Source organism: Aureimonas sp. ME7 (genome assembly GCF_903970965.1).
GTDB lineage: Bacteria > Pseudomonadota > Alphaproteobacteria > Rhizobiales > Rhizobiaceae > Aureimonas.
In genome coordinates, this window is the sequence record NZ_CAJCKW010000006.1 from 57,325 (window position 1) to 114,569 (window position 57,245).

At 68.1% G+C, this 57,245-nt stretch carries 46 protein-coding genes (1 of these 46 running past the window's edge); 24 read left to right on the forward strand and 22 right to left on the reverse strand.

What is annotated here, in order from left to right:
- Positions 1–35: 35 nt before the first annotated feature.
- From H7A85_RS11960 to H7A85_RS11970, 3 genes are all read left to right on the forward strand, one after another.
- On the forward strand, positions 36–1,109 hold the full coding sequence (locus tag H7A85_RS11960) for an ABC transporter ATP-binding protein (protein ID WP_182086176.1): 1,074 nt from the start codon (positions 36–38) through the stop codon (positions 1,107–1,109).
- Positions 1,110–1,191: 82 nt separating this feature from the next.
- On the forward strand, positions 1,192–2,187 hold the full coding sequence (locus tag H7A85_RS11965; RefSeq protein WP_182086177.1) for an ABC transporter substrate-binding protein: 996 nt from the start codon (positions 1,192–1,194) through the stop codon (positions 2,185–2,187).
- 70 nt (positions 2,188–2,257) lie between these two features.
- Positions 2,258–3,889 (forward strand): ABC transporter permease subunit, encoded by a 1,632-nt coding sequence (locus H7A85_RS11970; protein ID WP_182086178.1) that lies wholly within the window; start codon positions 2,258–2,260, stop codon positions 3,887–3,889.
- Positions 3,890–4,019: 130 nt separating this feature from the next.
- On the opposite strand, the gene H7A85_RS11975 is transcribed toward H7A85_RS11970, so the two are convergent.
- Both H7A85_RS11975 and H7A85_RS11980 read right to left on the reverse strand, forming a co-directional pair.
- On the reverse strand, positions 4,020–6,353 hold the full coding sequence (locus H7A85_RS11975) for an FdhF/YdeP family oxidoreductase (RefSeq protein ID WP_182086179.1): 2,334 nt from the start codon (positions 6,351–6,353) through the stop codon (positions 4,020–4,022).
- Positions 6,354–6,455: 102 nt separating this feature from the next.
- Positions 6,456–6,914 carry a L,D-transpeptidase family protein gene (locus H7A85_RS11980; RefSeq protein ID WP_244631152.1) on the reverse strand — a complete coding sequence of 153 codons (459 nt, stop codon included), beginning with the start codon at positions 6,912–6,914 and terminating at the stop codon, positions 6,456–6,458.
- 184 nt (positions 6,915–7,098) lie between these two features.
- Between H7A85_RS11980 and H7A85_RS11985 the strand changes: the two genes are divergently transcribed.
- Together H7A85_RS11985 and H7A85_RS11990 are read left to right on the forward strand one after the other, a co-directional pair.
- The gene (locus tag H7A85_RS11985) at positions 7,099–7,782 is read left to right on the forward strand and encodes a response regulator transcription factor (protein ID WP_182086181.1); all 684 of its coding nucleotides are present in this window, start codon (positions 7,099–7,101) and stop codon (positions 7,780–7,782) included.
- Positions 7,783–7,955: 173 nt separating this feature from the next.
- Positions 7,956–8,450: a cyclic nucleotide-binding domain-containing protein gene (locus tag H7A85_RS11990; protein WP_182086182.1), complete on the forward strand. Its 495-nt coding sequence runs from the start codon at positions 7,956–7,958 to the stop codon at positions 8,448–8,450.
- Positions 8,451–8,529: 79 nt separating this feature from the next.
- On the opposite strand, the gene H7A85_RS11995 is transcribed toward H7A85_RS11990, so the two are convergent.
- Positions 8,530–10,716: a TonB-dependent siderophore receptor gene (locus H7A85_RS11995; RefSeq protein WP_182086183.1), complete on the reverse strand. Its 2,187-nt coding sequence runs from the start codon at positions 10,714–10,716 to the stop codon at positions 8,530–8,532.
- 190 nt (positions 10,717–10,906) lie between these two features.
- Positions 10,907–11,710 (reverse strand): exodeoxyribonuclease III, encoded by an 804-nt coding sequence (locus tag H7A85_RS12000; protein ID WP_182086184.1) that lies wholly within the window; start codon positions 11,708–11,710, stop codon positions 10,907–10,909.
- Between the two features lie 116 nt (positions 11,711–11,826).
- Here H7A85_RS12000 and H7A85_RS12005 point away from each other — a divergent pair, with 116 nt between their 5' ends.
- On the forward strand, positions 11,827–12,708 hold the full coding sequence (locus H7A85_RS12005; RefSeq protein WP_182086185.1) for an alpha/beta hydrolase: 882 nt from the start codon (positions 11,827–11,829) through the stop codon (positions 12,706–12,708).
- Between the two features lie 3 nt (positions 12,709–12,711).
- On the opposite strand, the gene H7A85_RS12010 is transcribed toward H7A85_RS12005, so the two are convergent.
- The 3 genes from H7A85_RS12010 to H7A85_RS12020 form a co-directional block, all read right to left on the reverse strand.
- Positions 12,712–12,978, reverse strand: coding sequence for a hypothetical protein (locus H7A85_RS12010; RefSeq protein ID WP_182086384.1), 267 nt, complete (start codon positions 12,976–12,978; stop codon positions 12,712–12,714).
- A 100-nt stretch (positions 12,979–13,078) separates the two neighbouring features.
- Complete coding sequence (locus H7A85_RS12015; RefSeq protein ID WP_182086186.1) at positions 13,079–13,720, reverse strand: outer membrane lipoprotein carrier protein LolA; 642 nt, start codon at positions 13,718–13,720, stop codon at positions 13,079–13,081.
- A 211-nt stretch (positions 13,721–13,931) separates the two neighbouring features.
- Positions 13,932–17,087 (reverse strand): DNA translocase FtsK, encoded by a 3,156-nt coding sequence (locus tag H7A85_RS12020; protein WP_182086187.1) that lies wholly within the window; start codon positions 17,085–17,087, stop codon positions 13,932–13,934.
- Between the two features lie 228 nt (positions 17,088–17,315).
- On the opposite strand from H7A85_RS12020, the gene H7A85_RS12025 reads away from it, so the two are divergent.
- Positions 17,316–17,627, forward strand: a complete 312-nt coding sequence (locus tag H7A85_RS12025) for a GNAT family N-acetyltransferase (protein WP_182086188.1) — start codon at positions 17,316–17,318, stop codon at positions 17,625–17,627.
- A 4-nt stretch (positions 17,628–17,631) separates the two neighbouring features.
- Here H7A85_RS12025 and H7A85_RS12030 read toward each other — a convergent pair whose 3' ends face one another.
- Positions 17,632–18,882 carry a D-amino acid dehydrogenase gene (locus tag H7A85_RS12030; protein WP_182086189.1) on the reverse strand — a complete coding sequence of 417 codons (1,251 nt, stop codon included), beginning with the start codon at positions 18,880–18,882 and terminating at the stop codon, positions 17,632–17,634.
- Positions 18,879–20,027, reverse strand: a complete 1,149-nt coding sequence (gene alr, locus H7A85_RS12035) for an alanine racemase (protein ID WP_182086190.1) — start codon at positions 20,025–20,027, stop codon at positions 18,879–18,881. The genes H7A85_RS12030 and alr overlap by 4 nt, the downstream gene beginning before the upstream one ends.
- A 138-nt stretch (positions 20,028–20,165) precedes the next feature.
- On the opposite strand from alr, the gene H7A85_RS12040 reads away from it, so the two are divergent.
- Positions 20,166–20,639: an Lrp/AsnC family transcriptional regulator gene (locus H7A85_RS12040; RefSeq protein WP_182086191.1), complete on the forward strand. Its 474-nt coding sequence runs from the start codon at positions 20,166–20,168 to the stop codon at positions 20,637–20,639.
- An 89-nt stretch (positions 20,640–20,728) separates the two neighbouring features.
- The gene (gene treS / locus H7A85_RS12045) at positions 20,729–22,795 is read left to right on the forward strand and encodes a maltose alpha-D-glucosyltransferase (RefSeq protein ID WP_182086192.1); all 2,067 of its coding nucleotides are present in this window, start codon (positions 20,729–20,731) and stop codon (positions 22,793–22,795) included.
- A gap of 37 nt (positions 22,796–22,832) precedes the next feature.
- On the opposite strand, the gene H7A85_RS12050 is transcribed toward treS, so the two are convergent.
- The 3 genes from H7A85_RS12050 to mdoH all read right to left on the reverse strand — a co-directional run bounded on the left by H7A85_RS12050 (position 22,833) and on the right by mdoH (position 27,084).
- A complete protein-coding gene (locus tag H7A85_RS12050; RefSeq protein WP_182086193.1) occupies positions 22,833–24,014 on the reverse strand; it encodes a histidine kinase dimerization/phosphoacceptor domain -containing protein in 1,182 nt (393 codons plus the stop codon).
- 139 nt (positions 24,015–24,153) lie between these two features.
- Positions 24,154–25,182: an aldo/keto reductase gene (locus tag H7A85_RS12055; RefSeq protein WP_182086194.1), complete on the reverse strand. Its 1,029-nt coding sequence runs from the start codon at positions 25,180–25,182 to the stop codon at positions 24,154–24,156.
- 111 nt (positions 25,183–25,293) lie between these two features.
- Positions 25,294–27,084, reverse strand: a complete 1,791-nt coding sequence (gene mdoH, locus H7A85_RS12060) for a glucans biosynthesis glucosyltransferase MdoH (protein ID WP_182086195.1) — start codon at positions 27,082–27,084, stop codon at positions 25,294–25,296.
- A gap of 356 nt (positions 27,085–27,440) precedes the next feature.
- On the opposite strand from mdoH, the gene H7A85_RS12065 reads away from it, so the two are divergent.
- The 6 genes from H7A85_RS12065 to H7A85_RS12090 all read left to right on the forward strand — a co-directional run bounded on the left by H7A85_RS12065 (position 27,441) and on the right by H7A85_RS12090 (position 32,276).
- Positions 27,441–28,205, forward strand: coding sequence for an ABC transporter ATP-binding protein (locus H7A85_RS12065; RefSeq protein ID WP_182086196.1), 765 nt, complete (start codon positions 27,441–27,443; stop codon positions 28,203–28,205).
- Positions 28,202–29,074 carry a metal ABC transporter permease gene (locus H7A85_RS12070; protein ID WP_182086197.1) on the forward strand — a complete coding sequence of 291 codons (873 nt, stop codon included), beginning with the start codon at positions 28,202–28,204 and terminating at the stop codon, positions 29,072–29,074. Before H7A85_RS12065 ends, H7A85_RS12070 begins: the two co-directional genes overlap by 4 nt.
- A gap of 30 nt (positions 29,075–29,104) precedes the next feature.
- Positions 29,105–30,082 (forward strand): metal ABC transporter substrate-binding protein, encoded by a 978-nt coding sequence (locus H7A85_RS12075; protein WP_182086198.1) that lies wholly within the window; start codon positions 29,105–29,107, stop codon positions 30,080–30,082.
- A 92-nt stretch (positions 30,083–30,174) separates the two neighbouring features.
- Positions 30,175–30,585: a Fur family transcriptional regulator gene (locus H7A85_RS12080; RefSeq protein WP_182086199.1), complete on the forward strand. Its 411-nt coding sequence runs from the start codon at positions 30,175–30,177 to the stop codon at positions 30,583–30,585.
- Between the two features lie 73 nt (positions 30,586–30,658).
- Positions 30,659–30,823: a hypothetical protein gene (locus tag H7A85_RS12085; RefSeq protein WP_182086200.1), complete on the forward strand. Its 165-nt coding sequence runs from the start codon at positions 30,659–30,661 to the stop codon at positions 30,821–30,823.
- Positions 30,824–30,917: 94 nt separating this feature from the next.
- Entirely contained in the window at positions 30,918–32,276 is a 1,359-nt protein-coding gene (locus tag H7A85_RS12090; RefSeq protein WP_182086201.1) for an esterase-like activity of phytase family protein, read from the forward strand.
- A 108-nt stretch (positions 32,277–32,384) separates the two neighbouring features.
- Here H7A85_RS12090 and H7A85_RS20845 read toward each other — a convergent pair whose 3' ends face one another.
- On the reverse strand, positions 32,385–34,226 hold the full coding sequence (locus H7A85_RS20845; RefSeq protein ID WP_280514921.1) for a flagellin: 1,842 nt from the start codon (positions 34,224–34,226) through the stop codon (positions 32,385–32,387).
- Positions 34,227–34,495: 269 nt separating this feature from the next.
- Here H7A85_RS20845 and H7A85_RS12105 point away from each other — a divergent pair, with 269 nt between their 5' ends.
- The 3 genes from H7A85_RS12105 to H7A85_RS12115 all read left to right on the forward strand — a co-directional run bounded on the left by H7A85_RS12105 (position 34,496) and on the right by H7A85_RS12115 (position 39,992).
- Positions 34,496–35,953, forward strand: a complete 1,458-nt coding sequence (locus H7A85_RS12105) for a phospholipase D-like domain-containing protein (protein ID WP_244631154.1) — start codon at positions 34,496–34,498, stop codon at positions 35,951–35,953.
- Positions 35,954–36,072: 119 nt separating this feature from the next.
- Positions 36,073–37,245, forward strand: coding sequence for a fumarylacetoacetate hydrolase family protein (locus H7A85_RS12110; RefSeq protein ID WP_182086202.1), 1,173 nt, complete (start codon positions 36,073–36,075; stop codon positions 37,243–37,245).
- Positions 37,246–37,382: 137 nt separating this feature from the next.
- Positions 37,383–39,992 (forward strand): response regulator, encoded by a 2,610-nt coding sequence (locus tag H7A85_RS12115; RefSeq protein WP_244631180.1) that lies wholly within the window; start codon positions 37,383–37,385, stop codon positions 39,990–39,992.
- On the opposite strand, the gene H7A85_RS12120 is transcribed toward H7A85_RS12115, so the two are convergent.
- From H7A85_RS12120 to H7A85_RS12140, 5 genes are all read right to left on the reverse strand, one after another.
- On the reverse strand, positions 39,982–41,625 hold the full coding sequence (locus H7A85_RS12120; RefSeq protein ID WP_182086204.1) for an ABC transporter substrate-binding protein: 1,644 nt from the start codon (positions 41,623–41,625) through the stop codon (positions 39,982–39,984). The genes H7A85_RS12115 and H7A85_RS12120 overlap by 11 nt on opposite strands.
- Before the next feature lie 5 nt (positions 41,626–41,630).
- On the reverse strand, positions 41,631–44,006 hold the full coding sequence (locus H7A85_RS12125; RefSeq protein WP_182086205.1) for a HAMP domain-containing sensor histidine kinase: 2,376 nt from the start codon (positions 44,004–44,006) through the stop codon (positions 41,631–41,633).
- Between the two features lie 49 nt (positions 44,007–44,055).
- Positions 44,056–44,793 carry a response regulator gene (locus tag H7A85_RS12130; RefSeq protein ID WP_182086206.1) on the reverse strand — a complete coding sequence of 246 codons (738 nt, stop codon included), beginning with the start codon at positions 44,791–44,793 and terminating at the stop codon, positions 44,056–44,058.
- Positions 44,790–46,505, reverse strand: a complete 1,716-nt coding sequence (locus H7A85_RS12135) for a DUF3369 domain-containing protein (RefSeq protein WP_182086207.1) — start codon at positions 46,503–46,505, stop codon at positions 44,790–44,792. Before H7A85_RS12135 ends, H7A85_RS12130 begins: the two co-directional genes overlap by 4 nt.
- A 110-nt stretch (positions 46,506–46,615) precedes the next feature.
- On the reverse strand, positions 46,616–47,074 hold the full coding sequence (locus H7A85_RS12140; protein WP_182086208.1) for a hypothetical protein: 459 nt from the start codon (positions 47,072–47,074) through the stop codon (positions 46,616–46,618).
- Between the two features lie 82 nt (positions 47,075–47,156).
- On the opposite strand from H7A85_RS12140, the gene H7A85_RS12145 reads away from it, so the two are divergent.
- The gene (locus H7A85_RS12145) at positions 47,157–47,969 is read left to right on the forward strand and encodes a mechanosensitive ion channel domain-containing protein (RefSeq protein ID WP_182086209.1); all 813 of its coding nucleotides are present in this window, start codon (positions 47,157–47,159) and stop codon (positions 47,967–47,969) included.
- A gap of 4 nt (positions 47,970–47,973) precedes the next feature.
- On the opposite strand, the gene H7A85_RS12150 is transcribed toward H7A85_RS12145, so the two are convergent.
- Positions 47,974–48,714, reverse strand: coding sequence for a hypothetical protein (locus H7A85_RS12150; protein WP_182086210.1), 741 nt, complete (start codon positions 48,712–48,714; stop codon positions 47,974–47,976).
- A 274-nt stretch (positions 48,715–48,988) separates the two neighbouring features.
- Here H7A85_RS12150 and argB point away from each other — a divergent pair, with 274 nt between their 5' ends.
- From argB to H7A85_RS12165, 3 genes are all read left to right on the forward strand, one after another.
- Complete coding sequence (argB, locus tag H7A85_RS12155; RefSeq protein WP_182086211.1) at positions 48,989–49,873, forward strand: acetylglutamate kinase; 885 nt, start codon at positions 48,989–48,991, stop codon at positions 49,871–49,873.
- A 146-nt stretch (positions 49,874–50,019) separates the two neighbouring features.
- Positions 50,020–51,321 carry an MFS transporter gene (locus H7A85_RS12160; RefSeq protein WP_182086212.1) on the forward strand — a complete coding sequence of 434 codons (1,302 nt, stop codon included), beginning with the start codon at positions 50,020–50,022 and terminating at the stop codon, positions 51,319–51,321.
- A 96-nt stretch (positions 51,322–51,417) separates the two neighbouring features.
- Positions 51,418–52,143, forward strand: a complete 726-nt coding sequence (locus H7A85_RS12165) for a pyrimidine 5'-nucleotidase (RefSeq protein WP_182086213.1) — start codon at positions 51,418–51,420, stop codon at positions 52,141–52,143.
- Between the two features lie 2 nt (positions 52,144–52,145).
- Here H7A85_RS12165 and H7A85_RS12170 read toward each other — a convergent pair whose 3' ends face one another.
- Together H7A85_RS12170 and H7A85_RS12175 are read right to left on the reverse strand one after the other, a co-directional pair.
- Positions 52,146–52,448, reverse strand: coding sequence for a hypothetical protein (locus H7A85_RS12170; RefSeq protein WP_182086214.1), 303 nt, complete (start codon positions 52,446–52,448; stop codon positions 52,146–52,148).
- Between the two features lie 67 nt (positions 52,449–52,515).
- The gene (locus H7A85_RS12175; protein WP_182086215.1) at positions 52,516–53,394 is read right to left on the reverse strand and encodes an LOG family protein; all 879 of its coding nucleotides are present in this window, start codon (positions 53,392–53,394) and stop codon (positions 52,516–52,518) included.
- 139 nt (positions 53,395–53,533) lie between these two features.
- Between H7A85_RS12175 and dapD the strand changes: the two genes are divergently transcribed.
- A complete protein-coding gene (dapD, locus tag H7A85_RS12180; protein ID WP_182086216.1) occupies positions 53,534–54,385 on the forward strand; it encodes a 2,3,4,5-tetrahydropyridine-2,6-dicarboxylate N-succinyltransferase in 852 nt (283 codons plus the stop codon).
- A gap of 79 nt (positions 54,386–54,464) precedes the next feature.
- Here dapD and H7A85_RS20855 read toward each other — a convergent pair whose 3' ends face one another.
- The gene (locus H7A85_RS20855; RefSeq protein ID WP_244631156.1) at positions 54,465–55,817 is read right to left on the reverse strand and encodes a transglycosylase SLT domain-containing protein; all 1,353 of its coding nucleotides are present in this window, start codon (positions 55,815–55,817) and stop codon (positions 54,465–54,467) included.
- A gap of 308 nt (positions 55,818–56,125) precedes the next feature.
- Here H7A85_RS20855 and dapE point away from each other — a divergent pair, with 308 nt between their 5' ends.
- Positions 56,126–57,245, forward strand: the 5' portion of a protein-coding gene (gene dapE / locus H7A85_RS12190; RefSeq protein WP_182086217.1) for a succinyl-diaminopimelate desuccinylase. 59 nt of this gene lie beyond the right edge of the window; the window shows 1,120 of its 1,179 coding nt (coding positions 1–1,120); the start codon lies at positions 56,126–56,128; its stop codon lies beyond the right edge, outside the window.

Here is a 57,245-nt window from a genome sequence, read left to right on the forward strand (position 1 = left end):
CCTGATTTTTTCATGAGACTTTCGAGCGATCCGGCATGGTGAGTTTCGCCTTTCACGGCGTATCCAAGAGCTTCAACGGCGCGCGTGCGGTGGCGGACCTGACGCTGGACGTGCCGAGCGGCGCGTTTCTGGCGCTTCTGGGGCCGTCGGGCTGCGGCAAGACCACGGCGCTGCGCCTTCTGGCGGGCCTGGAGCGGCCCGACGCCGGTTCGATCTCGATCGGCGGCGAGTGTGTCGCCGGCCCTAGCACCTTCGTGGAACCGGAGGCGCGAGGGCTCGGCATGGTGTTCCAGTCCTACGCGCTCTGGCCGCACATGAGCGTCGAAACCAACGTCGCCTTTCCCCTGCGATCGCGAAAGCTGGAAAGACCCGAGGTCGAGCGGCGCACGGCGGCGGCACTGGCGCTCGTCGGCCTGTCGGACAAGCGGGCGGACAAGCCGCATCGCCTGTCGGGCGGGCAGCGGCAGCGGGTCGCGCTGGCGCGCAGCCTCGCGCTGGAGCCTCGCCTCGTTCTTCTCGACGAGCCGCTCGCCAATCTCGACGCCGCGCTGCGCGCCGAGATGGCGGCCGAGTTCGCGCGCATCCATGCCGAGACCGGCACCACCTTCGTCTTCGTCACCCACGACCAGACCGAGGCCATGGCGCTCGCCACCACGATCGCGGTTCTGGACGGGGGCCGGCTCCAGCAGATCGGCTCGCCGCAGGAGATCTGGCAGCGCCCCGCCTCGCCGGCGGTCGCGCGCTTCGTCGGTGGCGGGCGCCTCGTGCCGGTAAAGGTGCTGGCGCCGACGGCCACCGGATGGGAGATCGGCTGCGGCCCGGCCCGGCTCGCCTTTCCCGGCACGGCGCTGGCACCGGGCCCGGGCTGGCTGTGCGTGCGCCCCGACGGGCTGACGATGGTCGACGACGGCGAGGCGCCGGCCGGCGACCGCCTTCCCGCCCGCGTCCGCTCCTCGCGCTTCGAGGGCGGCGCCTATCTCCACGATCTCGACCTGGACATCCCCGGCGAAGCGCCGCCCGTGCAGGTTCGCGCCCCCCGTTCCCTGCCGCCGGGCTCGGCGATCACCGTGCGCATTCGCGAGGGATGGGTGATGGCACGAACGCTTTGACATCGCGCCCCTTCGCCCTTCATCCCCCTGTCACGAAACGGCGCTAGCCGAGGCCGTTCCCCGTTCCGAAAGGCTCGTTCCCATGCTTCACCGCCTTCGACTGGGCCTTGCCGCCCTCTCGCTCACGCTCGGCCTCGCCGGTTCGGCCATGGCCGAGGACGCGTCCGGCACGATCACGGTCTACACCTCGCAGCCGAACGACCAGATGACGGCGGTGGTGGACGCGTTCCGCAAGGATCACCCGAGCGTCGCCGTGGAGGTGTTTCGCGCCGGAACGACCGAGCTGCTGGCCAAGCTCCAGGCCGAGTTCGCGGCCGGCGGCTCTCCGGCCGACATCGTCCTGATCGCCGACACGATCGCGATGACGCAGCTGAAGAACGACAAGCGCCTCCTCGCCTACGAGGACGCGCCCGTCGATCAGATCCCGGCCGCGCTGGTCGACCCGGACCGCACCTATTTCGGCACCAAGCTGCTCACCACCGGCATCGTCTACAACACCGACAAGGTAAAGCAAGCGCCGACGTCCTGGGCCGATCTAAAGGCCGAGAATGTCGCGTCCGAATTGATCATGCCGAGCCCGCTTTATTCCGGCGCCGCCGTGGTGCATGTCGGCACGATGACGCAACAGCCAAGCTTCGGCTGGGACTACTACGAGGCGCTGGCCGACGCCGGCGCGGTGGCGGGCCAGGGTAACGGCACGGTGCTGGAAGCCGTGGCCCGGGGCGAGAAGTCCTATGGCATCATCGTCGAGTACATGGCGATGAACGCCAAGGCCAAGGGCTCGCCGGTGGACTTCGTCTTCCCCGCGGAGGGCGTCTCGACCATCACCCAGCCGGTCGCGATTTTGGACGGCACCGACAATCCGGCCGCCGCCAAGCTCTTCGTCGACTGGCAGCTCGGCGAGGCCGCGCAGCGGCAGTCCGTGGAACAGGGCTATTTCCCGGTGATCGAGGGCATGGCGCGCCCGATAGGCTATCCCGACCCGGCGACCCTCAAGGTGCTGCCGACGGATTCGGAAGCTCTCCTCCGGGGCGAGACCGAGATCAAGACGCGCTTCTCCGACATCTTCGGTGGTTGACGTCTCGAGGCCCGCATTCCCCGCCCGAGGCTTCGGCCTCGGGCTTTCGCGCGTCGCGATCAAGCCCGAGATGGCCCTTGCCGCCGGCCTTCTCGGTCTCGTCGTCCTCCTCAGCGCCTGGCCGCTCGCCCGCCTCCTGGCGCTCGCCTTCTCTCCCGGCGATGCTGGGGAATTTCTCGGCACGCTTCGCGACGGCTGGCAGTCGCGCGCCGTCCAGCGCGCGGCCGCCAACACGCTGACGGCCTCGCTCGGCGCCACCGCCATCGCCACCGTTTCGGGAACCGGTCTCGCGCTGCTCCTTGGGCTCGGCCGGTTTCGCGGCCATACGGCGGCGAGCTTCCTCGTCCTGTCACCGCTTCTCGTTCCCTCGCAGATCATGGCGCTCGCCTGGATCGAACTCTTCGGCCTCGCCTGGCCGGGGGGCGGGCGGCCCTTGTACGGGGGCGCGGGCATCGCGTTCCTGCTCGGGCTGGAAAGCATGCCGCTGGTGTTCCTGGCCGTTCGCGCCAGTCTCGCGCTCCTGCCGGGCGACCTCGTGGAGGCCGCGCGCATCTGTGGCGTGTCGCGGCGGCGCACCGTCGCCCGCATCGTCCTGCCGCTTCTCGTGCCGGCCGCGGCCGGCGGGGCGGCGCTCGCCTTCGCCGCCTCGATCGGCAATTTCGGCATTCCGGCGCTCCTCGGCATTCCCGGCCGCTTTCCGATGCTGACGACGCTCGTCTATCAGCGACTCAACGGCTTCGGCCCTTCGGTCCTCGCCGGCGTCGCCGTGATCGCGCTGATCCTCGTCGCGCTGACGCTGGCCGCCCTTCTCCTGCGCTTCGCCGTCCTGCGGACCCTCGCCGTGCCGGTAGAGCGCACGTCCGCACCCTTCGCGGGCGTCTTCGGCCCGGCGCCCCGCCCCGTCGCGGAAGCGATCGTCTGGAGCTTCGCCCTCCTCGTCGCCGTGGTGCCGATGGGGGCGCTTCTCGTCGGTTCGCTGGCGCCGGCGCTCGGCGTCGCCCCGACGCTCGGCACGCTGTCCGGCGACAACTACGCCGCGATTTGGGCGAGCCCCGCGATCCGCCGGGCGCTCGTCAACTCCGCCGCGCTCGGCGCCGCGATGGCGCTTCTCTGCGGCGCCCTCGCGCTGCCGCTGGCCTATCTCGCGCGCCTGCGCCGCCTGCCGGCGGCGCGCCTCGCCGGAACGATCGCCGAAATTCCCTTCGCCGTGCCGGGCACGGTTCTGGCGCTGGCGCTGATCCTCGTCTTCCTGCCGCCGCTGCCCGTCCTACGGATCTCGCTCTATGCGACGCCCGCCATCCTGCTTCTCGCCTATGTCGTGCGCTTCCTACCGCTCGTCCTCGCGCCCGTTTCGAGCGCGCTTTCGACGCTCGATCCGGCGCTGGACGATGCGGGCCGCGTGTCGGGCGTGTCCGTCTGGCGGCGTCTCGCCTTCATCGCCGCGCCGCTGGCCGCTCCCGCCACGGCTGCCGGCATGCTCGTTGCCGCGCTCACCGCCTTCAACGAGCTGACGGTCTCCGTCCTCCTCTGGTCGGCGGGAACGGAGACGGTCGGCGTTATGGTGTTCTCGCTGCAATACGAGGGCAATTCGGGGCAGGCCGCCGCCCTGTCGGTGGTCTCGATCGGCGTCGTCCTCGCCCTCGCCCTCATGTTCGACCGGCTGGGGCGGCGTACCCCAGCGGTCGTGCCCTGGCGAGGCTAGAGCATTTCCCGTGAAAGCCGGATCGGCTTTCACGCAGGACCATGCAACAAGACAAGGGGCTGGACACCATCCGGTGAACCCATGTTCACCGGATGGTTTTCAGGGGTCGGCTCGAACGCGCGGCGGGCCGCTACTGCGCCGCGACCGCCGACACGGGCGAAGGCGTCACGCGGATCGGCACGGATTTGGCCGCCGGCACGTGGCTTTCCTTGGCGTGGTGCCAGAGCGGGATCAGCTTGTTGAGTTCGGGATAGTAGCCCCCGACATCGCCCTTCGGCAGCTTGTAGGAGTGAACGCGCAACCCCTCGACCCGGCGCTCCACTCCGTCGTCGGCATGGGTCTCGACATCGACGTAGTCCTGATCGCGAAGCCCCAGGCGCGCCATGTCGTCCCGGTTCATGAGAAGCACCATGCGCGAGCCCGAGATGCCGCGCAGCCGGTCGTCGTAGCCGTAGACCGTGGTGTTGAACTGGTCGTTGGAGCGCAGCGTCATCAGGGTGAAGACGTCGGGCCCCCGCGTGTCGATATCGGGATTGGCATCGAACCCGTCCTCGGGAAGGATGAAGTTGGCTCGTCTGTTTTCCGTCTGCCAGACACGCTTGCAGGCCGGCAGCTCGCGGTGGAAGCCGCCGGGCTGGAGGAAGCGCTTGTTGAAGTCCTTGAAATACTGCGGATAGGCGCGCTCGATCTCGTCGCGGACGAGCGAGTAGTCGCCGACCCATTCGTCCCAGGGGATGTTGGAGCGCCCCGGCACGGTCGCCTTCGCCAGCTCCGCGACGATCTTGGGCTCGGACAGAAGCTCGGGCGAGGCCGGCGGGCGCCAGCCCTTGGAGCCGTGGATGCAGGCGGTGGAATCCTCCATGGACACGGTCTGGTCGCCCGACGCCTGCCGGTCGCGCTCGATGCGCCCGAGACAGGGCAGGATATAGGTGACCTCGCCCGGCAGAAGGTGGTTGCGGTTGAGCTTGGTCGAGATCTGGACGTGGAGGCGCAGGTTCCGCCACGCCGCTTCGACCTTTTCCGTCTCCGGCACCGCGCGCGAAAAATTGCCGCCAAGGCCGATGAAGGCCTTCACCGAACCGTCGATGATGCCCTCGCAGGCCTCCACTGTCGCCAGACCTTTTTCGCGCGGCGGCTCGAAGGCGTAGAACTCGGCGAACTTGTCGAGCGGGGCAAGCTCGGGCTTTTCGGTGATGCCGACCGTGCGTTGCCCCTGCACGTTGGAATGGCCGCGGATCGGCGAAACGCCGGCGCCCGGCTTGCCGATATTGCCGCGCATCAGAAGAAGGTTCACCACCATCTGGACGTTGGCGACGCCGTGCCGGTGCTGCGTCAGGCCCATGCCGTAATGGGCGATGACCCGCTCGGATCGGGAGTAGACGCGCCCGACCTCTTCCAGATCGGCGCGCGAGAGCCCCGAGCAGCGCTCGATCTCGGCCCAGTCGGAGCCGCGCACGAAGCTCTCGAACGCGTCGAACCCGTGGCAATGCTCGGCGATGAAGTCGACGTCGAGGACGCGCTTGGCGCCTTGCGCCTTCGCCGCGTCGTCCAGCGCCAGCACCGCCTTGGCGATGCCGGTCATGGCCGCGAGATCGCCGCCGCAGCGCAGCTGGAAATACTCGCTCGACATCTTGGTGCCCTCGTCCGGCGAAAGCATCTCGGTCGGGGCCTGCGGGTTCTTGAAACGCACCAGACCCCGTTCCTCGACGGGGTTGAACGTATAAACGGGAACGCCGCGCTGGCGCGCTTCCTGCACCGGGTGGAGAAGGCGCGGCGCGTTGGTGCCGGTGTTGTGGCCGAAGAACAGCATCATGTCGCACTGTTCGAGGTCTTCGTAGACGATGGTGCCGACCGGCGATCCGATCGACTTCGGCAGGCCGACCGACGTCGATTCGTGGCACATGTTGGACGAATCCGGCAGGTTCGCAGAACCGTAGATCCGTGCGAAGAGCTGGTACATGTAGCTCGTCTCGAGCGAGGCGCGGCCCGAGGCGTAGAAGATCACGGATTTCGGATCGAGCGCCTGGAGCTCTCGGCCGATCTCGGCGAAGGCGCTGTCCCAGGTGACCGGAATATACTGGTCGAGCGAGGCGTCGTAGCGCATCGGGCTCGTCAGGCGGCCGTTCTTCTCGAGATCGTAGTCCGGCCAGTCGAGGAGCTCGGAAACCGTGTGCCTGGCGAAGAAGTCGCGCCCCGTGCGCCGCTTGGTCTGCTCCCAGATCGTCGCCTTGGCGCCGTTCTCGCAGAACTCGAAGGCGTGGTTGTCCTTGGGTTTGGCCCAGGAACACGACACGCAGGCGAAGCCGTCGGGCTTGTTCTGCTTGTAGAGCGTGTTCCAGATGGTGGAGACCGCCAGCCCTTCCGCCAGGCTTTTGGTGGCAAGCGACTTCACCGAGCCCCAGCCGCCGGTCGGATGGTCGTAGGGCTGGACTTGCGGCTCGGGCTGGACTTCGCTGCGCTTCATGATCATGGCCTCGGCGGAAACGGGGGTTACCCTCTCCCCCGATCAAGCCCGGCCCCGGCGAACTGGTTCCCGGTCGTGCGCGCTTATCTCGCACCCGCGACTTCACTTGACGACGACGATGCGCCGGCCCTCTCGAAGGAGCGGCGACAAGCGGTTCATGTCGGCGCGGGAAACGGCGACGCAGCCCTCCGTCGGCGCGTATCCGGGCTTGGCCACATGGAGAAAGATGGCGCTGCCGCGCCCGCGTGCGCGTGCCCGAAAATTCCAATCGAGAACGACGACGACGTCGTAGAGCGCATCGGTGCGAAGCATCCCTTCAGCGCTGGCTGCGATCGGCAGGCGAACCGGGCGATTGTAGGCCGGATGGTTCGGCGCGTCGCACCACCCGTCGTCGGCCCGCGTGCGGCGAACGGGCAGGCGAGCGAAGGCGGGCGACATGCCCCGACGGCCGGGTCGAAGATAGGCCGAGACGATCCGCATCGGCCCGATCGGCGTTCCCCCGTCCCCTTCCCGCTTGACGCTCGTCGTGCCGCTTCGCCCCAGCGCGCAGGGAATGCGCAAGGGCCCGAGCCCCAACACGCCCCGTCGCCGGTCGAGCGGCGACACCCGAACGACGACGGGAGGCGAAACTCGGGTTTTTCGTTCGTCAAGGGCTGGAAAACGTCGCATGCCGCTCACAAATTGTTTCAAGATCGGATCGCCGATCCCCTGTCCATCCAACGCCGCCGAAAGGGACCTTGGAACCATGAGCGTACGTAGCATTCTCATTGTCGATGACGACGACGACCTTCGCACCACGCTCGTTGACCAGCTCGCCCTGCACGAGGAATTTCAGGTCCTCCAGGAGGCGAACGCCACCAAGGGTATCCAGACGGCGCGCTCCAACCTCATCGATCTCGTCATCATGGACGTGGGCCTGCCCGACATGGACGGGCGCGAGGCAGTAAAGGCGCTGCGCAAGGGGGGCTTCAAGGCGCCCGTCATTATCCTGACGGCGCAGGACGCGGACGCCGACACGATCCTCGGTCTCGAAGCGGGCGCCAACGACTACGTCACCAAGCCCTTCCGCTTCGCGGTCCTGCTCGCGCGCATCCGCGCCCAGCTGCGCCAGCACGAGCAGTCCGAGGACGCGACCTTCCAGGTCGGACCTTACGTTTTCAAGCCGAGCCAGAAGGTGCTGCTCGACGATCGGGGCGGCAAGATCCGGCTGACGGAGAAGGAAACAGCGATCATCCGCTACCTCTACCGGGCCGACCGCCGCGTGGTGACGCGCGACGTGCTTCTGGAAGAGGTCTGGGGCTACAATTCCGGCGTCACCACCCATACGCTGGAAACCCACGTCTATCGCCTTCGCCAGAAGATCGAGCCCGAGCCCTCCAACGCGCGGCTCATCGTCACCGAATCGGGCGGCTACAAGCTGATGCCGTAACCCCCGGCGTTCCCGCCCCGGCTGTTGCCGAGCGGGAACGCCGATGTTCCCAAGCGGTGGGCAAGCGCATGATCTCCTTCCAAGAGGACTTCACGCGATCTCCGTTTCCTGCGATGTCCGGAATGCGTGGCGTCTTCTGCTTCGCAGGCATGAATGGGAATCAGTCGGTCGGCATGAGCCTGGAAAGCGACATGGAGCTTCTCGGCGGCGTTTCGCTCTTCGAAGGGCTGACGCGCGACCAGCTTCGGCTCCTCGCCTTCGGGGCCGAGCACCGGTTCCTGCGCAAGGGCGAGATCCTGTTCCGCGCCGAAGCGCGGGCGGATGCCGGCTTCATCGTGGTGTCGGGCGAGGTGAACCTCGTCGAGGGTGAAGGCGATGCGCGCCACGTGGCTCTCAGCGTCGGTCGCGGGGCGCTTCTCGGCGAGATGGCTCTTATGGCTGACATTCGCCGCCCGGCCACGGCGGTGACGGCCAGCGACTGCGACTTCATCCGCATCTCGCGCCCGCTGTTCCGGCGCATGCTGCAGGAATATCCCGACATCGCCGCAGCGCTTCATGCCCGGATCGCCGGCGAACTCTCAGCGATGCTCGAAGGGATCGACGCCCTTGCCCTCGTCTTCGACTACGACGAAGACGAGGAGGCACCCGCCTCCCCCACCTCGGACTGACTGCTCGACATTCCGGCCCACCGGCCGGAAAAGGGATCGGCCGCCCCGGGGACGACCGGGACGGCCGGGAGGGTGCGGGTCAGAACCTGTAGCGCACCGAACCGATGACGTTGCGCTCGGGCTCCTTGTAGCAGAAGCCGGACGAGCAGATCTGGCTGTCCTCGCCGAAGAGGTTGGTGGCGTTGACCTGGATGCGCAGACCCTCGACCTGAGGCACGTCGTAGTGCGCCGTGGCGTCGATGAAGATGCGCGCGTCGTTGCGGAACGTGTTCTCGTCGTCGCCGAAGCTCGCCGACAGGTAGCGAAGCCCGGCGCCGAAGCCGAGCCCTTGCGCCGCGCCCGACTGGACGGTGTAGTCGCCCCAGAGCGAGACGGTGTGCTTAGGCGTCGAGGACAGCGTGTTGCCGGTGGTCGCCGCCGTGCCTTCCACGATCTCGAGATCGGTATAGGCGTAGGCGAGCGTCGCGTTCAGGCCCTCAGTCAGCGTCGCCGTCGCCTCGAACTCGAAGCCGCGCGAGCGCAATTCGCCGCGCTGAACCTGCTCGTTGGTGCCGGTGAGCGGGTTGACGTCGAAGAACACGCCGTTTTCCTGCGTGATGTCGAAGACGGAGGCCGTCAGCAGCGTGTTCCAGCCGGGGATCTGGTACTTGATGCCGGCCTCGTATTGCTCGGCCGTGGTCGGCACGAAGGCGTTGCCGTCCCGGTCGGTGCCGATGTTGGGCGTGAAGGCGGTGGAATAGCTGACATAGGGCGCGATGCCGCTGTCGAAGAGGTAGCTGAGGCCCACCCGGCCGGAGAACTCCGAATCGCGCTGCTCCGGCTGGTCGACGAGCTCGTTCGGCCCGCCGGAGGCCGTATCCGTCCACACCCAGTCGTGGCGCCCACCGAGCGTCAGGGTCCAGCGGTCGAGGCCGATCTCGTCCTGCAGGTAGAGGCCGACCTGGGACTGGTCCTGCGTCGCGGCCACCGAATAGGCGGGCGTCGCGATCGCCGTGTCGTAGCGCGGGGCGGCGAAGACGAGCGAGGGCGCCGAGCCGTAGCCTTCGAGGTTGGTGTATTCGGCGAGCGAGGCGTCGACGCCGCCGAGCAGCGTGTGCGTCAGGGGCCCGGTCTCGAACTTGGCTTCCAGCTGCGTATCGGACACGACGCCCTTCAGCGTCTGGTCGACCGTGCCCGAGCCGCGAGACACGATCCCGTTCACCGGGCCGCCGATCGCATAGGCGTATTCGCCGTAGACGTCGAGGCTCTGGAGGCGCGCCTTCTGGCGGAAGGTGAAGGTCTCGTCGAGCCGGCGCTCCAGCTCGAAGCCGAGGCGCCCTTGGGTCTGGTCGAGCGCGTTGAAGGAGGGATCGCCGGCCGCGACGTCGGTGACGTTCAGACCGTCGTTGACATAGGCGAAGGTGCCCCCCGATCGCGAGCGCTGGAGCTCGCCGAGGACCGTCAGCGAGGTATCGGCGTCCGGCGTCCAGGTGAAGGCTGGGGCGATCGACAGGCGGTCGTCGGAGGCGAAGGGATAGTCGGTGTCGGCGTCGCGCGCGACACCGGTCAGGCGATAGAACGACGTCTGCGAATTGCCGAGCGGGCCGGAAGCGTCGAAGTTGAACTGGTAGCGGTTGTTGGAGCCGATCTGCCCCTCCACCTCCCGCGCGGCGGCGAGCGTCGGGCGCTTGGAGCGAAGATCGACGATACCGCCGGCATTCGACGAGCCGTAGAGGCCGGCTGCCGGGCCCTTCAGGATCGACAGGCCTTCGAGGCCGTAGGGTTCGATGTCGAAGGTCGAGAAGCCGTTGTTGAACTCGCGCAACCCGTCGCGGAAGATGCCGGTATAGGTCGCGGGCAGGCCGCGGATGAAGAAGGCGTCGAAGCGCGGGTCGAGTCCGTAGGCGCCGATGCGAACGCCCGGCGTATAGCCGACGGCCTCGGCCAGCGTCTGCGGGTTGCGGTCGTCGAGCTGTTCCTCCGTCACCACCGACACCGATTGCGGCACCTTGACGAGCGGCGTGTCGGTCTTGGTGGCCGAGCGCGTCGTCTGCGTGACGTAGCCTTGCGTTTCGAAGCCGGCGGCCGACGCCCCGGCGACACCGCCCCCTTGCGCGCTGAGCGATCCGTCGGTGCGTCCCGCCTCGCCCCCGCCCTCGACGACCACGGTATCGAGCTGGATGTCCTGGGCGCTCGCGGCGCCGGTGAGACCCAGCGTCAGAACGCTGGCGGAGAGCGTGAGCCAGCCGGCTGCGCGGCGGAAGCGAGGATCGATGGCGAGAGTCATGACGGAGATACCGGTTGGAACCGGTGCCCCTCGCACCGGCTACTCGTCGCAGGGGTACGGAAACATGACTTTATGAGTCAATAATTCGACGGTTCGTGAACCCCGGCGTTGTTCGCGGCGCGAAGTCTTTGCGCCGACCTGATGCAAGCCGGCTACAGAATTTCGAACCGTTCCAGGAAAGCTCGCGAGGTCAGATGTCCAGCGTCACCATAACCGGCACGTGGTCCGACGGGCGCTCCCAGCCGCGCGCTTCGCGCAGGACGCGCGCACCCGTCAACGCCGGGGCGAGGTCGGCCGAGCTCCAGACGTGGTCGAGGCGGCGTCCCTTGTCCGCCCCGTCCCAGTCCTTCGCCCGGTAGCTCCACCAGGTGTAGAGCTTCTGCGGCAGTGGGATGTGCTGGCGCACGAGATCGGTCCAGTTTCCTTCCGCGATGACGCGCTTCATGCCGTCCGTCTCGACCGGCGTGTGCGAGACGATCTTGAGAAGCTGCTTGTGCGACCAGACGTCGTCCTCGAAGGGCGCGATGTTGAGATCGCCGACGAGAATGGCGGACACGCCCGGCTCGGCGTCGGCGCGCATCAGGCGCATCTCCTCCAAGAAGTCGAGCTTGTGGCGGAACTTCGGATTGATCTCCGGATCCGGCTCGTCGCCGCCCGCCGGCACATAGAGATTATGGACGCGGATCTGCCGCTCGCCGACGAGAAGGCGCACCGACAGATGACGCGCGTCGCCGATCGAGCAGAAGTCCTGGCGCACGAGATCGGCGAACGGGTGGCGCGAAAGGGTCGCCACGCCGTGGTAGCCCTTTTGGCCGTGCAGCGCGATGTGCTCGTATCCGAGCGCGCGGAACGCCTCTTCGGGGAAGAGCTCGTTCGGACACTTGGTTTCCTGAAGGCACAGGACGTCCGGCGCATGCCCTTTGAGAAAATCCTCCACGATCGGCAGGCGCAGACGCACCGAGTTGATGTTCCAGGTGGCGAGCGTGAAGGGCATGCGCGTGTCGATTCCGTCGAGGTCCGGTTTCCCCTTACAGCACGCGCGCCGAGGCAACGGAAGCGGAGCCGGCGCGTTGCTGCCGGGCATCCGAGGGGTCACGGAGGGAATGGGCCATGTTCGACGGTTTCGAAACGCGCGTCGTCGCTGGCGAAGGGGCCGAGATCTTCTGCCGGATCAAGGGCTCGGGTCCGCCGCTCCTGCTTCTCCACGGCTATCCGCAGACCGGAGCGATGTGGGCCGGGTTGGCCGCGCGTTTGGCCGAGGAGTTCCAGGTCGTGGTTCCCGACCTTCGCGGCTACGGCCAGTCCTCGGCGCCCGAATCCAAAGGTGGCGAAGCCTATGCCAAGCGCGTCATGGCCGCCGACATGGTGGCCGTGATGAAGGCGCTCGGCCATGAGCGGTTCGCGCTTTCCGGCCACGACCGGGGCGGACGCGTCGCCTACCGGCTGGCGTTCGACCACCCGGACGTGGTGGAACGCGTGGCGCTGCTCGACATCGTGCCGACGGTGGAGATGTGGGAGCGGATGGGCGCGGCCGAGGCGCTGTCCTCCTATCACTGGCAGTTCCTGGCCCAGCCGAACCCGATGCCCGAGCGCCTGATCGGGGCCGATCCGGTGTTCTATCTCGACCACACGCTGGCGAGCTGGACGGCGAACCAGTCGATGGCGCCCTTTGCTTCCGAAGCGCTGGCCGAATATCGCCGATCCTTCTCGCGCCTTCCGGCCGTCCACGGCGCCTGCGAGGACTACCGCGCCGGGGCGACGATCGACCGGCGCCACGACGAGGAGGACCGGGACGCCGGCCGGCGCATCGAATGCCCGGTCCTGGTTCTTTGGGGCTCCAAGGGTACGCCCGCCAGCCACGGCGACGTCCTCGACATCTGGCGGCGCTACGCGTCGGACGTTTCCGGCGAGGAGATCGAAGGCGGGCACTTCCTGGTCGAGGAAGCGCCGGAGGAAACGCTGGCCGCTCTCAAGCGCTTCTTCGCGCGCTGACGCCTACCAGGCGTAGCGCCCGTAGCCGACACCGACGCCGATGCCGCCGTTCCAGGCGGGATCGGCGTAGAGGCGAGCGCGGCGCGTCTCGTTGCGGTCGAGGTCGATGCGCTGGAGACAGGCGGCGAAGGCGTCGGTTCCCTTTCGGAAGCCGTAGTTCCGGCACGTCGCCTCGTCGCGGGTTCGAAGCTCCTGCGGGCTGATCGTGGTGCAGCCGGACAGGGCGAGGGTGGCGAGGAGAACGGGCAGGCAGAAGCGTCTGACGAGCATGGCGGCGGTCCGGGATCGATGACGGCGGCAGACTATCGCCGCCGTCATCCGACAATCTTCGATTCCACCCGCCGGTTCCGCGCCCGGTCCTTTTGTCGCCTCAGCGGTTGCCGGTCTGGCCGCCGCGAATGTTGGCATAGGGGATGGAGAACAGGTCGTTGTTGACCGACGCGCCCTCCTGGACGTTGTAGACCATCACGGTCGTGTCCTTGCCCTGCGCGTCGCGGATCGTCCATTGGCGCAGGTCCAGCGTCGAGGGGTCGAACATCATGGTGATGCGCGAATTGCCGAAGACCGACTTGTCGCCCATCACGATCGTGGTGAGGTCGGGCCCTTCCTTGACGCTCTGGATGTTGGCGGCCGACAAGTCGATGCGCTGGTCGAGAAGAAGCTTCAGCGGCGTCTTGGACAGGGGATAGAGATCCCAGGTGTTGAGCTTGCGGTTGTTGACCGCGACCTGTGAGCCATCCGCGATGACGCGCACCGGCGAGCCGGAATAGTCGAAGCGGATCTTGCCCGGCCGCTCGAGATAGAACGTGCCCTCGGTCTGGTTGCCGGCCGCGTCGAACTGGACGAAGGAGCCCTTCATCGACTTCACGCCGGAGAAGTGGTCGGCAACGCGCTGCGCGGCGGCCACCCCTTGCGCGGCCGCCGGAATCGTACCGGCCGCGAGCCCGAGCGCCAGCATCCCGGCGCCGAGAAGGGTGCGCACACGCGAAGGGGTCTGGCGTCTCGTGTTCATCGGGCGATCGTCCTTTGTTTCTCGTGCATCGCCGGCGACGTCGCGCCGACGGGTCGTTTCGTGTCCCCAGCCAACATCCCAGACGGCTTCGGCGGGATTGCGGCGGCCTCGGCATCGCGAAGCTCAAGGGTTCGTCGTTTCCAACAGATGGGGCGGCGCCTGCGTTCCCGCAAACCGCCGCCCTGTTCCTTTGCGTCCGATCGGTGCGAGTTCAGGCGTTGTCGGTCGGCACCAGGATTTCGCGTTTTCCCGCGTGGTTGGCCGCACCCACGATCCCCTCGCGCTCCATGCGCTCGATGATCGAGGCGGCGCGGTTGTAGCCGATCTGGAGACGACGCTGGACATAGGAGGTCGACGCCTTGCCGTCGCGAAGGACGATCGCCACCGCCTGGTCGTAGAGGTCGGCCGCTTCCTCGCCGCCGCCGCCGCCAGCGCCCGAGCCGCCACTGGCCGGACCGCCGTCCTCGTCCTCGTCCTCCAGGATCGCGTCGAGATATTCGGGCGTGCCTTGGGCTTTGAGGTGCTTCACCACCTCCTCGACCTCGGCGTCGTCCACGAACGGCCCGTGGACGCGCTGGATGCGCCCGCCGCCGGCCATGAACAGCATGTCGCCCATGCCCAGAAGTTGCTCGGCGCCCTGTTCCTGCAGGATGGTGCGGCTGTCGATCTTGGAGGTGACCTGGAAGGAGATGCGGGTCGGGAAGTTCGCCTTGATCGTGCCGGTGATGACGTCGACCGAGGGGCGCTGCGTCGCCATGATCACGTGGATGCCGGCGGCGCGCGCCATCTGGGCCAAGCGCTGGACCGTGCCTTCGATGTCCTTGCCGGCCACCATCATCAGGTCGGCCATCTCGTCGATGATGACGACGATGTAGGGCAGGGGCTGGAGGTCGAACTCCTCGGATTCGAAGATCGGCTCGCCGGTCTCGCGGTCGAAGCCGGTCTGCACCGTGCGCGAGATCGTCTCGCCGCGCTCGATGGCCGAGGACACGCGCGCATTGAAGCCGTCGATGTTGCGAACGCCGACCTTCGACATCTTGCGATAGCGATCCTCCATCTCGCGCACCGTCCATTTCAGGGCGACGACCGCCTTCTTCGGATCGGTGACGACGGGGGCGAGAAGGTGCGGGATGCCGTCGTAGATCGAGAGCTCCAGCATCTTCGGGTCGATCATAATCATGCGGCACTCGGCCGGGCTCATCCGGTAGAGGAGCGACAGGATCATCGTGTTGATCGAGACGGATTTACCCGAACCCGTGGTGCCGGCGACGAGGAGATGGGGCATCTTGGCGAGATCGGCGATCACCGCCTCGCCGCCGATCGTCTTGCCGAGCGCAAGCGCGAGCTTGGCCTTGGCACCCGCAAAGGTCTCGGACTGGATCATCTCGCGGAAGTAGACGGTCTCGCGGCGCTGGTTCGGCAGCTCGATGCCGATCGCGTTCTTGCCGGGGATCACGGCGACGCGCGCGGCGATCGCCGACATCGAGCGGGCGATGTCGTCGGCGAGGCCGATGACGCGGCTCGACTTGATGCCGGGCGCAGGCTCCAGCTCGTAGAGCGTGACGACGGGTCCTGGGCGCACCTCGATGATCTCGCCCTTGACGCCGAAGTCGTCGAGGACGCCTTCCAGAAGCCGGGCGTTCTCCTGGAGGATCTCAGGGGTCAGCGTGTTATCGCGGTTGCGGGGCTTGGGCGGTGAGAGAAGCTCGATCGGCGGCAGCTCGAACTGCACCGAAAGCTCGGGATGGCCGAGTTCGGCGAGGCGGGCGCGCGAGGACTGGCGCGACTGCGCGTCCGAGACGGCCTGGGGCACGACGCGCGCCGGGCGCTCGAACATCGGGCCGCGCGGGGCCGGTGCCGGAGCCTGGGGCGCCGGGGGCTGGGGCGCGCGGGCCGCGGGCGCGGCGGGACGCGGCAGCTCGGCGTCGGGCTTGGGCGCGCGCTTCAGGCCGGGAAAGGCGACGATGTTGTTGGCGATGAAGTCGCGCCAGCCGCCGGTTTCCTCCGTCTCCGGCGCCTGTGTGGCACGCTCGGGGGCGTCGAGGTGGCCCTCGTCCTCTTCCTCCATCGCGATGCGCTCTTCGAGCGACAGCCGTCCGTCGTCGCCGAGATAGGACGCCTCGTGCGTCTCGAAGGGCGCGTCGTCGTCCTCGTAGGCCGGCTCGTGGGCGGGCGCGCGGTGGATGTCGTCGTAGCCGAGCGTGCCGCGATCCTCCGGAGCGCCGGTCTCGAACATCTCCTCCTCGCCCTCCCCTTCGTCGCCGAAGGAGGGCTCGGCGCGCGCGCCGCTCGCGCGAAGGGCGGCATCGCGCTGCGACATCTTATAGGAGCCGTTCCAGTCGGAGCGGCCGTGGCGAACGGTGGCGCGGCTGGTGTCCACGGTGCGGCGGGCCAGCGACGCCGGCTCGGGCGGCATCGGTGCGGGCGCGGGGCCCCGAGCGGGCACCGCCGGCTGCGGCGCGTAGGCTTCGCCGGCCCAGGGCTCGTCCTCGTAGGCCGGCTCTTCCGCCTCGAACTCGGGCTCCTGGTAGGCGGGCGGCTGCACCACGCGCACCTCGCGCCGCGCCTGCGGCTCCTTCAGCCGCGCCGGGGGAGCGGCCGGCATCAGCGGCGCGTCGCCGTCCCAGTCGCGGTGCGAGAACGGATCCTCGCGGCGGCCGAGCGCAGGCACGGACTGGCCGACGCGGGCGGCGGCCGAGCGCATGCGATAGGCCCAGTGGCCGACGACGCCGGCCAGAAGCTGGAAGCGCCCTTCGCCGTCCTCGTCGGCATCGTCGTGGTTATGGGCGGACAGGGCCACGGGCTCGGCCGGCGCGCCGAGGAAGCCGGCGCCGTTGAGGACGCACCACAGGGCGGGCGCGGCAAACAGGGCGCAGGCGACGAAACCCCAGACGCCGGCGGGATAGGCGCCGGTGGCGAGCGCTGGAATCTTCAGGACGAGATCGCCGACGATGCCGCCGAGGCCGATCGGCAGCGGCCAGCCGGCGGGCGCTTCCAGCGAGCCGAGCGCGGCGCTGGCAAGGCCAAGGCCCGCGAGCGCGATCCAGGCGCGCTGGCCGCTACGCCCGGCCCGACGCCCCAGAACCACGAGCGCGCCGCGGATGGCGAGGATCAGCGGGATCAGAACCGCCGACAGGCCGAAGAACTGCATGGCGAGATCGGCGAGCACCGCGCCGCCCGCGCCCGCCATGTTGCGGACCGGATTGTCGTTGGAATAGCTGAGCGAAGGATCGTCCACAGTCCAGGTGGCGAAGGCGAGCGCCATCCAAACGGCCAGCGCCACGAGCCCGACACCAAGGGCCAGCCGCATCGGCCGTCCCAGTCCGCCCGTCTCCCTGCCCTCAGCCTCGATCGATGCCATCGCCATGCCCTTCACGTCCTGCCTTCGCGGGAAGTCGGGCGTGTCGAGCCGCCCGCTCCCCGATCGCGCGCCGAAACGCCGACGCGTTGCCGATCAAGGTAAAGAAAGGGGGTTAAGACGCCTTTAACCCTGCGGACGGCGAAGGCGCCGATCGCCCTCTCGCCTCTTTGATGGAACGTGCTCGCCTCCCCCCGCGTCCTTGCCTCAGCGGAACACTGGGAAAGGGAGTGCGCAATGGACATCGTTCACGAGGACCGGGGCCGGGGTGGTCTTTTCGCATATGGCGAAGGGTCGGATCGCGCCGAGCTCACCTATTCGCCGGCCGGCCTCCAGAACTCGCTGGTCTTCGACCACACCTACGTCCCCGAACACCTGCGGGGACAGGGCATCGCCGAAAAGCTGGTGGAGCGGGGCGTCGCCTATGCGCGCGAAAAGGGCATGAGCGTCGTGCCGGCCTGCTCCTATGTGCGCACGCTCTTTGCGCGCCACCCCGAGCGCTACGCCGACGTGGCGGTGCGCGAGGAAAAGCCGTTCGGCCGGGTCTGACCTCTCAGCCGTAGCGCGCGACGGCAAGGTCGCGCGGGTCGATGTCGGGCTGCTGGCCCGACACGAGATCGGCGAGCAGCCGCCCCGAGCCCGTGCTCATCGTCCAGCCGAGCGTGCCGTGACCTGTGTTGAGGAAGAGGCCCTTCAGCTTCGTTCCCCCGATCACCGGCGTTCCGTCCGGCGTCATCGGGCGAAGGCCCGACCAGAAGCTGGCTTGGCTCAGGTCGCCGCCGGGAAACAGGTCGGTGACCGAATGCTCCAGCGTCCGGCGCCGACGCTCGGAGCGGTCGTTGGTGAAGCCGGAAATCTCCGCCATGCCGCCGACGCGGATGCGGGTGCCCAGCCGCGTGATGGCGATCTTGTAGCTCTCGTCCATCACGGTGGATTCGGGCGCGCGAGAAGCATCCACGATCGGGATCGTCAGCGAATAGCCCTTCACCGGGTAGACCGGCAGGTCGATCCCGTGCGGGCGCACCAGCTCCGGTGAATAGGAGCCCATGGCGACCACCACGGCGTCGGCGCGGATTTCGCCGGCATCCGTTTCCACGCCCACGGCCCGTCCGTTTTCCTCAAGGATGCGGCGAACGGTGAGGCCCCAGCGGAACTCCACGCCGCGCCCCGCCAGGATCCCGGCCAGCGCCCCGGCGAACTGGAAGCAGTCGCCGGTCTCGTCCTTGGGCGTCAGCAGGCCGCCGACGATTTTGTCGCGCGCATGCGCCAGGGCTGGCTCGGCGCGTATGCAGCCGGCCGGGTCCAGCACCTCATAGGGAATGCCGTCGGCGGCCAGCGCCTTGACGTCCTTGGCCGAGGCGTCGAGCTGCGCCTCAGTGCGGAACAGTTGCAGCGTGCCCTGCATCCGCTGGTCGTAGGCGATGTTGGTTTCGCGCCGAAGCTCGGCGAGCGAGATGCGGCTGTAGTCCGACAGGCGCAGCATGCGGCTCTTGTTCACCGCATAGGATTTCGCGTTGCAGTTGGCGAGCATGCGGGTGAGCCAGCTCAGCATGGCCCGGTCGAGCTTGGGACGCAGGATGAGGGGCGCGTGCTCCATCATCAGCCACTTGATCGCCTTCATCGGGATGCCGGGGGCGGCCCAGGGGGAGCAGTAGCCGAACGACACCTCGCCGGCATTGGCGAAGCTCGTTTCGAGCGCCGGCCCCGCCTGCCGGTCCACCACCACGACCTCGTGCCCGGCCTTTGCCAGATACCAAGCGGAGGTGACGCCGATGATGCCGCCGCCAAGAACCAGAACCTTCATGCCCGTTCTCCTTGTTCGGCAGTGTCGATGAAGCGGCGCTCGAAGCGGTGCCCAAGCGATGTGAGGATCTCGTAGGAGATGGTGCCGGCGGCGGCGGCCGCCGCGTCGAGCGAGGCGTCCGGCCCGATCAGGTCGACGAGGTCGCCGGCCTCCAGCGGCGCATCGCCCGCGTCCACGATGATCGAATCCATCGACACGCGTCCTGCGATCGGCAGCTGGTGCCCACGGAAGGCGGCGACGCCTCGGTTGCCGGCCGAACGCAGCCAGCCGTCGGCATAGCCGACCGACAGCGTCGCCAAGCGCATCGGCCCGTCCGCCACGCGCGAGAACCCGTAGCCGATGCCCGCTCCTGCTTTCACTTCGCGGAGTTGCACGACGCGCGCCCGAAGACGCACGACGGGCTCCATCGGGTTGGGCACGCCCCCGACCGGCGCGCCGCCATAAACCGCGATGCCGGGCCGCACGAGGTCGAAGCGGAAATCGGCCCCGAGAAAGATGCCGGCGGAATTGGCGAGCGAGCGCCGCGCCTCGGGCAGAAGCGCCGACAGGCTTCGGAAGGCTTCGAGCTGCTGCCGGTTGGCCGGGTGCGCCGGCTCGTCGGCGCAGGCGAGATGGCTCATCACCAGAACGGTTTCGACACCGGAAAGACGCGAGGGATCGGCCCGCAGCGCCTCGACCTCGCCAGGCGAAAGTCCGAGGCGCGACATGCCGGAATCGACCTGGATCGCCGCCGGCAAGGCGCGGCTCGACTGCCGGCCGAGCGCCGCCCAAGCCTCGACCTGGGGCAGCGAGTTGAGGACCGGGAGGATCGCGTTCTCGGCGCACAAGCGTTCGTCGCCCGGCGCAAGCCCGTTGAGGACGAAGAGTTCCGCTTGCGCGTCCAGAACCGGGCGCAAGGCGAGCGCCTCGCACAGGTGAGCGACGAAGAAGGTGCGGCAGCCCGCCTCGAACAGCCGGCGCGCCACGCGCTCGGCCCCGAGCCCGTAGGCATCCGCCTTGACGACGCCGGCCACGCTCGCCCCCCCGGCCCGCGCCCGCAGCGCCTCGTAGTTTCGCGCGAGTGCGCCCAGATCCACCGTCAGAAGGCCGGCCGACCCGGCAAGGGCACCGGCGGGCCTGAGTGGGGGCGTGAGGCTGGCGTTCATCGCGGGAAACCTCGATGCTGCGAAAACCCCTCGATCTTGATCGAAGGATCGTCGAACAGGATGCCGATCTTTCGAACGATATGGTAGATTTCAGCATCTGACAAAACATCGCGCGAACGGACGCAATCTCCCACCACCATGGACCGCATCGACCGAGCCCTGATCCGCGCCCTTCGGCGCAACGCGCGCATCACCAACGTGGCGCTCGCCGCCGAAGTCGGCCTGTCCCCCTCCGCCTGCCTCCGGCGAGTACAGATCCTGGAGGAAACGGGCGCGATCCGCGGCTACACGGCAATCGTCGCGGGAACCGGGGGCGAGGACGCGCATGTCGTGATCGTGCGCATCACGCTGGAACGGCAGACCGAGGACGTCCTCAACCGCTTCGAGGCGGAGGTCCTGAAGCATCCCGAGATCCGCGAATGCTATCTGATGACCGGGGCGGAGGACTATCTCCTGCGCGTCGAGGCGGAGGGTGCGGGCGACTACGAGCGCATCCACAAGGAGATCCTGTCGCGCCTGCCCGCGGTGTCGCGCATCAACTCGTCCTTCGCGATCCGGCGCGTCCTGTCGGAAACCTCCCACGCCCGCCCGATGACGCCCCCTCGCCCGTGACGGACGCGATCCGCGCCTTAGATGGGCGGGTTGGAGGGAGCCCCGCGCGGCGTTCCCCCGACGATAGATCCAAGAGGGCCGATCCTTTCATGAGCGCACCGCAAGGCGACACCGTCGACCACATGGTCGAAACCTCGATGCTGCACCAGGCGCGCAAGTTCGCCGCCGCCTATGGCGGGCAAGGCCGGTTCTGGCAGCGGCCCTATGCCGAAACGCGCCCGCGCATCGCGTCCGCCGTCGCGCCCGTCTGGTTCACCGCCTATCCCGCCTCCATCGTGACACGGGACGGCGAAAGCGTTCTGAAGACGCTGGGCGACCAGAACCTCTGGTCGGCCCTGTCTTCCATCGGCGTGCGCGGCATTCACACCGGGCCGACCAAGCGCGCCGGCGGCTGGCGCGAGGGGACCTTCACGCCGACGATCGACGGCAATTTCGATCGCATCAGCTTCGACATCGACCCCTCCTTCGGCACGGCCGAGGAGTTCGTCGCGATCAGCCGCATGGCCGCCGCCCACAACGCCGTCGTCATCGACGACGTCATCCCCGCCCATACCGGCAAAGGCGTCGACTTCCGTCTCGCCGAGATGAACCACACGACCTACCCCGGCCTCTACCATATGGTGGCGATCCCCGAAGAGGACTGGGCGCTCCTGCCCGACGTGCCGGAGGGGCGCGACGCGGTGAACCTGTCGCCCGCGACCGTCGATGCGCTTCGCGACAAGGGCTACATCGTCGGCCAGCTGCAGCGCGTCATCTTCTTCGAGCCGGGCGTCAAGGAAACCGACTGGAGCGCGACGGGTCCCGTCGAGGGCGTCGACGGGGCGACGCGGCGCTGGGTCTATCTCCATTACTTCAAGGAAGGCCAGCCGAGCCTCAACTGGCTCGATCCGTCGTTTGCCGCCCAGCAGATGATCATCGGCGACGCGCTCCATTCGATCGACCAGATGGGCGCGCGCGGCCTGCGGCTCGACGCCAACGGGTTCCTCGGCGTCGAGAAGCGCCTCGATGGTCCGGCCTGGTCGGAAAGCCATCCGCTGTCGGTCACCGGCAACGCGCTTCTGGCCGGCATGGTGCGAAAGGCGGGGGGCTTCTCGTTCCAGGAGCTGAACCTGACCGTCGACGACATCGCCCAGATGTCGAAGGGCGGGGCGGATCTTTCCTACGACTTCATCACGCGGCCGGCCTACCAGCACGCACTCCTCACCGGCGACACCGAGTTCCTGCGCCTGATGCTGCGCATGGTGCACGAGTACGAGATCGACCCGGCCTCGCTGATCCACGCCATGCAGAACCACGACGAGTTGACCACCGAGCTCGTCCACTTCTGGACCCTGCATGCCGAGGACATCTACACGTTCGGCGGCCAGACCTGGCAGGGCCGCACGCTGCGCACCCATATCCGCGAGACGATGTACGAGAAGCTGTCGGGCACCAACGCGCCCTACAACCTGCGCTTCGTCACCAACGGCATCGCCTGCACCTCGACCAGCGTCGTCACAGCAGCTCTCGGGATCACCGACCTGTCCGAGATCACCGACGAACAGGTCGGCGAGATCCAGCGCGGCCATCTCCTGATGGCCATGTACAACGCCTTCCAGCCGGGCATCTTCGCCCTGTCGGGCTGGGATCTCGTCGGCGCCCTGCCGCTCGCCCCGGAAGCGGTCGCCAGCCACATGGGCGACGGCGACACGCGCTGGATCGAGCGCGGGGCCTACGATCTCATCGGGGTCAATCCCGAGGCCCCGCTTTCGGCGGACGGCATGCCGCGTGCCCGCGCGCTCTACGGACCGTTGAACGAGCAGCTGGAGAACCCCGCCTCCTTCGCCTCGCAGCTGAAGAAGCTTCTGGCGGTGCGCGAGGCCTATGCCATCGCCGCCAGCCGACAGGTGCTGATCCCGGACGTCACGACGCCCGGCCTTCTCCTGATGGTGCACGAGCTGCCCGACGGGCGCGGCACGCAGGTGACGGCGCTGAACTTCGGCCGCGAGCCGGTGGACGAGGTGGTGATCCTGCCCAATGTCCGCCCCGGCCCGGTGGTCGACATGATCGCCGAAACGGTGGAAGGCGATCTCACCGAAAACGGCGAGCTGCGCATCGTTCTCGACCCGTGGGAAGGCTTGTCCTTGCGCATCGTCGGCGCGCTGCCGGTTCTCTGAGACGAACGGGGGACAAGGGCTTCTCGCCCTTGTCCCGTCAGGACTCGGTGATCGGGTCGAAGCTCAGAAGAAACGAGGCGCCCTTGGCGACGCTCTCGATCGTCAGCTCGGCCTCGAGCTGACGCACGAGGCTGAGGATGACGCGGATGCCGAAGCTCTTGCGCGAGGCTTCGAGGTCGAAGCTCGCCGGCAGGCCGTGCCCGCCGTCGCGCACGCGCACCAGCGCCTTGCCGCCGTCCTTCCAGAGGCTCACCTGGATCTCGCCGGGCTCGCCCTCGTCATAGGCGTATTTCACGGCGTTGGTGACGAGCTCGTTGACGATCAGCCCGACGGGGATCGCCTTGTCGGCGCTCACCACGACATGGTCCGCCCGGCACTGGATCTCGAGCCCGGCGGTGGCGAAGCCGAGCTGCGAGCACAGATCGTCCAGAAACGGCGACAGGTCGACCTCGGTGACGCTCGCGCCCTTCCACAGATGGTCGTGGACACGCGCGATGGTCATGATGCGCGCTTCGGCGTCCACCAGCGCGGCCTTGGCCTTCGGGTCGGTGACGACGTTGGCGTTGACGCGAAGGAGGCCGCCGACGACGCCGAGGCTGTTCTTGACGCGGTGGTTCATCTCGCGCGTCAGCATGCCTTGAGTTTCCAGCGCCTCCTTCAGGTGGCGATCGGATTCCATCCGCTCGATCGCGGCGCCGAGGATGCGCGCGCAGCCCGACAGGAAGTCGACGTCCGAGGCGTCGAAGTCGCCGGGATCGGGACTGTCCACCTCGAGAACGCCATAGGCCTTCTGCTTTCGCCCGCCCCGGTCGATGAGGACGTTCACGGCGCGACGCACGCCGTAGTCCGCGAGGAGCTTGGGCGTGCGAAAGCGCGTTTCGTCCTCCAGATGGTTGGACAGGACGGCCTCGCCGGTGTGGAAGGCGAAGCCGGCCGGCGATTCGAGATCGGCGCCGAGCGTCGCCACGCCCACCTCGCCCGGACCCCAGCCCCAGCCGCCGCGCATCAGGAGGTCGTCGGTCTCGGCCCGGTATTCCAGGATCTTGCAGTAGGGCGCTTCCAGACCGCGCGCGCATAGCTCCGTCGCCCCCTGAAGGAGCGAGATGATGTCGCCGGCTTGGAAGGTGCGCCGCCCGAACTCGGCCAGAAGCTTCTGCTGCTTCAGGCGATAGGCCAACTCGTCCCGCCGGGGGACACGCGTCGCGTGCTCGATCTCCATGATGGTCCTTCGGTTCCTCCCGGCGCCTCGACACCCCGCGCACCGCTCAGCGCTCCTAAACCATCGGAACGCAAACCGGAATCGCCCCTGGCGCATTCCTGTCCCGGCGATTTTGCGGGACAGGACATCCGCGAAGGCGTCAGACCGGTGCGATCAGCCCTTGTGCTTCGAGATCGCCCCAAAGCGCCTCGGGAATGTCCTGCTCGAACCATTCGACGTTCTGGCGGACCTGCGCGGCGGTCTTGGCGCCGATCACCACGTTGGCGGTCGCGGGATGGCGATAAGGAAACTGGATGGCCGCCGCCGGCAGCGGAACACCATGCGCGGCGCACACCGCTTCCAGCTTCTCGGCCTTCTCGACGATCTCGGCCGGCGCATCGACATAGTTGTATTTCCGGCGCCCGGAGGCGGAGGCCAGGATGCCGGAGTTGAAGACGCCTCCGATGACGAGTGCCACTTCGCGCTCTAGCGCCAGCGGCAGGAAGCTTTCGGCCGCGCCCCCGTCGAGCAGCGTGTAGCGGCCGGCGAGGAGGCAGACGTCGAGATCCGTCTCGCCGAGCGCGTCGACGATGACCTGGGTTTCGTTGACGCCGAGCCCGAAGCCGGCGATCAGGCCGGCCGCCTTCAGCTCCTGCAAAGCACGAAAACCCCCGCCCCGCGTCAGAGCGTTCCAATGGTGCTCATGCAGATCGCCGTGCGTGACGCGGCCGATATCGTGGACGAAGAGGATGTCGAGCTTCGACAATCCGGTGCGCTGACGCGAGTCGTCGTAGGAGCGAAGGATCGCGTCGTATGAATAGTCGAAGACCTCGCGGAACGAGAGGCCATTGTGCCAGCCCGAATCGAACTCGTTCTTGGGCGGTTCGGGCGGCAGCGTGCGGCCCGGCCGCTCGAAGCTCATCAGGCGCCCGACCTTAGTGGAAACGGTGAAGCCCTGCGGGTCCTTCTCGCGCAGGAGCGCGCCCGTCAGGTGTTCGCAGCGGCCGAGGCCGTACATCGGCGCGGTGTCGAAATGGCGAATGCCGGCATCCCAGGCGGCGCGCAGCGCGTCCTGCGCGTCGGCAAGCGCCACGGGCGCATAGAGGCCGCCGAGCGGCGCGGTGCCCATCCCGAGCGCCGTCAGCTCGATCCCCGCCCGCTTCAGGCGACGCTTGTCCGAAACCTTCATCCGTTCCCCTCCCGGCGCTTGGGCGCCCGCCGACAGGTTGCCGGGTTCTCGTCGCCGATCAAGCCCCGATCGGCGGCATCGGGGGCATTTTGTCCTTGGGCGTCTGCGGGATCAGGCCGGTTGGGCCACGGCGACGTTCGCCCCCTCGTCCTTGCGGGCGGGCTCGGCGGAAAGACGTTCGTGCCAGACGGTGGCCGCGCGGATCACCGGCTCGGGCTCGGTCTCGAAGGGGGTGTTGAAGATCGACATGCGCCCCGCCGCCTCGCCCAGCGCCGGATCGCCGGTGAAGGAGATGAAGAAGGGCGCGAGAAACAACGGGATCGCGATCGGGCATACCCACAGGAAGAGCAGCCAGGAATAGGTGTAGGAGATCGCCATCAGGACGGCGCCCGCGATCACCATCCACCAGCTCGCGGCGAACGCGGCCGAGAGCGGCAACCCCTCGTCCTCGCGGTCGGTCGCCGGCCAGCCGGAATCTCTCGCCATCAGGATCTCGGCGACGGCTTTCGACTGGAACAGCATCATGATGGGCGCGAGCGCGCTGGTGAGAATCAGTTCGCATGTCGCGCCCAGGAGCACCGCCCAGCCGCCGCCGAAACGCGCGGCGCGCCGCGACATGGCGGTGCGGAAGGCGATCAGCGTCTTGGGCAGGAGCAGAAGGAGGACGATGCCGAGAAGCAGGAGCAGCGCCTTGCCGGTTTCGGGCGTCGGAAACACCGGGAACAGGCTGTCGGCCGGGAAGTAGTTGGGCGCCGGCGCCAGAACCGGGTCCAGCATGGAAACGATCAGGAACAGCAGCCAGATCGGCGAGGCCGCATAGGCCATGATGCCCGACACCATCGACACCTTGCTCCAAAGGCGCAGGTTCGGCGCCCCCAGCAGGCGCCCGTGCTGCAGGTTGCCCTGGCACCAGCGCCGGTCGCGCTTGGCGTACTCAATGATGTTGGCGGGCGCTTCCTCGAAGGAGCCTTCGAGATCGGGGTCGAGGCGCACCTTCCAGCCCGAACGAGAGAGAAGCGCGGCTTCCACGAAGTCGTGGGACAGGATCAGCCCGCCGAAGGGCGGCTTGCCCGAGAGCTTCGGCATGCCGCAGCAATCGGCGAAAGCCTTGGTACGGATGATCGTGTTGTGCCCCCAGAACGGCCCTTCGCGCCCCTGGAGGGCGGCGATGCCGCGCGAGAACACCGGCGAATAGAGCGCCGCCGAGAATTGGAGCGCCCGGCCGAACAGCGTGCGCCGACCGATGATCAGAGGCTGGGTCTGGAGCAGCGCCAACTCGGGGTCCGCGTCCATGCGCGCCACCATCTCGACCAGGGTTTCCGGCCGCATCAGGCTGTCGGCATCGAGCGCGATCATGTACTCGTAGGCGCCGCCGTAGTTGGTGACGTAGTCCTCGATGTTGCCGGCCTTGCGGTTCACGTTCTTGACGCGGTTGCGATAGAACAGGATCGACCCGGTCTCGAGCTCGCCGGCAAGCTTCAGGATCGTGCGCTTCTCGTCCGCCACGCATTCCGGCTTGGTGGAATCGGACAGGACGAAGAACACGAACCCGTCCATCCGGCGCATGAAGCGCAGGCCCTCGATCATCGCGGCCACGCGCGCCATCACGGCGCTGGCGTCCTCGTTGTAGACCGGGACCAGGATCGCGGTCTTGTGCGGCGAGGGCGGCGGCAAGGTGCCCGCCGCGCGCTTCGGGCCGCGCCGCGCGCGCCCGAACAGGATGCCCGTCACCGCCGTGTTGAAGCCCCAGGCGAGCCACAGGCAGCAGAGCGACAGGAGAAAGATCTGGATCACATGCAGCCAGGTCGTCCCGTTGGCGGTGATCACCACCGCGAAGAGAACGCCCGCCAGCGCCGCCAGAACGAGGGCCGTCAGCGCGAAGAGAAGTCTGCCCAAAACCATTCGTGTACCGATCCCGGCCCGATCCAAACCTGACGCGCGAGCCCTCCCGTTCGCGGGTCATAGCTCCTGACGCCTCGCTTGTCATCGCGTCGCGAATGTGGCCGAGCCCGAAACCCCTTCCGGGCGAGCGCTTTCCACCGTTTCGAACAGGGTGCGGGCGGAATCGCGATCGGGGGCCTCGCCATTTGTAATGTAATACTATATCAACATCGGCATCCGAGCCGGACACGTCGATCTATGCCCAAATCCTTCCCGCGCCCGCCCTCCCTCCTTCGCCGCTCGGCCAGCGAGCGTCTCGTCGTTGCGGCGGTGGCGGTCGCGGCGCTGTGGGGCGCGGTGTTCTGGGCGATCGGCTGATGACCATTCCCTTCAAGGCCTCCGCCCCCTCGGTCGAGCTGCGCGACCTCAGCCTGAGCTATCGCCGCCGCCCGGCCGTGAGCGGCGTGACCGGGCGTTTCGCGCCGGGCTCGATGACGGCGGTGGTGGGTCCCAACGGTGCGGGCAAGTCGACCCTTCTCAAGGGCATCATGGGCAGCGTTCGCGCCAGCGGCGGCCGGATCGTGATGGAAGGCGTCCGGCGCCGCGACATTGGCTATCTCCCGCAGGCGAGCGATCTCGACCGCGCCTTTCCCATCACGGTTCTCGATCTCGTCTCGCTCGGCCTTTGGCGGCGCACCGGCCCGTTCGGCCGCGTCGGGCGGGCGATGAGCGAAGAAATCGACCGGGCCTTGGAAGCCGTCGGCCTTTCGGGTCTCGAAGACCGGCTCGTCGGTACCCTGTCGGGCGGCCAGCTCCAGCGCGCGCTCTTCGCGCGGCTCCTGATACAGGACGCCAGGCTCCTGCTTCTCGACGAGCCCTTCACCGCCATCGACGCGCGCACCACGCGCGACCTGATCGATCTCGTCCAGCGCTGGAACGGCGAAGGGCGCACGGTGATCGCCGTTCTCCACGACATGGAGCTGGTGCGCGAGTATTTCCCCGAAACGCTTCTGATGGCGCGCGAGACGGTGGCCTGGAGCCGGACGCCCGACGCGCTCAGCCGTCCGAATCTCGCCCGCGCACAGGCGCTCGGCCAGGGTCTCGAAGTGTCCCCGGCCTCGTTCGGGGCGCAGGCGGCATGAGCCTCTACGACATCGTCCTCGGGCCCTTCGCCGACTACGCCTTCATGCGCCGCGCACTCGTCGGCTGCCTCGCGCTGTGCCTCGGCGCCTGCCCGCTCGGTGTCGTTCTCGTGCTTCGGCGCATGAGCCTCGTCGGCGACGCGATGGCGCATGCCATCCTGCCGGGCGCGGCTGTGGGCTTCCTGGTGGCCGGCTTCTCGCTCTTCGCGATGACGCTCGGCGGCATCCTGACGGGGCTCGCCGTCGCCTTTCTCGCCGGGCTCGTGTCGCGCTTCACGACGCTTCGCGAGGATGCGAGCTTTGCCGCCTTCTACCTGTTCTCGCTGGGGCTCGGCGTACTTCTCGTCTCGGTGCGCGGCTCCAACATCGACCTCCTCCACGTCCTCTTCGGGACGGTTCTGGGGCTCGACGACGCCGCGCTCTTCCTGATGGCGACGATCGCAAGCCTCACGCTGGCCGCGCTCGCGCTGATCTATCGCCCGCTCGTGGTGGAATGCCTCGACCCCGGGTTCCTGCGCGCGGTCGGCGGCTGGGGCGGGGTGGTCCACATGGGCTTCGTGGCGCTCGTGGTACTCAACCTCGTCGGCGGCTTCCAGGCGCTCGGCACCCTGATGGTGGTCGGCATCATGATGCTGCCGGCGACCGCCGCCAGGTTCTGGGCGACAAGCGTCGGCGGGCAGATGGCGGTCGCCGTCTTCTGCGGCCTCGTATCCTCAGGTATCGGGCTTCTCGTCTCCTACCACCTCAACCTTCCCGCTTCGCCAGCCATCATCCTTTCGGCCAGCGCGCTTTATGCCGTCTCGGTTCTGATCGGGCGTGTCGACAGCCTCGCGTCCCGTGTCGTGAAGAGCCCCTCCCCCGCCGGATGACCACCCCCTCCCCCTGACAGGAGAACACCCATGTTGAACCGCCGCCGTTTCGCCGCGCTTCTCGCCGCCGGTGCCTCGCTCGCGCTCGTCAGTGCTCCGGCCCTGGCACAGGACACCCCCAAGCCCCTGCCCGTGGTCGCCTCCTTCTCCATCCTCGCCGACATGACGAGCCGGATCGGCGGCGAGCATGTGGCCGTCAAGGCGCTCGTCGGCCCGGACGGGGACGCCCACGTCTTCGAGCCGACGCCGGCCAACGCGCGCGATCTGGGCAGCGCCAAGCTTCTCGTCACCAACGGCCTCCAATTCGAAGGCTGGCTGCCGCGTCTCGTCTCGACCTCCGGCTTTGCCGGGCAAACCGTGGTCGCTTCCACGGGCGTCGCGCCGATCCCCTTCGAGGAGGGCGACCATGAGGAGGACGCGCACGGCCACGACGAGCACGCGCACGCCGAAGAGGGCCACGAGCATCACGACCACGGCACGAACGATCCGCACGCCTGGCAGGATCTTGCCAACGGCCAGATCTACGCGCGCAACATCACCGAGGCCCTGAAGACGGCGGACCCGGCCAACGCCGCCGACTACGAGGCCCGGGGCGAAGCCTACGTGGCGGAGCTGAAGGCGCTCGACGCCGACGTGCGGCGCGAGCTCGGCGCGATCCCCGAAAACGAGCGCAAGGTCGTCACCTCGCATGACGCGTTCGGCTATTTCGCCAAGGCCTACGGTATCGAGTTCATCGCGCCCAACGGCGTGTCCACCGAGTCGGAAGCCTCGGCCGGCGAGGTCGCCGCGATCATCCGCCAGATCCGGGCCGACGGTATCCGCGCCGTGTTCGTGGAAAACATCGCCGACCCGCGCCTCGTCCAGCGCATCGCCGCCGAAACCGACGCCAAGGTCGGCGGCGCCCTGTTCTCGGACGCCCTGTCGAAGGAAGACGAAGGGGCCTCGACCTATGTCGACATGTTCCGGCACAACGTGAGCGAGCTCGTAAAGGCGTTGAAGACGAGCTGATCCTGGCACAGGGTCATTCTCAACAGACCCTCGAGCCCTTACATCAGGAACGGCCCTTCGTGGGGCCGTTCCGATCAGCGGGAGGAGACCCCATGAGCCTCGATCACGACCATGCGGCCGATGCCCCGTTGACGCGCAACCAGAAGCTCGTCTTCGACGTCCTCGACCGGGCGGAAGGGCCGCTCAGCGCCTATTCCATTCTCGACGCCCTTCGCGGCGAGGGCCTGCGGGCGCCACCGCAGGTCTACCGCGCGCTGGAAAAGCTCCTGGAAACGGGCCGCGTCCATCGCCTGGAAAGCCTCAACGCCTTCGTCGCCTGCGCTCATCCCCATTGCCACGCCCATGCGCTGACCGCCTTCGCGATCTGCGAGAAGTGCGGCGCGGTGTCCGAGTTCTCCGACGAGGTGGTGGAGCGACGCCTGGGAGCCTGGGCCGGCGAGACCGGCTTCCAGCCGACCCGCACCACGGTGGAGATCAAGGGCGTGTGTGCGGCCTGCGCCTGATCGGCCCTTGAGGAACCATGACGGGACTTTGTTGCTTGCCTTCACGAGAGCAACTTCAGGGAGATCCCGTCCCATGAGCCGCATTCCCGGCGCCAGCCCCATCACTCCCGATATCGAGGACATCCGCCGTTCGGACGGCGACGAGGATCGAAGCCTTGCGGGCGACGACGCGGGATCCGTGCCCGAACCCGTCCCCGGCGAAAGCGAGCGCGAAGCGCCGCGGGACGAGCGCGACTGAGGATTGTCACCGGCGCGTCACGCCTTCGTCGTCGGCGCGTCACCCGTTTCGGATGGTTTCCCGAGGGCCAAGTCGCCAACAGGAAACCGACGCCATGAAAACGATACTCGGGGCGAGCTTCGCCCTCCTCGCCCTGTCCACGGGCGCCTCGGCGCAAGGGCCCGAAGGCCGCGCCTTTCCGGCGACGCTCGCGCATCAGGCCATCCTACCCGCCGACACCACCGTGACGCCGCCGACGGACGCACCCGAGCACCTTCGCCATGCCGGCAAGTTCACCACGCCCGACCGGCGCCGCACGGAGGACCTCGGCACCGTGCCGGGCAAGGACGGCGTCCGCCCGACCGGCTTCGGACTGCCGGTTGAGGGCCAGGCCGTGCAGGGCTTCTCCGGCATCCGCCGCATGGCGGACGGCACGTTCTGGACCTTGTCCGACAACGGCTTCGGCTCGAAGGCGACCTCGTCCGACGCCGCCTTGATGCTGCATCACATCGCGATCGACTGGGACGCCGGGACGATCGATCGACGGCAGACCCTGTTCCTGTCCGACCCGGACAAGATTGCGCCCTTCCCGATCACGCTGGAAGGCACGGCCGAGCGCTACCTGACCGGCGCCGACTTCGACGTCGAGTCCCTCCAGCCGGTCGAGGACGGGTTCTGGGTCGGCGAGGAGTTCGGCCCCTATCTCCTCCGCTTCGACGCGCAAGGCCGGCTCCGCTCCGTTCACGAGACGCGGGCCGGCCAAATCCTCGTGCGCTCGCCCGACCATCCGGCGCTGCAACTGCCGGGCGACCCGACGAAGGCGCTGCCGGACTTCAACCTGAAGCGCTCGGGCGGCTTCGAGGGTCTTGCCCGCTCGCCGGACGGCTCGCGCCTCTACGCTCTCCTGGAAGGGCCGATCTACCGAGACGGCGCGGTGGAGAAGACGGATGACGGTCGCACCGCGCTTCGCGTTCTCGAGTTCGACACGGGGCAGAACGACTGGACCGGCCGCTTCTGGCTTTATCCCTTGAGCGAGAAGGGCGTCGCCATCGGCGACTTCAACATGCTGGACGACACCACCGCGCTGGTGATCGAGCGCGACAACGGCGCGGGAACGGCGGCGCAGGCCTGCCGGGGCGAGCCGGCGGCGGACTGCTTCGCGGCGCCGGCGGAGCTGAAGCGCGTCTACAAGATCGAGATGAGCGACGCGAACGAGGGACAAGCGGTGCGCAAGATCGGCTACCTCGATCTTCTCGCCATCCAGGACCCGACCGGCGCGGCCCGTCAGGGCACGAAGGACGGCGTCTACGACATGCCGTTCGTCACGATCGAGAACGTCGATCGCGTGGACGAGACGCACATCGTCGTCGCCAACGACAACAACTTCCCCTATTCGGCCGGCCGCTCCCCGACCCGAGCCGACGACAACGAGTTCGTGCTGATCGAGGCGGGCGACTTCCTGGCGGCGAAGTAAGGGCGAACACGAAAAAAGCGCCCCCGGACCTTTCGGTCCGGAGGCGCTTTCCCGGTTCCGTATCTCCGCCCGGAGGGGGCGGAGATCGCGAATGTCCGGTCCCCGTGATTACTGGAACAGACGCAGGACGTTCTGAGCCGACTGGTTGGCGATCGACAGAGCCTGGACGCCGAGCTGCTGCTTGACCTGCAGCGCCTGGAGCTTGGTGGACTCTTCGTTCATGTCGGCGTCGACCAGACCCGACACGCCCTTGTCGATCGTGTCCATCAGGTTCTGGACGAAGGTCTGCTGCAGATCGACGCGCTTGGACACGGCGCCGATGCCCGACGCTGCCGCCGTGACCTTGTTGATCGCGGCGTTGACGACGTTGATGTAGGCGTTGATCGCCTGCACGCGCTGCTCGGCGGTGGTCGCGCCCAGGCCGTTCAGCGTGTCGTCGGTGACGTCGATCGAGTCGACCGAGATCGTCGAGCCGCCGTTGGAGGCGACAGCGCCGCCGACGGTGAGCACCTGGGTGGCGCCCGGCGTCGCGCTCGTGAAGACGAGCTTGTCGCTGTCAGAGCTCGTGCCGACCGCGACGTTCACGCCCGTCACGCCAGCCTTGGAAAGGGCCAGTTCGACGACCTTCTTGTAGTCGGCGACGTTCGAGATCTTGCCATCGCTGACGGTCACGCCGCCCACGCTCAGCGCTTCGTTGACGATCGCCTGGTTGATCGTGACCTTCTTGGTCGCGGACGACGACGTGGTGCCGGCCGTGACGTTGAAGGTGATCGTGTCGTTGTCGTCCAGGGTGATCGCAGTCGAACCGCCGAACGCGCCGACCGTGACCTTCGCCTCGCCGGTGGTGACGTCGAGACCGGTGCCCTCGGCGATGGTCGTGAAGCCGATCGACGCATCGGTGACCGTAGCCGGCACCGAATCCTGAAGCACCACGCCGGTCAAAGCCAACTTCGATGCAGTGCCGTCACCAGCAGCCAGCGACGTGAACACTGCATGGCCATCGGAATCGAAGTCGACCGACACCTTGCCGGTTGCGTCCGCAGAAGCGTTGAAGGCGGTTTTGAAGGCGGCGGCGTTGAACGAAGCAGCGGTCGTGATGGTAAGGTTCACGGTGAACGCCGAACCGGCGTCATCCGTGAAGGACACCGCGATCGTGCTGCCGTCGTCAAGGGCGTTCGGCGTCGTGCCACGGTTGAAGGCGAATGCCGTACCGGAGGTGATCTCGGCCTTCGTCGCCGTAGGCACGGCCACCGAGCCGGTCGCCTGAACGCCGGCCGTCGTGGTCAGACCGCCGACATTGGTGCCGTTGCCCGTGCCGGTCTTGCCGCCGAAGCTCAGCGCCGTCTCGACACCGTTGACCTTCGCGCTCAGGCCGTTCTGCGAGTCGAGGATGCCGCGCGTCGTCTTGGTCGTGTCCGAATCGAACAGGACGGCGTTGGACGAGTCGTAGCTGATCTCGCCGACCGTCACGTTGCCCGCCACGTCGCGCGTGAAGGAGGAAACGACCGTCTTCTCGGCGTTGTAGGTCGAAAGACCCGAGTTCACCGACAGCCAGTTCTCGCCCGAGAAGGTCGAGGAGGAGGCGATCGACTTCAGCTGGTCCTGGAGCGAGGTGATCTCGGCCTGGATGGCCGTGCGGTCGACGTTGGAGCCGAGCGCCGAGGTCAGCTTCGACTTGATCTCGTCGAGGACGTCCTTGGCGGCCGACAGGCCCTGGTAGGCGGTGTCGAGCGTCGCGGCGCCGAGGCCGAGCGCGTCGGTGACGGTCGAAAGCGCCTTGTTGTCGGACTTCATGGTCGTCGAGATCGACCAGTAAGCGGCGTTGTCCTTGGCTTCGCCGATCTTGAGGCCCGAAGAGATGCGGCCTTGCGTGGCGTCGAGTTCGGTGTTGGAGGCCTGCAGCGTGCGCAGGGCCTGAGTCGCGGCGGCATTGAAGTTGATGGAAGACATTGGAGGTTCTGTCCCGAAAACAATACTGATGGGACATGACGGATCGAACCGTCGTGCAAGCTTTCGGCATCATGCCTGGCGGAGTTTCGGGTCGAACCGAAGTGGCTCGCTGCCTGCGAAGACCGTTCTACAGACCGAGACTGAAGAATTGTCTAACGGGATGGGGCGCGGCACGCATTCGCGCCCGGATCCGGGACGCTCCTTGGCTTTCCCTCGCCCGGAACCATCTACCCCTCCCGGACCGGGTGCGGGGATGTGAAGCGATCGTGTTGACGACTGAACCGAACCGAGGCCCTTCGCAGGCTCTCCGGACCCTGACGCGCGGAGAAACCGTCTGGCGCACGGAGCGGGCCGATCGCTATTCCATCATCGTGGACGCGGCCGACTTCTTCTTCGCCGCCAAGCAGGCGATGCTCCGGGCGCGCCATTCGATCGTCCTGATCGGCTGGGACTTCGACGCGCGGATCGAGATCGAGCCCGAAGGCCGGACCCTGGAGGGCCCCAACCGCATCGGCGCCCTTCTCGACTGGCTGGCCAAGCGGCGCCCCGATCTCGACGTGCGCATCCTGAAATGGGATCTGGGCATGCTGAACTCGCTGGCGCGGGGCGAAACGCCCTTCTTCATGCTGAGCTGGATGATGGGGGGCCGGGTGCGCCTGAAGCTTGACGGCGCCCATCCCCCGCTTGCCGCCCACCACATGAAGCTCCTGGTGATCGACGAAGCCCTCGCCTTCTGCGGCGGCATCGACATGACCACGGGGCGCTGGGACACGCGCGAGCACGAGGAAAACCGGCCCGGCCGCCGCTCGCCGCGCGGCAAGCCGCTCGGCCCCTGGCACGACGCGACGAGCTGCGTGTCCGGCCCCGCCGCCAAGGCGCTGGCGGAACTCGCCCGCGCGCGCTGGGAGCGGGCGACGGGCGAGACGATGGACGCGCTGGCCGGCGAGGCCGACCTTTGGCCGGACGGCCTCCCCGTCGACTTCGCGGATATCGACATCGGCATCGCGCGCACCGCGCCCGAATACGAGGACCGCGAGCAGATCGCCGAGATCGAGGCGACGACCTTCGCGGTGATCCGGGCCGCGCGCCGGACGCTCTATATCGAGAGCCAATATTTCGCCTCGCGGCGCGTCGCAGAACTCCTGGCCGAGCGGCTCGGCGAGCCCGACGGGCCGGAGGTCGTCGTCATCAACCCGGACACGGCGGACGGCTGGCTGGAAGCCAAGGCGATGGATTCGGCCCGGATCAGGATGATGCGCCTTCTGCGCGACGCGGACCGGTTCGATCGCTTCCGCATCCTCTACCCCGTCAACGAAGCCGGCTCGCCGATCTATGTCCACGCCAAGATCATGGTGGCCGACGACCGCGTCCTGAAGCTCGGCTCGGCCAATCTGAACAACCGCTCCATGGGCTACGACACCGAGTGCGACCTCGTGATCACGGCCCGGGACGAAGACGAGGAAACGCAGCGCGGCATCACCGCCAAGCGGGACGGCCTGATTGCCGAGCATTTGCGCATGAGCCTCGACGACTGGCGGGACGCCTTGGCGCGTCACGAGGGGCGCCTCGTCGGCGCGCTGGACGCGCTGCGCGGGGGCCGCCTGGAGCCCTTGCCCATCCGCGAACTGACGGTGGACGAGGAACTCCTGGCCGAATCCGATCTTGCCGATCCCGAGCGTCCCGTCGGCTGGCGGGATCGGATCGGCTCCGTCCTGCGGCGCCGCTGAAACCTCCCCTCGAGCGATCGGCGCTTGCGCGGCGGGCGAAACCGCAGTCCCATCCCGAACCAACAGGCGGCTCGCCTCGCAGCGATTCGCGCCCCTTCTCGGATAGGAACGGACAGGCCATGGCCGCGCTTTCTCCCCTTCCCCAGGACGCCGCCCAAGCGGTCCTCGTCGGCCGTCTCTTCGACCCCGAAACAGGGGGGCCGGTGCTTGTCCAGGTGCGGGGGGATCGGCTGGTGGACGTTTCAGCCGCCGCGCCGACGCTGTCGCAGCTTCTGGAGCTTGCGGACCCCGTGGCGGCGCTGCGCGCCGTGGGCGAGGCGACGAGCTGGCCCCTCGACGAGGTGCTGGGGGCGAGCCTTCGCAACGGGCCGGAACGTGAGGCGAGCGCCGTTCTCCTCGCCCCGTGCGACCTTCAGGCCGTCAAGGCCTGCGGCGTCACCTTCGCGCGCTCGATGATCGAGCGGGTGATCGAGGAGCGCGCCAAAGGCGATCTCCAGCTTGCCGCCGCCATCCGGGGCGAGATCGCCGATGTGATCGGCGGCGCGCTGACCGACGTCGTGGCGGGTTCGGACAAGGCGGCCGAGGTGAAGCGCATCCTGCAGGAGCGCGGATACTGGTCGCAATATCTCGAGGTCGGCATCGGGCCGGACGCGGAGGTCTTCACCAAGGCGCCGGTGCTGGCGAGCGTCGGATACGGGTCCGAGATCGGCATCCTGCCCGCCTCCGCCTGGAACAATCCGGAGCCGGAAGTGGTGCTGGCGGTGAATTCGCAAGGGCGAATCCTTGGTGCGACGCTCGGCAACGACGTCAATCTTCGCGACGTGGAAGGGCGCTCGGCGCTGCTGCTCGGCAAGGCCAAGGACAACAACGCGTCGTCCGCCATCGGACCCTTCGTGCGCCTCTTCGACGACGCCTTCACGCTGGACGACGTGCGCGACGCCGAACTGACGCTGAGCGTGGAAGGCGAGGCGGACGGCTACCGGCTGGAGGGCCATTCCTCCATGCGCGAGATCAGCCGCGACCCCGCCGATCTCGTCGCGCAGGCGCTCGGCCGCCATCATCAGTATCCCGACGGGATGATGCTCTATCTCGGCACGCTCTTCGCCCCGGTGGAGGATCGCGACGCGCCGGGCAAAGGTTTCACCCACAAGCTCGGCGATCGGGTCTCCATCGCATCGCCCCGTCTGGGGCGCCTGGAGAACGTCGTGACCCACACCGACCGCGCGCAGCCCTGGCACTTCGGCATCGCGGCGCTGATGAACCATCTGGCCAAGCGTGGCCTCCTGGCTTGACCCAGGCTTTCACGCCATGGGCAGGGCGTCGAATTGTCTTGCGAGAGCCGCAATTTAGCGGCATGTGCACCCGTTAGCCCGGGGCACATCGGGCGGGGTCGCATGGGGATGGTTTGGAGATGAGCGCAGCGCCAGCCATGGAAGCGGATACGGGCGTGTCGACGCGCACGCTTCTCCTAACGACGGACTGGCGGGCGACCTCGCTCGGGCCGATCGAGGCTTGGCCGGTCCACCTGTCCGCCGTGGTCGACACGGTGCTCGATTCGCAGATCCCGAAGGTCCTGATGTGGGGCCCCGACCATGTGATGATCTACAACGACGGCTATCGCGAGATCGCCGGCGACAAGCACCCGAGCGCCTTCGGGGCGCACGTGCCTGCGATCTGGCCCGAAATCTGGGACTGGAACCGGCAGGTCATCGCGACCGGCTTCGAAGGGCACGCCCAGACCTTCCGCGACCAGCCGATGCGCCTTTATCGCAACGGCGGGTTCCACGAGGTCGTCTTCGACCTGTTCTACACCCCGATCCGCGGGGCGGACGGCGCGATCGGCGGCGTCTTGTGCACGGTGATCGAACACACCGAGCGCGAAGCCGTCCGGCGTGACCTCCACCGCTCCAACGACCGTTTCCGCGCCGCCGTTTCGGCGATCCATTCGACGCTGTGGACCAATTCCGCCGAAGGGCGGATGACCGGCGAGCAGCCCGGCTGGGCCGCGCTCACCGGCCAGTCGCCGGCCGAGTACGAAGGGTTCGGCTGGTCGGCGGCGGTCCATCCCGAGGATGCGGAAGGGACGGTCGCGGCCTGGAACGCGGCGGTGGCCGCGCAGACGACGTTCCTCTTCGAGCACCGGGTGCGCACGGCGTCCGGCGAATGGCGCCAGTTCGCGGTGCGCGCGGTGCCGACCTTCGACGCGCTCGGCACCTTGCGCGAATGGGTCGGCGTCCACACCGACGTGACCGAGGCGCGGCAGGCGGAGGAATCGCTGCGCGAGCATGCCGCCATGCTGGAGCGGCAGGTGCGGCACCGCGAGCGCGCCGAGGAGCAGCTCCGCCAGCTCAACGAAACGCTGGAGCAGCGGGTCGCGAGCGCGGTCGAGGAACGCCAGCTCGCCGAGTTGGCGCTCGCCCGCTCGCAGAAGCTCGAAACCATCGGCAAGCTGACGGGCGGCGTCGCGCACGACTTCAACAACCTGCTGCAGGTCGTCTCGGGCAACCTCCAGCTTCTCCTGAAGGACATCGCCGGCAACGACCGAGCTGAGACGCGCGTGCGCAACGCGCTGGCCGGCGTTTCGCGCGGCGCCAAGCTCGCGGCCCAGCTTCTCGCCTTCGGTCGGCGCCAGGCGCTCGAACCCAAGGTCGTCAACGTGTCGCGCTTCGTGCGCGGCATGGACGACATGCTGCGCCGCGCGATCGGCGAGGCGATCGAGGTCGAGACGGTGTTCGGCGCAGGGCTGTGGAACACGTTCATCGATCCGACGCAGATCGAGAACGCGCTCCTCAACCTCGCCATCAACGCGCGCGACGCCATGGACGGCCAGGGCCGGCTGACGATCGAACTGTCCAACGCGCATCTCAGCGACGACTACGCGCGGCGCCACACGGAGGTTTCGCCCGGCCAGTACGTCATGCTGGCGGTGAGCGACACGGGCTCGGGGATGAGCCCGGAAATCATCGAGAAGGTGTTCGAGCCCTTCTTCACCACCAAGGCCGAGGGCAAGGGCTCCGGGCTCGGCCTGTCCATGGTCTACGGCTTCGTGAAGCAGTCGGGCGGCCACGTGAACATCTATTCCGAACTCAACCAGGGCACCACGATCAAGCTCTACCTGCCCCGCTCGGCCCAGGCCGAGGACCAGGAGATCGACGTCGAGGCCGGCCCGGTCGCGGGCGGCACCGAAACCGTTCTCGTGGTGGAGGATGACGAGGAGGTGCGCGCCACGGTGGTCGAGATGCTGACCGATCTCGGATACCGCGTCCTCAAAGCGGTGGACGCGCAGTCGGCGCTCAACGTCGTGGAAAGCGGCATCCCGATCGACATCCTGTTCACCGACGTCGTGATGCCCGGCAAGCTGAAGAGCCCGGAGCTCGCGCGCAAGGCCAAGGAGCGCCTGCCCGGCCTCGCGGTGCTCTTCACCTCCGGCTACACCGAGAACTCGATCGTCCATGGCGGGCGTCTCGATGAGGGCGTGCAGCTCCTGTCCAAGCCCTATACGCGTGAGGCGCTGGCTCGCAAGTTCCGCCATGTGCTGGCCAACCAGGCGCAGGCCAACGCCGCCCGGCGCGGCCTGAAGGGGCCTTCGCTGGTGCCGGCCGATCCGGACGGGATGCGCGGCGAGACGCCCGTCGTTGCCGAGCGCGTCGTGGAGGCGGCCGTGGCTTCCAGGACCGTGCTTCTGGTGGAAGACGACGGGCTGATCCGCTTCAACACGGCCGACATGCTGAAGGATCTCGGCTATCTCGTGGTGGAAGCCGGCCGGGCCGAGGACGCGCTCACCGCGATCCAGACCGTTCCCTTCCACGCGCTGGTGACCGACGTGAACCTGCCCGGCATGTCGGGACCCGAACTCGCCCGAAACGCCCGTCAGGTGAAGCCGGAGGTCGGCATCGTGTTCGCGACCGGGGACCGGCACGTTCCCGGCTTCGAGACGGATGCCGCGCAACGGGTGGTGGTGTTGCCCAAGCCCTACGGGATGGACGACCTGGAAGCCGCGCTGGCACGCGTTCTGGCGGACGCCCCGGTCACGGCCTGAGGGTCGCAGCCTCACCCGCCCGAACCGCGTTCTCGCGATCGACCAGATCGACGCCCTCGAAGGAATGGTAGAACAGGGGATCGGCGACATAGCCGGTCACCTCGCGCCGCGCCGCCACCGAAAAGATCGAATGGGCAAGCGGCACCCAGGGCGCCTCGCGGTGGAAGATTTCCTGCGCCTCGAGATAAAGCGCGCGGCGCCCGGCCGGATCGGACAGGGTCTTGGCCTCGCGCACCAGCCGGTCGTAGTCCGCGTCGCACCAACGCGCCACGTTGTTGCCGCCGGGGCGCACCGCCGCGCAGCCGAGCAGCGTGTGAAGGAAGTTGTCGGGATCGCCGTTGTCGCCCGCCCAGCCGTAGAGCGCGAGCGACACGTCGTCGTTTTCCAGAATCGACACGCGGTAGGCGTTCCATTCCGAGGTCTTGAGACGAAGCCGGATGCCGAGCTTCTCGAGATCGGCGGCGATCATCTCGGCGACCCGGCGCGCGTTCGGATTGTAGGGGCGCGATACCGGCATGTACCAGAGATCGGTGTCGAGGCCGTCCGGCAGCCCCGCCTCGATCAGGAGCTTGCGGGCGGCCGCCACGTTGTAGGGATAGGGTTCGACGCGCTCGTCGAAGGCCCAGAGCGAGGGCGGGATCGGGTTGGTGGCGAGGATCGCGCTCGGCCCGTACACGGCATCCAGGATCGCCTGCCGGTCGATCGCCATATTGACCGCGCGGCGCACGCGCACGTCGTCGAAGGGCTTTCGTGTCGTGTTCATGGCGAGATAGCCGACGTTCAACCCTTCCGTCTCGTAGAGCTTGAGCTCGGGGTCGGAGCGCAGGCGCGCCAGATCGGCCGCGTCGGGAAAGGCCGACATGTGGCACTCCCCCGCCGTCAGCTTGGTGAGCCGGGCGGCCGTCGTCGGGGTGATCGAGAACACCAGCGTGTCGATCGGCTGCCGCCCCCGCCAGTAGTGCTCGAAGGCATGGTAGCGGATGGAAACGCCGGGCTGAAACGAGACGAACTCGAACGGCCCGGTGCCGATCGGCGCGGTGTCCAACCGCTCCGGATGGCCGTTCTCCAGAAGCCGATCGGCGTATTCGGCCGACAGGATCGACATGAAGGGCATGGCGAGGCTCGCCAGGAACGGCGCTTCGGGCCGCGTCAGGCGGATGCGCACGGTGAGCGCGTCCACCACTTCGATGGATCGGAGGAGGTCGGGAAAGCCGGAGTCCTGAAAGTAGTCGAAGCGCGCGCCGGACACGGCGTGAAAGGGATGGTCGGCCTTCCACTGGCGCTCCAGCGAGAACACGACGTCCTGCGCCTCCAGGGTGCGGCTCGGCTCGAAGTCGGCATTGGCATGAAAGGCGATGCCGGGGCGCAGGTGGAACGTGTATTCGAGCCCGTCGGGCGAAATCTCCCAACGCTCGGCGAGCGCGGGCCGGATCTCCGTCGTGCCGGGGCGAAACTCCACCAGCGTGTTGAACATCGGCTTGGCCGCATCCATCGCCGTGCCGGTGATCGACAGCTGGGGGCTCAGCGATTCCGGGTCCCCTTCGGAGCAGAAGACGAAGGTCTTGGCGCCGGCGGGCGCGGTGGCGCCCAGCACCGCAATGGCTAGCGCAAGGGCGAGGCGGGTCGGAAACATCGGCGTCATTCCGCAAGGGGGCCTGAGTCGTGGCGCGGCGCGTTCAAGGGCAGATCGAGACGGAAGGTCGTGCCGCGACCGGGCTGGCTGGACAGTGCGATCGTGCCGCCGAGCGTCGCCGTCACGAGGTTGAAGACGATATGGAGGCCGAGGCCCGTGGAGCCCGAGCCGCGCCCCGTGGTGAAGAAGGGGTCGAAGACCTTGGGCTGGTCGGCGGGCGCGATGCCGCGCCCGTCGTCGGCGAACACGATGCGCACGCGCCCGCCTTCGCTGCGGGCGGCCTCGACGCGGATCGTGCCGTTCCGGCCGGGCGCGAAGGCATGGGCATAGGCGTTGGACAGGAGGTTGGTGAGCACCTGCGCCAGCGCGCCGGGATAGGTGTCGAGAACGAGGCCCGGCTCGCAGACGACATGAAGCTCGTGGCCCGCGCGCTTGCGCAAGGGGCCGAGGCTGGTGAAGAGGTCGCGCGCGAACTCGCCGAGTTCGAAGGCGCGCCGCTCGCCGCTCGCCTGATCGGCCGCCACCTGCTTGAACGCGTGGACGAGGCTTGCTGCCCGCTCGACATTGCTGGTGGTCAGCCGCGCGCCCTCCGCCATACGCGACACGAAGCCGGCGAAAGCTTCGCGCGTCACCCGCCCGCCCGCCGTTTCGGCCTCGAAGCGGCGCACGTCGCCCGCGATGGCGGTGGCCGTGGTGAGCGCGACGCCGAGCGGCGTGTTGATCTCGTGCGCCACACCGGCCACGAGCTGGCCGAGGGAGGCGAGCTTTTCCGCCTGGATCAGCTCGGCCTGGGTTTTGCGCAGGCGCTCCAGCGTCTCGTCGGACTCCTCCTTGGCGCGGCGAAGCGCCCCTTCGCGCATGTCGCGTTCGATGAGGAAGTTGTTGGTGGCCCTCGCCATGGACCCCAGTTCGTCGCGACGCTCGGCCTCGGGCATGAGGCCGGCATCGATGCGGCTCGCGCGGTCGATCATGCCCTTTTCGAGGCTGCGGAGCGGACGGGTGATCGAGCGGGCGACGAGGAGTCCGGCGCCGCACGCCATCAGAAACGCCATGCCGCCGCCGACGAACAGAATCCGGCGCACCGCCGTGCCGATCGCGTCGGCGTTGCGCGACAGTTCGTTGTTGAGGCTCGACACCTGCAGAAGCATGATGCCGGCCGTGTCCGACATGTCGACGAGAAGGCGCGACTGGTCCTCCAGCCCCTTTCGCACCGCGCGCAGGCCCGCCCGCCATTCGTCGAGCGCGTCGATCATCTCGCTTTGAATCAGCGGCGAGATCGGCAGCGCGGCGATCTTGTCGCCCATCCGACGCCCTTCCTCGTCGATCACGGCGATCGCGCCGGCCGAGCGGGCCTCGATCACCTCCATCGAGCGCCGGCCGAGCTTCAACGTATCGACGGCGATGTTCTGAGTCGCCTGTTCGGTCTCGTGGGCGTTGATCGTGAAGGCGAGAAGGCCGGCGATCTCACCCTGCAGCGCGCGCTGAGCGGTGGTGTCGATCTTGAGCTGGCGATCGACGCGCTCGAGCGCGCCCTGCAGCGCGCGCACGCCGCCCGAGCCGAGGTCGGGCAGCACGCGATCGCCCTCGCCGGCATTTCTGGCGCTCGCGATCGCCTCGCCGAGCGAGGCCGCGGCATGGCGGATACGGGCCATTTCGAAGGAGGCCGAAACGCTGGTCTCGGAAGGGGAGCGCCCGCTGGCCGAGACCATCATGCCGTCGGCCAGCGCAGCGCGCAGCGACAAGGCGCTGTCCACCACGTCGCGCGTGAACTTCAGCGTCCGGTCGCGCGCGCTCAAGGTTTCGACGAGATCGCGGTTGGAGCGGGTCTGGCGCTCGCGCGCCTCGTCGGTGAGCTTCAGCAGGGTCTGGAGCCGCGCATCCATCTCGGCCACCAGCCGGTCGCCCTCGCCGGTCGCGACGGTGAGCTCCTCCATCAGGTTGCGATAGCGCGACAGGGTCGAGCGGGTCTGGACGATGGCGGTGGTGCGCGCGGCGTCCCCGCTCTTGGCTTCCAGGTTGCGAAGGCCGGCGGCCGCGCCCTTCACGGACGCGGAAAAGGCCGAGGCCTGGCGCTCGCGTGCGCCCGCCGTGCCCGACACGTAGGCGTCCTGCGCGCTCATGCCCGACACGACCTGACGATAGATGTTGGCCGCTTCCAGCGCCCCGGCGCGCGCGAGGTCCGCCCGGTCGAGCAGCACCACGGACAGGAAGCCAACGACCGCGATGAGCACGATCGGGATGGCGCCCACCAGAAACACGCGCCCCGCGATGCTGGGCCGCAGCGCGCCGGCGATCCCACTTCCGCCCCGATGCGCTTCCAGCGGACCGGACGGCGTCCGGAACGCGGCGGCCGGGGGGCGGCTGGGGGAATGATGATTCATGAACGACCCGGACGACATGGACGCTCGGCACCATGGCGCTTCTTCTGTTTCAGGTCGATTTCGTCGCCGGCGCGGCCTCCGGCGAGAAGATGTATCCGGCGCCCCGCACGGTGCGGATCACGCTGGGATGGGCGGGATCGGGCTCGACCTTGCGGCGGATGCGGGTGATGCGCACATCGATCGCCCGGTCGAACGGGTCGCTGTCCCTGGCGCTCGCCAGATCGAGAAGCCGCTCGCGCGTGAGCACCCGGCGCGGGTTTTCCGCGAAGGCTTTGAGCAGGCTGAACTCGCTCTGGACGAGCTGGATCGAGCCGCCCGCCTCGTCCCACAGGAGCTGGGCGTCGAGATCGAGCCACTTGGTGCCGAAGCGCACGCGCCGCCCTTCGTCGGCCGCCGCCTCCGGCGCCTGCGCCACTACTGCCGCGCGGCGCAGCACCGAGCGGATGCGCGCCAGAAGCTCGCGCAGCTCGCAGGGCTTGGCGAGATAGTCGTCGGCCCCGAGCTCCAGCCCCACCACCCGGTCGACGAGGCTGGCGGTCGCCGTCAGCATGATCACGGGGATGCGCGTCTCGGTCTTCAGGAAGCGGACGATCGACAGCCCGTCCTCGCCCGGCATGTTGAGATCGAGCACCACGAGATCGGGCGTCTTTTTCGACAGAAGCTCGCGAAACGAGGCGCCCCCGTCGCAAAGCTCCACGGCAAAGCCGTTCATGCCGACATACTCGCCGATCATGGCGCGTGTCGGCTCCTCGTCGTCCACCACCGCGATCAGGGGTTCGCTCGTCATCTCTCTGACACTCTCAAGGGAAGGGAAATGGTGAAGGCGGCGCCGCCGAGCGGACCCTGTTCCAGGACGTCGATCCGGCCTTCGTGGAGGTCCACGATCTTGCGCACGATAGAGAGGCCGAGCCCGGTGGAGCTTTCACCCCCGGTCGGCTGGGCGGACAGGCGCTGGAACCGCCCGAACAGACGTGCCAGGTCTTCGGGGCGAAGTCCCGGCCCGTCGTCGCAGACGCGAACGAAGACGGTGTCGCCCTCGCACCCGGCGGACAGCTCGATGCGCCCGCCGGCCGGGGTGTATTTCACCGCGTTGCTGACGAGATTGTCCACCGCCTCGCCCAAGCGGTCGGGATCGCAGTGGAGGTGCAGCCCGTCCGTGGCCGAGACGAGAAGCGTCTGGCTCTTCCCCGCCGCCAGCGAGGCGTTCATCTCGCCCACCGTGCGCACCAGATCGGCGAGGTCCACGAGGCGCGGATTGATGGCGATGTCCATCGCATCCGACATCGCGTCCGAGACCGAAAGGTCGACGATGCGCGTCATGCGCCGGGCGGCGGTCCGAAGATGGCCGGTCTGCGTTTCCAAGGGACCGCGCTGGTCGTCGGGCAGTTCGGCGGCGAGCGCACCCAGCATCTCGGCCCGCCCGAGGATCACTGCGAGCGGGTTCTTCAGATCGTGAGCGACCGTGCCCAGGATCTCGTTCTTGAAGGCGTTGACGCGCTTCAGCTGGCCGCTCTGGATTTCCAGCCGCTCGTTGGCGGTTCGCAGCGCGGCGGTGCGCTCGAACACCTCGGCTTCGAGGCTCTGCTTGGCGCGCACGAGCTCGTCGTGCATGCGCGCATTGTCGAAGGCGGCCGACAGCTTGGTGCAGTAGACCGACACGAGCGAGGCCTGCGTGGCGCCGAGTTCGGTTTGCGTGTCGAGCACCACGAGAATTTCCGCCCCGCTCGCGGTGCGCACGTAGAGATGGACGCAGCCATTGCGGTGCACCGGGCCGCCGGCGGCCGAGGCATGGGCCATCCAGGCCGCGAGATCCCCGCCCCCGTCCGCCGCGAAGGAGCCGAGCCGGGCGAGAACGGTCGGCTCGGCCCCTTCCTCTTCGCGCAGGACGAGCATGCCGTCCGACTGGAGGGCCAGAAGCGCGTTGAGTTGGAGGAGGACACCGTGCGCGAGGCGCGTCAGCGAGCGCTCGCTGAAGAGATCGGCCGAGGCGCCGACGATCATTTCGAGCCCCGCGCGCATGTCGTCGAGCTTCTTGAGCTGCTCGTAGGCCCGCAGGGCGGCGGTGATCGTGGTGAACAGGCGATCGGCGGTGAGTTCGGTCTTGGCCTTATAGTCGTTGATGTCGAAATCCACCACGACGTGGTGTTCGGGCGCCTGGCCCGGCTGCCCGGTGCGCAGAATGATGCGCACCAGCTCGTTGCCGAGCTCCTCGCGAATGGCGCGCGCGAGCTTCAGCCCCGCGTCCTCGGTTTCCATGACGACGTCGAGGAGCACGATGGCGGCGTCGGGATGGGCGCGCAGAAGTGCCAGCCCTTCCCCACCGGAATAGGCGCCGAGGAACTCAAGCCCGCGCCCCCCGAGGGCGAAGTTCTGCAGGGCGAAGCGCGTGCCGTCGTGGACCGCCCGATCATCGTCCACCACGACGAGCTTCCAGGGGCTCGCTGCCGGCGCGGCCGGCGGGTCCCCTTCGCTTTCGAAACTCATCCATTCGCTGGCCATGGCCGGACATCCAGATGCGCGACGGGCCGAACGGCCGGGTCTTTCCTCGAACTCGCGCCCAAGGACCCATACCGAGGCCTCGGGCTCCTCCTCGTGGCTTGGGAAACGCTTCAACGCCGCGCCCGGGAGCGCCGCCGCTCGGCCAAACACACGTAATAGTCGTAGTCGAACTCGCAGGACGGCGCCACCGCGACGTCGGGCTTTGCCGACGCAACGGAAGGCCACCAGCCGCGCATCGTCAAGCGCCCGGTCCAATGGGCCGAACCGCGGCCGTCTGAGCGGCGTGCAACCGTATGGGAAACCATGAGGCCCTCCTTCGCATCGCAATTCCTGAAAGGCCGCTTCCGGCCCGCCACCGCTTCCCTTAAGGGCTGCATGTTTCGCGTATCGGTCGAAACCGCGCCGCCATGTTTCGCGACCGTTTCGCGCATGGGGAGGCGGATCGCCCCTGTTGCGCGGGCGAGCTCGCCATGTCGCAGCGCAACATCCCCGACACGAACCGAAGCCTTCGCGTTTCGAACGAAACCCGATCGCCCATCGATCGAAACCCACGCGGCATCCGCGCGCAACGGCGCCTGCCTATTCCTCCGCTCCACGACCCGGCGCCGATCGCTCTTCGACCGTCGCCTCATTCTCGGAGTGCCCGACGCCGTGACCCCATTTTCCACCGCCGCCTTCGACACGATGCCTCAGATCGGGGCGAGCCTCGCCCTTGCCCTGCCGATCCTCGGAACGCGCAGCCTTCTCCTGCGCCGGCTCGCAGCCGCCGGCAAAGCGAATGCCCTCCGGCGCGAAACGCGCATCCGCCTGGCTTCCACGTTGATTCTCGTCGTCGGGCTCGGCCTCGTCTGGATCGCCGAACTCCAGTCGCTTCTCCTGTCGCTGACGGCGGTGACGATGGCACTGGTGCTGGCCACCAAGGAGCTGATCCTTTGCGCCACGGGCACGCTCGCCCGCCGGGCGGGCGGGAGCTTTCGCATCGGCGACCAGGTCCAGATCGACGGATGCTCGGGTCAGGTGATCGCCAGCAACCTCTTCACCACCACGATCGCCGAAACGGAGGCGTGCGGCCTCGGCTCGCGCCCGACCGGGCGGCGCATGGTGCTCCCCAACAGCCGGATGTTCGGAGCCGGCGTCCATGTCGAGGACCGCACGGCCCCCCTTCGCCACCACGCGTTCGCGATCACGCTGGAGGAACACGGCCCCTTGCGCGAGCTTCTCGGCTTCGCGGAGGCGGAAGCGACCCTTCACATGCCCGAGGGCGCTAGCCTCCCGCGCATCGCCCTGTCCACCAGCGATCTCGGCAAGACGCGGATCGAGGTGGCGATGTTCTGCGCGCCTGGCCGGGCGTTCGAGGCGGAGCGCGAGATCACCCTGGCGATCCTCGACCATGCGCGGGGCCGCAGCGCCGCCGTGCCCGCCCGCACGGGCGCGGCGCTGACGCTGGTTCGCCCCGCCGCGTGAGTGATCAGAACCGGACCCAGAGCGCGGTGAGAACGCCCTCCTCGTCCAGCGCGTTGCGTCCGGCGACGGCGCTCCATCCGCCGAGTTGGAGCGAAACGCGGGGCGTGACGTCGTAGACGCCGCTCAGCTGCAGCTTGTGCTGGTCGTAGCCCTCGCTCGTTTCGTCCGACAGGCCGAACACGGAGAAGCTTTGGGCGAGAACCAGAAAGCGCGACCACGGTCGCACCCCGAGGGTCACGTCCGCGCGAACCTCGTCCGCCTTGGCCGCGCCCCGTTCGCGAAACGCTCCTTGAGCATCCACGAAGGCCGAGCGCCCGGCGATCGTGAAACCGTATCCGGCCAGAAGCCGGGCCTCGTATTCCCCTTCCAGAAGCCCCGCCTGCATCGGATCGAGCGCCGCGTCGGCCTCCGCCAGGCGCAGGTTCGCCTCGACGGAAGCGACGAAGCCGCCGCGCTGCACGAGGCGGAAGCGACCGCCGATCTCCGACACGCCGAAACCCGTGTCCGTCGCCGGCTCTCGGTCCTCGAAGCGAAGCTGCCGCCATTCGGTGCGCCCGCGCAGGGTGAAACGGTCGGTGATGCCGTATTCCGCCAGTGCCTGGATCTCCGCTTTCCGAAAGCCCGACGACGGAGCGGAGTGCCGGTCCGACCCGAACGCGCCATCGGAGCGCGAGACACCGGCCTGGACGATGGCGATGCCCGTTCCCTTCGGCAGGGTCCAAGCCCCGGCAAGTGCCGTTCCCACGCCTAAGAATTGGGCCGGGGCCCATGCCGCTGCACACAGAATCATCACGGCAAGGCGTTTGCGGACAAGGGTTTTGGGCGTCACGTTCCAATCGGCTCCCGGCCGGATGACGTTGCGGAAGTCACAATCTGGGGTTCAAAGGATTACCGAATTGGTAGCCATCCCCCGCGAAAGCGCTTTCAAGGGCGCGGCCCTTCTTTTGCCGTCGGTCCTGGTCTAGGAGCTAGACCCCGAAGCGAACCCTTTTTGAACCACGCCGGGAGCCCGGATCGCCATGAACGACCAAGCCGCGACGCAGGCCAATCTTCTCGCCGAAGCCCTGCCCTTCATGCAGGCCTACGAGCACAAGACGGTGGTCGTGAAGTACGGCGGCCATGCCATGGGCAACCAGGAGCTCGGCCGCGCCTTCGCGCGCGACATCGCGCTTCTGAAGCAGTCCGGCATCAATCCGATCGTGGTGCACGGCGGCGGCCCGCAGATCGGCGCCATGCTGACCAAGATGGGCATCGAGAGCCGGTTCGAGGGCGGTCTTCGCGTCACCGACCAGCGCACGGTCGAGATCGTCGAGATGGTTCTGGCCGGCTCCATCAACAAGGAGATCGTCGCGCTCATCAACGCCGAGGGCGAATGGGCAATCGGGCTGTGCGGCAAGGACGGCAACATGGTCTTCGCCGAGAAGGCGAGGAAGACCTATGTCGACCCCGATTCGCGCATCGAGCGGGTGCTCGATCTCGGCTATGTCGGCGAGCCGGTCGAGGTCGACCGCACGCTTCTCGACCTTCTCGCCCGCTCGGAGATGATCCCGGTGATCGCGCCCGTCGCGCCCGGAAGGGACGGGGCGACCTACAACATCAACGCCGACACGTTCGCGGGCGCCATCGCCGGCGCCGTCCAGGCCGCACGCCTCCTGTTCCTGACCGACGTGCCCGGCGTTCTCGATCGCAACGGCGAGCTGATCAAAGAGCTGTCAGTGCCACAGGCGCGCGCGCTGATCGCCGACGGGACGATCTCGGGCGGCATGATCCCCAAGGTCGAGACCTGCATCGAGGCGATCGAACGGGGCGTCCAGGGCGTCGTCATCCTCAACGGCAAGGTGCTTCACGCCGTGCTGCTCGAGCTCCTGACCGAACACGGCGCGGGAACGCTCATCGTTCCCTGATGAGGGGCGACGGGTGCGGGCACCCCATGGGGCTTTGATCAGGCAGGGTGAGGTTTTCGCTTGCCCCTCAAGGCGCGGTGGAGTACTGCCCGGTACGGCGTACCGCTCGTTACGCCGCATTCTCCACCGTTCGAAAGTCCAGTGCCGTGACCGCCGCCCACGCTCAAGCCGATGCCGCAGCGCCCGTGAACTCTCGCGCCCGCGTCCTGTTCGCCAGCCTCATCGGCACCACGATCGAGTTCTTCGATTTCTACATCTACGCGACAGCCGCGGTTCTGATCTTTCCCAAGCTGTTCTTCCCGTCCGCCGACCCGACCTCGGCGACGCTGCAGAGCTTTGCGACCTTCGCGATCGCCTTCTTTGCGCGCCCCATCGGTGCCGCCATCTTCGGCCACTTCGGCGACCGGATTGGGCGCAAGGCGACGCTGGTCGCCGCGCTGATGACGATGGGCCTGTCGACGGTGGCGATCGGTCTCCTGCCGACCTACGCGACGGCGGGCGTCGTCGCGCCACTGCTCCTGGCGATCTGCCGTCTCGGCCAGGGCCTTGGGCTCGGCGGCGAATGGGGCGGCGCCGTGCTGCTGGCGACCGAGAACGCCCCTCCGGGCAAGCGCGCTTGGTACGGGATGTTTCCTCAGCTCGGCGCGCCGATCGGCTTCATCTGCGCCACGGGCTCGTTTCTGATCCTGTCGGACGTCCTGACCGACGAGCAGTTCTTCGCCTTCGGCTGGCGCATTCCCTTCGTCGCTTCGGCTCTGCTGGTGCTCGTCGGCCTCTGGGTGCGCCTGAAGATCCATGAGACGCCGGCCTTCCAGAAGGCGATCGAGCGGCACGAGCGGGTCAAGGTGCCCTTCCTGGAAGTCATGAAGGAGCACAAGGGGCGGCTTCTGGCCGGCACGTTCGCCGCGCTCGCGACCTTCGTCCTGTTCTACCTGATGACGACCTTCGTCCTGTCCTGGGGCACCTCGGCGCTCGGCTTCTCGCGCTCGACCTTCCTGCCGATCCAGATGCTCGGCGTCGTATTCTTCGGCTTGGCGATTCCCGTCTCGGCCCTTCTGGCGGACCGGATCGGCTCGCGCGCGACGCTGCTTCTGGCAACCGTCGGCATCGGGCTCTTCGGCTTCCTGTTCCAGCCGCTGTTCGGCGCGGCGACGACGGGCAGCGTGATCGCCTTCCAGATCGTCGGCTTCGCCTTGATGGGGATGACCTACGGCCCGCTCGGCACCGCCCTGTCGGATCTCTTCCCGACCTCGGTGCGCTACACCGGCGCGTCCTTGACCTTCAACTTCGGCGGCATCGTCGGGGCCTCGCTCGCGCCCTATCTGGCGACGCGCCTCGCCACCGACTACGGCGTCTTCGCGGTCGGCTACTACCTGTCGGCCGCCGCCGTCCTGACGCTGGTCGCGCTCTACGCCACGCCCCGCCGGCCCGAGTTCGAGGACCGCTAGAACGCCCCGCGCCGCCACGCCGGACATAGCTTGGCGGCGCGTCATCTCCCCCTGCTCGGTTGACGCCGCGCCCTCTCCCGTGCGCAAAGAGCCGATATGAGCGAGCACACCACGATCCGCCGCACCCGCGACGCCGGCCCCGACGATTTTGCCGGCATCCACACCTGGGTCTTCGATCTCGACAACACCCTTTATCCCCGCCGCACCGACCTGTTCTCGCAGATCGACAAGCGGATGACCGACTACGTCGCCGAGCTTCTCGGGCTGCCGCGCGAGGAAGCCAAAGCGGTCCAGAAGGATTTCTACCGGCAATACGGCACGACGCTGCGCGGGCTGATGGAGGTCCACCGGATCGATCCGGACGCCTTCCTCTCCTATGTCCACAACATCGACTATTCGTGGCTGACACCCGACCCGGCGCTGGGCGACGAGATCGCGGCGCTTCCGGGCCGCAAGTTCATCTTCACCAACGGCGACCGGGGCCATGCCGAGCGCACGGCGCGCCAGCTCGGCATCTTCGAGCATTTCGAGGACATCTTCGACATCGTCGCCGCCGGCCTCGTCCCGAAGCCCGCCGCCGAGACCTACGACAAGTTCATGGGGCTGCACCGCATCGACACGGCCCATGCGGCCATGTTCGAGGATCTGGCGCGCAACCTCGAGGTTCCTAAAACCCTCGGAATGCGCACCGTCCTGATCGTGCCGGAGAACTTCGAGACGACGCTCGGCGACGCGTGGGAGCACGAGGGGCGCGAAGGCGAGCATATCGACTTCGTGACCGACGACCTGACGGCGTTCCTCCAGCGCCTTCGCGGCACATGACCTCAGTCCTTCAGGAGCGAGCGGCCCGGATTGGCGAGCGATGCTTCGCCCCCTGCCTGCCTCGAAGAGGCTTCGCCCTCCCGCCGCTCCGATAGTCCGGCACGGTTCTGGCGCAGGACCGCGTCTTCCGCCCATTCTCCGGTTTCGCCCTTGGCAGCCTTCGCGGCTTCGCGCGCGGCGCGGGACTCGGGGTCGCTGTCCGTGGCCTTCGCCTGCCCTTGCGTTTCATCGGCCGGAATGGTCTCCGGCGCATCTTGCGCCTGCTGGCGTCGCATCATCTGCGAGTCGGTATCGAGATCGCCCATGGGTCCGCTCCCGTCATAGGGGTTGAGGCGGAGAAACGACGCTGCCCGGCAGCGGTTCCGGCCGCCTCTAGAACCCGTAGAAGGCGCGGATCGCGTCCCACCCCTCCTCCGCCGTATCGACGAAGGTCAGGAGTTCGATGTCCTCGGGCGCGATCGTCCCTTCCGCGGCCAGGAACTCGAAATCGACGAGGCGGCGCCAGAATTCCGAACCGAAGAGGATCACCGGGATGCGCGCCATGCGCCCCGTCTGGATCAGCGTCAGCGCCTCGAACAACTCGTCCAGCGTGCCGAAGCCGCCGGGAAAGATCGCCATCGCCTTGGCACGCAGGAGGAAATGCATCTTGCGCGTCGCGAAATAATGGAAGTTGAAGCAGAGTTCGGGCGTCGCATAGGGGTTGGGCGCCTGCTCGTGCGGCAGGGTGATGTTGAGCGCGATCGACACCGCGCCGACATCGGCCGCCCCGCGGTTGCCCGCCTCCATCACGCCGGGCCCGCCGCCCGTCACGATCACGAACTCCTTGCCGCCCGACGAGTTGGCCGAATGGCGGGAGGCTGCGGCCGCAAAGCGCCGCGCTTCGTCGTAGTACCGGCTGTTGGCTTCGAGCCGCGCCTTCTGCCCCTCGTTGCGCGCTGCCCAGGCCGCCTGGCCAGGCTCCGGAATGCGCGCCCCGCCGAACAGAACCACGGTGGAGAGGATGCCGGCCTGCGCCAGCACCATTTCCGGCTTCATCAGCTCGAGCTGAAGACGAACGCCGCGCGTCGCCTCCGCCGTCAGGAAGTCGGGGTCGTCGTAGGCGAGCCGATAGGTCGGCGACAGGGTCTGCGGGGTTCGGGGCTTGGCGACCTCGCGCCGGGCGTCCTCGCCGGACGAGGGAAAGGGAACCCAGGTTCCCTCCGGCGCGACGGGCGCGGGCTCGCCGGAAGGTCGTTTGGTGTCGTCCGTCATGATGCGCTTCAAGCCTTGCCTTGCTGGAAGGAAAGATGGAGGGCGCCCGGTCCAAACGGCAAGCCTTGTGCCCCGAGGACGCTGCCCTTAGAGCTTGGCGCCATTCGTCCGATCCCGATTCACAAGGAATTCCGCTCCGATGACCGCATCCCACGCCGATCTCGAACGCACGATCGAAGCCGCCTTCGAAGCCCGCGACGGCGTGTCGAGCGCCACGAAGGGCGAGGTGCGCGATGCGGTGGATACGGCGCTGGACCTCCTCGACCGGGGCGAGGCCAAGGTCGCGACGCGCGGCGGCGACGGCGCCTGGACCGTTCACCAGTGGCTGAAGAAGGCGGTTCTCCTGTCGTTCCGCCTCAACGACATGGAGATCGTGTCCGGCGGCCCGGGCTCGGCCACCTGGTGGGACAAGGTGCCTTCCAAGTTCGACGGCTGGGGCGAGAACCGCTTTCGCGAGGCCGGCTTTCGCGCCGTGCCCGGCGCCATCGTGCGCCGCTCGGCCTTTATCGGGCGCAACGCCATCCTGATGCCGAGCTTCGTCAATCTCGGCGCCAGCGTCGGCGAGGGCACGATGGTGGACACCTGGGCGACGGTCGGTTCCTGCGCGCAGATCGGCGCGCATGTCCACCTGTCGGGCGGCGTCGGCATCGGCGGCGTCCTGGAGCCGCTCCAGGCAGGGCCGACGATCATCGAGGACAACTGCTTCATCGGCGCCCGCTCGGAAGTCGTGGAAGGCTGCATCGTGCGCGAAGGCTCGGTGCTCGGCATGGGCGTCTTCCTCGGCCAGTCCACCAAGATCGTCGACCGCGAAACGGGGGCGATCACCTATGGCGAAGTGCCGCCCTATTCGGTGGTGGTGGCGGGCTCCTTGGCCGGCAAGCCGATGGGCAACGGCGAGGCGGGCCCGGCGCTCTACTGCGCCGTGATCGTCAAGCGCGTCGACGAGCGCACCCGCTCCAAGACCTCGATCAACGACCTCCTGCGCAGCTGAGCGTATCGCAGGACGGGAACGAGAAGGGCGCGGGATCCGAAGATTCCGCGCCCTTCTTCGTATCCGAAGATGGAGCCGATCAGTTGAAGCCGAGGCTCCCGGCGGGTGCGGCGGAGGCCGGTGGGGTCGCGTCGAACGAGCCGCCGAAGCGGCTGGCATCGGGCTCGGAATGCTTGGTGACGCGGCCACCGACCATCGAGCCGACGCCGATCGAGCCTTCCGCCGGCTTGGCTTGCGCGCTCGGGCGAGCCGTGTTGTCGGCCACGCGAACCACGGCGGGGCGAGCGGCAGGAACGGGGGCGCTGGCGGGAAGCGCCATCACGGCGGCCTGGGCGGTGCCAGCGGCGGGCGCGGCGGCGGCCGGCGCCATCGCGGTTGCCGTCGTTTCCGTCTGCTGCTTGGCGGGCGCGGGCTTGGCCGCCACGGTGCGCGCGATCAGGCCCGGCCGCACGGTCGGCTCCACGGCGGCGACCAGCGTGGAGGCTTCGCCCATGGCGGGCGACTTGCGGGCGCGGATCGAGGCCATGTGGCGCTTGACGTTGGAGCAGTAGACGCTGGCCGACTTCGACATCGTGGTCGTGCGGTGGCCGCCCTTGTACTTCATGGCGGTCTGGCAAACGTCGCCGCCGCCCTGCTCGTAGGCGCCCTTCAGGTAGCGCATGCCGTAGCGAAGATTGGTTTCGGGATCGAGCAGCGCTTCCGCGGGGCCGCTGAAACCCATGCCGCGAGCCGTCGCCGGCTTGATCTGCGACAGCCCGTAGACGCCGGCGCCCCGGGCGCGCGGATTGTAATGGCTTTCGACGCGCACCACGGCATAGGCGAGCTCGCGGGGAAGATCGTTCTCGTCGGCCGCTTCCGCGATGAGCTCGTCGATCTTCGGATCGCCGGTGATCGTGTCGCCGACGGCCTTGGCGACCGTGCGCACCGTTTCGGCGCTGGCGCTGGCGACGGCGGCCGCGCCCGAACCGACCCGGGCGGCACCGGCCACCACCGTATCCTTGGCGGCGACGACGCCGTCCGTGGCCGCGTCACGGGCGGCAACGGCCGTGCCAAGCGCCTTGGATGCGAGGCCGGGCTTGGCGGCAGCGGTCGGGGCGGGAGCGGCGACCACGCGGGCGCCCTTGGCTTCCGCCACCATCACCGGCTCGGCGGCGGGGCGGCCGGAAGGAACGATGACGCGCGTCGGGCCGGCGTCGGCGGAGGCGATCTCGACTACCTTCGGAGCGGCGGGCGCGGCGCCGGAGGCGGCGTTTGCAACCTTCGAGGCGTCGGAACGTTGGGGTGTCAGATCGGCGGTGCCCGACAGCTTGTCGCCATCGGAAACGCATCCTGACAGGATCAGCGGTGCAAGGAGTGCCAGACCGGCTACCGAAACCAAACGGCCGGAACGCGCAAAGGCGAACCGGGCTCCCATCGCCCGCTGGTCAATCATGCAAGGTCCCCATAGCCGTTTCCCTCGGGTCGGAGCCTTCCTGTCGAAACGGGGCCGAAACATGGCCGCTCGGTGACAAAGGTTACGATCCGTTCACGAAGGTTAGCGCAACGTGACCGAAAAACACCACCCCGCCAAACTTGGTTTTGCGGGCTTCGGGCAAGCTTGACAGGTTCGCAGCAAGCTCGCGCCACACTATCCAACTGAATCGTCACGACGATTCGAGGCGTTAAGGGTGCCCTAGGGGTATGCGGGAGCCTGCAGAAAATTTTTCCACAAGGGCGGTCGGGAAGCGCTAAAACCGGGCCATGACGCCGCTTCCGACCGATCCTGCCGCGAATCTCTTCCAACTTCTGCGCTGTCCTTCCGTCACCCCGGCGGAAGGGGGCGCCCTGTTGGCGCTCTCAAGGATGCTCGCTCCGCTCGGGTTTGCGATGGAGCGCCCGGTGTTTTCGGATAGCGGAACGCCCGACGTCGAGAACCTCCTGGCGCGGCGCGGCTCGGGTGGCCCCCATCTCTGCTTCGCCGGGCACACCGACGTCGTGCCGCCGGGCGCGGAAGCCGACTGGACGCACCCCCCGTTTTCCGGCGCGGTGGAGGGGGGCGAAATGATCGGGCGCGGCGCCGTGGACATGAAGGGCGGCATCGCCTGCTTCGTGGCGGCCGTGGCGCGCCTAGCCGAAAAGAACCTGTTGCCGGACGGGCGGATCTCGCTTCTGATCACCGGTGACGAGGAAGGACCGGCGATCAACGGCACGGTGAAGCTTCTGCGCTTTGCGGAAGACCGGGGCGAGCGCTTCGACGCCTGCCTCGTCGGCGAGCCGACCAACCCGGACGTCCTCGGCGACATGATCAAGATCGGCCGGCGCGGCTCGCTGTCCGGCCGCCTCACGCTTCGCGGGCGGCAGGGGCACGTCGCCTACCCGCACCGCGCCGACAACCCGATGCGGCGCCTTCCCGCCGTGCTCGAAGCGCTGCAGGGCCAGCCGCTGGACGAGGGGAGCGCCGCGTTCCAGCCGTCCAACCTCGAGATCACGTCGGTGGACACAGGCAATCCGGCCACCAACGTCATCCCGGCCGAAGTCGCGCTCGCCTTCAACATCCGCTTCAACGACCGTTGGACGCCGGACACGCTGAAGGCGGAGATCCTGCGGCGGATCGAAGCGGCGCTGCCCGCAAACGCTCGCGACGCCTATGCCGTGGAATGGCGCTCGCCGGTGTCGGACGTCTTCGTCACGCAACCCGGACCGCTGACGCAAGCCCTGTCGGAGGCGGTGGAGGCCGTCACCGGACGGACGCCTGAGCTTTCGACCTCCGGCGGCACGTCGGACGCCCGCTTCATCAAGAACCATTGCCCCGTGGTGGAATTCGGCCTTGTCGGCGCCACCATGCATATGGCCAATGAACGGGTCGCCCTCCGGGACCTTG

Excerpts from the sequence above, each read along its gene's own strand:
- argB (WP_182086211.1), top strand. The coding sequence starts at position 48,989 with ATGAACGACCAAGCCGCGACGCAGGCCAATCTTCTCGCCGAAGCCCTG.
- H7A85_RS12020 (WP_182086187.1), bottom strand. The coding sequence starts at position 17,087 with ATGGCGATGGCATCGATCGAGGCTGAGGGCAGGGAGACGGGCGGACTG.
- H7A85_RS12175 (WP_182086215.1), bottom strand. The coding sequence starts at position 53,394 with ATGACGGACGACACCAAACGACCTTCCGGCGAGCCCGCGCCCGTCGCG.
- H7A85_RS12135 (WP_182086207.1), bottom strand. The coding sequence starts at position 46,505 with ATGGCCAGCGAATGGATGAGTTTCGAAAGCGAAGGGGACCCGCCGGCC.
- dapD (WP_182086216.1), top strand. The coding sequence starts at position 53,534 with ATGACCGCATCCCACGCCGATCTCGAACGCACGATCGAAGCCGCCTTC.
- H7A85_RS12030 (WP_182086189.1), bottom strand. The coding sequence starts at position 18,882 with ATGAAGGTTCTGGTTCTTGGCGGCGGCATCATCGGCGTCACCTCCGCT.
- H7A85_RS12110 (WP_182086202.1), top strand. The coding sequence starts at position 36,073 with ATGGCCGCGCTTTCTCCCCTTCCCCAGGACGCCGCCCAAGCGGTCCTC.
- H7A85_RS12115 (WP_244631180.1), top strand. The coding sequence starts at position 37,383 with ATGGAAGCGGATACGGGCGTGTCGACGCGCACGCTTCTCCTAACGACG.
- H7A85_RS20855 (WP_244631156.1), bottom strand. The coding sequence starts at position 55,817 with ATGATTGACCAGCGGGCGATGGGAGCCCGGTTCGCCTTTGCGCGTTCC.
- H7A85_RS11960 (WP_182086176.1), top strand. The coding sequence starts at position 36 with ATGGTGAGTTTCGCCTTTCACGGCGTATCCAAGAGCTTCAACGGCGCG.
- H7A85_RS12165 (WP_182086213.1), top strand. The coding sequence starts at position 51,418 with ATGAGCGAGCACACCACGATCCGCCGCACCCGCGACGCCGGCCCCGAC.
- H7A85_RS12010 (WP_182086384.1), bottom strand. The coding sequence starts at position 12,978 with ATGCTCGTCAGACGCTTCTGCCTGCCCGTTCTCCTCGCCACCCTCGCC.
- H7A85_RS12125 (WP_182086205.1), bottom strand. The coding sequence starts at position 44,006 with ATGAATCATCATTCCCCCAGCCGCCCCCCGGCCGCCGCGTTCCGGACG.
- mdoH (WP_182086195.1), bottom strand. The coding sequence starts at position 27,084 with ATGGTTTTGGGCAGACTTCTCTTCGCGCTGACGGCCCTCGTTCTGGCG.
- alr (WP_182086190.1), bottom strand. The coding sequence starts at position 20,027 with ATGAACGCCAGCCTCACGCCCCCACTCAGGCCCGCCGGTGCCCTTGCC.
- H7A85_RS12120 (WP_182086204.1), bottom strand. The coding sequence starts at position 41,625 with ATGTTTCCGACCCGCCTCGCCCTTGCGCTAGCCATTGCGGTGCTGGGC.
- treS (WP_182086192.1), top strand. The coding sequence starts at position 20,729 with ATGAGCGCACCGCAAGGCGACACCGTCGACCACATGGTCGAAACCTCG.
- H7A85_RS12085 (WP_182086200.1), top strand. The coding sequence starts at position 30,659 with ATGAGCCGCATTCCCGGCGCCAGCCCCATCACTCCCGATATCGAGGAC.
- H7A85_RS11975 (WP_182086179.1), bottom strand. The coding sequence starts at position 6,353 with ATGAAGCGCAGCGAAGTCCAGCCCGAGCCGCAAGTCCAGCCCTACGAC.
- H7A85_RS11990 (WP_182086182.1), top strand. The coding sequence starts at position 7,956 with ATGAGCCTGGAAAGCGACATGGAGCTTCTCGGCGGCGTTTCGCTCTTC.
- H7A85_RS12005 (WP_182086185.1), top strand. The coding sequence starts at position 11,827 with ATGTTCGACGGTTTCGAAACGCGCGTCGTCGCTGGCGAAGGGGCCGAG.
- H7A85_RS11970 (WP_182086178.1), top strand. The coding sequence starts at position 2,258 with ATGGCCCTTGCCGCCGGCCTTCTCGGTCTCGTCGTCCTCCTCAGCGCC.
- H7A85_RS20845 (WP_280514921.1), bottom strand. The coding sequence starts at position 34,226 with ATGTCTTCCATCAACTTCAATGCCGCCGCGACTCAGGCCCTGCGCACG.
- H7A85_RS12015 (WP_182086186.1), bottom strand. The coding sequence starts at position 13,720 with ATGAACACGAGACGCCAGACCCCTTCGCGTGTGCGCACCCTTCTCGGC.
- H7A85_RS11995 (WP_182086183.1), bottom strand. The coding sequence starts at position 10,716 with ATGACTCTCGCCATCGATCCTCGCTTCCGCCGCGCAGCCGGCTGGCTC.
- H7A85_RS12130 (WP_182086206.1), bottom strand. The coding sequence starts at position 44,793 with ATGACGAGCGAACCCCTGATCGCGGTGGTGGACGACGAGGAGCCGACA.
- H7A85_RS12025 (WP_182086188.1), top strand. The coding sequence starts at position 17,316 with ATGGACATCGTTCACGAGGACCGGGGCCGGGGTGGTCTTTTCGCATAT.
- H7A85_RS12040 (WP_182086191.1), top strand. The coding sequence starts at position 20,166 with ATGGACCGCATCGACCGAGCCCTGATCCGCGCCCTTCGGCGCAACGCG.
- H7A85_RS12050 (WP_182086193.1), bottom strand. The coding sequence starts at position 24,014 with ATGGAGATCGAGCACGCGACGCGTGTCCCCCGGCGGGACGAGTTGGCC.
- H7A85_RS12080 (WP_182086199.1), top strand. The coding sequence starts at position 30,175 with ATGAGCCTCGATCACGACCATGCGGCCGATGCCCCGTTGACGCGCAAC.
- H7A85_RS12075 (WP_182086198.1), top strand. The coding sequence starts at position 29,105 with ATGTTGAACCGCCGCCGTTTCGCCGCGCTTCTCGCCGCCGGTGCCTCG.
- H7A85_RS12090 (WP_182086201.1), top strand. The coding sequence starts at position 30,918 with ATGAAAACGATACTCGGGGCGAGCTTCGCCCTCCTCGCCCTGTCCACG.
- H7A85_RS11985 (WP_182086181.1), top strand. The coding sequence starts at position 7,099 with ATGAGCGTACGTAGCATTCTCATTGTCGATGACGACGACGACCTTCGC.
- H7A85_RS12055 (WP_182086194.1), bottom strand. The coding sequence starts at position 25,182 with ATGAAGGTTTCGGACAAGCGTCGCCTGAAGCGGGCGGGGATCGAGCTG.
- H7A85_RS12170 (WP_182086214.1), bottom strand. The coding sequence starts at position 52,448 with ATGGGCGATCTCGATACCGACTCGCAGATGATGCGACGCCAGCAGGCG.
- H7A85_RS12065 (WP_182086196.1), top strand. The coding sequence starts at position 27,441 with ATGACCATTCCCTTCAAGGCCTCCGCCCCCTCGGTCGAGCTGCGCGAC.
- H7A85_RS12000 (WP_182086184.1), bottom strand. The coding sequence starts at position 11,710 with ATGCCCTTCACGCTCGCCACCTGGAACATCAACTCGGTGCGTCTGCGC.
- H7A85_RS12070 (WP_182086197.1), top strand. The coding sequence starts at position 28,202 with ATGAGCCTCTACGACATCGTCCTCGGGCCCTTCGCCGACTACGCCTTC.
- H7A85_RS11965 (WP_182086177.1), top strand. The coding sequence starts at position 1,192 with ATGCTTCACCGCCTTCGACTGGGCCTTGCCGCCCTCTCGCTCACGCTC.